Source organism: Brevundimonas sp. GW822-FHT03E11 (genome assembly GCF_058801445.1).
The window spans coordinates 55,032-110,139 of record NZ_JBXANG010000010.1 but is presented as its reverse complement, the minus strand read 5'-3'; the positions used below and the strand labels follow the sequence as shown (position 1 = coordinate 110,139).

Here is a 55,108-nt window from a genome sequence, read left to right as displayed (position 1 = left end):
AGCTCAGTTCGTTGAAACGCATTTCGATTGGCTGACTAAATTCGAACGCGTTTCCGAGCTGCTCCATGGCGGTGGCCTCGAGGCGCTCGACCAGTTCCTCCTTGTGTAGACCGGGCTCGGGCCAGTCGTTTCGATCCTTCAAGATGATGACCGCATCGGAGATATTCGGCCCCATTGGGTCGATCGCGACCTCGGCGGTGCCCGTCTTGGAGAAAACCGATTGAACCTCGGGCGTCGCCAGAAGAGCGCGTTCGAGATTCTGCTGCATTCGAAGCGACTGTTCGAGTGACGTCGCCGGAGGTTTGGCCACGAACATCGACACGTCGCCCTCGTCGAGCGTGGGGATGAACTCCCTGCCCAAGGCCATGAAGGACGCCGCGCCGACCGCTACGGCCGCCACCGCCGAGATCAGAACGACCTGGGGCCGGGCCACCGCCTGCCGGATGGCCGGCTCGATCCACCGGCGGGCGAAGCGGAGGATCCGCGTTTCATGTTCGACGACCTCCCCGTCGGGTCCGACGTGCGAGGATTTGGGATCTCGCACGAGCAGCGCGGTCATCGCGGGCACGAAGGTGAAGGAGAAGATGAAAGCCCCTACGAGCGCCAGCATCACGGTGGCGCCCATCGGCTGGAAGGTCTTGCCTTCCACGCCTTCCAGCAGCAGCAACGGTGCGAAGACGAGGAGGATGATCAACTGGCCGAAAGCGGCTGGCTTAACCATCTGGCGCGCGGATTGGATCGCCACCCCTAACCGCTCGTGGCGGGTAAGCACCCGACCGAGTTGGGCGCGCCGTTGAGCCAGCAGCAGAAGGGTGTTCTCGATCACCACCACTCCGCCGTCAACCATCAGCCCGAAGTCCAGGGCGCCCAGGCTCATCAGGTTGCCGCTGATCCCGAAGTGGTTCATGCCGATGACGGCGAACAGAAAGCTGAGCGGGATCATCAGCGCGGTGATGCTCGCCGCGCTGATGTTGCCCAGCAGCAGGAACAGGATCACCACCACGAGCAGGGCGCCCTCGGTCAGATTGCGCGCCACTGTGGCGATGGTGGAATTGACCAGCTCGCTCCGGTTCAACACCGGCGTTGCGACGATCCCCGGCGGCAGGCTGTCGCCGACCTCGGTTAGACGTTCCGCCGCGGCTTGAGCCACCGTGCGGCTATTGCCGCCGGCGATCATCAGAGCCGTTCCCATGACCACCTCGTGGCCATCCCGGCTGGCGGCTCCGAGCCGAAGCCCCTGCCCGACCTCGACCGTGGCGACGTCAGCGACGCGGATGACGAGACCGCCCCGGTTCACAATCGGCGCCTGCCTCAAATCCTCGACGTTGCCCGCCAAGGCATCCGTGCGAACGACCAGGGCCTCTCCACCCCGTCGAATGAAGCCGGCGCCGGCCTGGGTGTTCGCCCGTTCGAGCGCTTCGGTCAGGTCATTCAGCCCAAGACCATAGCTGGAGAGCCGCGCTACATCCGGTCGAACCGCATACTCCTTGACGTAGCCGCCGATCGTATCGACGCCGGCAAGTCCCTCGGTGCCGCGCATCAGAGGCGCGACGATCCAGTCCTGAACCGTGCGGAGATAGGTGGCGCGCTGCTCTGGCGTCGCGAGCCGTTCGCCTTCGGGAGTCAGATAATCGCCCCCCGCTTGCCAACCCGGCTGGCCGGGTCGGGACAGGTTCTGGCTGTTGAACGGCACATAATCGACCGTCCACATCAGCACTTCGCCCAAGCCGGTGGTGATGGGAGAAAGCGCGGGCTCGACACCCTCGGGCAGACCCTCACGAGCGGCCGCCAGCCGTTCCGCGACCTGCTGGCGCGCGAAATAGATGTCTGTCTCATCGGTGAAGATGGCGGTGATCTGGCTGAACCCGTTGCGCGATAGCGATCGGGTGCTCGTCAGGCCAGGAACGCCCGACAGCGCGGTTTCAAGCGGATAGGTCACCTGGCGCTCGATCTGTTCCGGCGCGAGGGCGGGAGCGACCGTGGTGATTTGCACTTGGCGGTTGGTGATGTCCGGGACCGCGTCGATCGGAAGCTTGGTCAGTTCAAACAGACCCAGTCCGGCGACGAGGGCGACGGCGATGACGACGAACCAGCGGAACCGGACCGACGCCGAAATGACGGCATTGAACATGGATCGATCCCTAGTCTTCGTCTTCGGCCTCGCCCTTGGCGAGTTCCGCTTTCAGGAGGAAGGCGTTGGCCCCCGCGATACGTTCGGAGCCGTCCAATCCGCGCAGGATTTCGGTTCGGTCTCCGGCTTGCCGGCCGATCAGCACCGGAACGGCCCGGAAGCCGTCCGCCGTTTGCACGAAGACCACAGCCGAGCCGTTCACGGTCTGGACGGACTCGGACGGCACGGTGAGACCATCCGACAAGGCGCCGGTCACGACCGTACCGCTGACGGCCGAGCCGGCGGGAGGCAAGCCTGCGTCGACGGGCCGGGCGCGGATGATCGTCGCGCCGCTTTGTTCGCTTGCATCGACGGCGACCCCGGTGACGACCGCAGCGAACTCGCCGTTCGCCCCTTGCACATTCATCCGGACGCCGGGGCTGACTTGAGCGGCCAAGGCGGGAGGCGCATTGAAAACGATCTCGACACGGGCGGGATTGGTGACCTCCGCGATCACGCTCCCTTGGGCCGCGAAGCCACCAGGTCCGACCTGAACGCTGGTCACAACGCCGTTGATCGGGCTGGCGACGCTTACGCGACCCGATGCGCTTGGCGATCCGGCTGCAGCCGTGCGGGCGCGCGCTGCCCGCGCCGCCGCCTCCGCGCTCAGCGCCTGCGCCCGCGACGCTTCGACGTCCTGTCGGGCGACGACGCCCGCCTGCTCCAGATTTTGATCCCGCTCGTAAGCGCGACGCGCGGCCTCCGCTGAAGCGTTGGCGGCTTCCGCGTCCGCGCGGTAGGTGGCGGCGTCGCCACTCACCAGAATGGCCAAGGGCTGTCCGGTTCGCACCGGTTGTCCGGGCGCCACCAGAACCCGCTCGACCCGCCCGCCAATCACCGCCGCGACAGAGGCTCGCGCATCGACCATCGGTTCGACCCGACCGCTCAACCGGGTCTCGCCGCCTCCGCCACCAGCGACCGTCACCATGGCGATACCGGCCGCCTGGATCTGGGCCGGAGTGAGGACCACGACGCCCTCGGCGGCGCCGCTTTCCGCCTCATGGCCTTCCTCCCCACTTTCTTCGGCGGCAGGCGCGGGCTCCGGGCCGAAGACCGAATAAAGCCCGACGCCGCCAAGCAGGATCACGGCGGCGGCTCCACCCAGGAGCCAGGGTTTGCGAAGCGAGGTGTGATTCATTGCGACGTTCCAAAAGGGGCGCGGCCTTGCAGGCGCGCGAGGTCGATTTCGGCGCGGACCCGCGCGAGGCGAGCGTCAACGGCGGCGTTGCGGGCGGAGATCAAGGCAGCGCGGGATGAGCGCAGCTCGAGTTGTGAGATACGGCCGGCTTCGAATCCGATCCTCGATAGCCGGTAGGCCTCCTCGGCCGCGGCGACGCCGGCGTCGGCCGCGGCGACCCGGCTAGCCGAAGCGCTGAGACGCGCCATCGCGGCGTCACGATCCGCCTGCGCCTCTTGACGGGCGCCCAGCAGCCGGGCGTCGGCGGCCCGAAACTCGGCCTGCGCCGCTTCGATGTTGCCTCGGTTGCGATCGAACAAGGGCAGCGGCAAGCTCACGCCCAGCGTGACGGCGGTGGCGTCTTCGGCTTCATAACGGCGAACGCCGACGGACGCGGTCACGTCGGGTCGGGACCTCAAGCGCTCCACGTCGATCCGGCGCTCCGCCGCCTCACGATCCGCTTCCGCCACCCGTACTGTAAGCGTTCCGGCTGCGCCGTCGTCGCTCGCCGCCAGGGGCGCGCGGTCGAGCAGGCCGCTGTCGATGGAGGTCACCGGAGCGGTCAGCATGGCGACCGCCCTCAGCCGGGCGAAAGCCGCATCGCGTTCTGCTTGGGCTTCATCCAGCGCGGCGCGGGCGGCGGCCGCTTCGCTCTCTCCCTGGATACCGCGCAGCAAGGGCTCACGTCCCTCCTCGACCAGAGTCAGGGCCGCCCGCGTATCGGCTACGGTGAGCGATAACGCCTCCTGAGCGAGGTCCGCGCGCCTTTCCGCAGCCTCAGCCTCGGCATAGACCAGCGCGAGACGTCCCGCGGCCTCGATGCCCGCCATGTCACGCCGCAAGGAGGCGGTTCCGGCGTCGGCGCGCGCCGCTTCGACGCGGGCGCCCCGGCGACCCCACAATTCCAGGTCCTGGCTGAGCGAGAGCGTGGTTTCGGCGTTGTTGTAGCCCTCGAATGGGCCGCTTCCGAAGGCGTTTTCAACCTCGAGCGCAGCGGTCGGATTCGGCCTGACCCTCGCCTGACGCACGCGCGCCTCGGCGGCGTCAAGCAAGGCGTCGGCCTCAAGCGTCGCCGGTGATTGGCCGAGACGCTGCAGAAGCGTTTCGTAGCTCGGCGCGGGATCGGCCCAGGCGGGACCGGTCAGACTGGTCGCCAGGGCGACCAGCGCGCAGCCCGCCGCGAGATGCGGCCGACGGCGAATGGGAGAAGGCATGATCTCATGTCCCGAAAGGTTGACGTGAAAGGCGCCGCTCAGGGCGCAGTCCCGTCAGCCTTGGGGCGGTCGATCCGGTCCGGACGGCGTGCGCGAGACGAAGGCGTCGGCCGGGGCGACCCGGCTGGAGACGCTGCGAACCGGCATCAGGGCCGGAGGCGAAGGCGCGTCCGCGGCGGTCATGGCGATGTGGTGACACTGGCAGTAGCTGCAGAACGGCCCGCACTGGCGGGGCTCGTCCGGCCGGGAGTCCGCCGGTTCCGAAACGACCACCGTCGCGGCCGTTGTGGATCCCGCCGGCCATTCACAGGCCATCGCATCGACGGACGTCATGCCGAAAACGGCGATGAACGCCGCCAGAAGCGTCGCCAGTAGACCACGATGGAATCGGGAACGTCCCATAAGCCCCCTTACCATGATTGTCCGACAGATCAATCAGAACGGCATGGCTCGCTGTCGACCGTCCGCTTCGCGCATTTTCCGCTTGATCCTCTAGTTGCTAGAGGATGCAGAAGGGGGGTGTTCTCACCGGAGTCTCCCCATGTCGACGCCTCTGACACCCGACGCAACCCCCGCTGCAGGATGCGGTTGCAGCACGCCGAAGTTCGATGGCGCCACCCCGGCGTACCGCCGGATCCTGGTGACCGTGATCGCCATCAACGCCCTCGCGTTCGTGGCGATCATCGGGGGTGCGATCGCACAAGGGTCCGCCTCGCTCGGCGCCAACGCCCTCGACTTCCTGGCCGACAGCGCCACCTACGCGATCAGCCTTTGGGCCATCGGCCGGAGCGTTCGCGTCCGCGCGGGCGCCGCGCTTCTAAAGGGGGCCAGCCTCGGCTTGCTGGCGCTCTCGATCCTTGGCTTCGCCATCTGGCGTGCGGTCACGGGGGCTCCGCCGGAGGGCTCGGTGATCACCGGCCTCGGATTGTTCGGGTTTGCCGCCAACGTCATCGCCGCCCTCCTTCTGGTGCGCCACCGAGACGGCGACGCCAACGTCCGCTCGGTCTGGCTGTGCACCCGCAACGACCTGATCCAGAGCCTCGTGGTCGCCGGGGCGGGCGCCCTCGTCTGGTTGACCGCGTCGCGGTGGCCGGACCTGATCGCCGGAATTCTGCTGGCCGGGGTGTTTCTGCAGTCCTCCTGGGCGGTCGTGCGTCAGTCGCGCGACGAACTGCGCGAGGCCGCATGACGACGATCGACTACACGCCCGCCCTCGGTCACTCAGGCCTGAGCGGCCTCTACGACCTGGCTATTGCGCTCTGGACGCGCGAGCGCCGCTGGCGATCGGCCTTCCTCGACCAGATCGCCCCCGGGGCTTCTGAAACACTCGTCGATGTCGGTTGCGGCACAGGCGCGCTCACCGCCTTGATCGCGGCAGAGGCGCCGACGGCGAAGGTGATCGGGATCGATCCCGATCCGGATATTCTCGCCCGCGCCCGAAACCGGGCGACGAAGCGCGGCCTGGCCGTCGTCTTTGCCCGCGGATACGCCGACGACGCGGCGACGCTGGTCGGACCCGGCCGGGCGGACAAGGCCGTCTCCAGCCTGGTCTTCCATCAGGTTCCGCTCGCCGGCAAACGGAGCGGCCTCGCCGCGATGTTCGACGCCCTCCGGCCCGGCGGCGAGCTGCATATCGCCGACTACGGTCTGCAACGCACTCCGCTGATGCGATTTCTCTTCCGCCAGGTCCAGGCGCTCGACGGTCGGGAAAATACCCAGCCGAGCGCTGAAGGCGTTCTCCAGGGCCTCATGGCCGAGGTCGGCTTCGAGGGCGTGGAGGAATGCAAGGTCATTCCCACGCCGAGCGGCTCGATCTCCCTCTACAGGGCGCGCAAGCCGCTAGCTCGCCCTATCGCTGCTCGACCCTGACTCATCCCCTCACCAAAGGAGCCTTCAATGCGCACGGTTCTCTCCATGCTCACCCTCTTAGCCGCCTTCGCCGCTGCCCCCGTCGTCGCCCAGTCAACCGCGCCGACACGCGCGGTCCTGGCGGACGCGTCGCGCGTCCCCGCCCGCGCCACCATCATCGATGGTGCGAACTGGCGCTGCGAAGGCCAGACCTGCACCGCCTCAGGCGGTGTTGATCAGCCGGCGCCGCGCGCCTGCCGCCGCGTCGTGGCCCGTTTCGGCGCCGTGACAGAGTTCTCGTGGAAGGGCACGGTCCTCTCGGGCGAGCAACTGGCCGTATGCAACCGGTGACGGCGGTAACGTCAATGTCGATGTCATGCCCGACCCGTCAGGGTTTAGAGACAATGGTCTTCTCGCCAAGCCTGGTGGCCGACACCGCCTCCGACGCCGAACGGCTGGATTTCCTTTTACAGAGCGCGCAAGTCCGTGGGCGGCGCCGATGACTAAAACGCCCTTGCCTTCCAGCCTCGCACGAACGCTCGGCTTTGCTCTGGCGGGGTTCGTCGTGGTCGTGGACCAATCGACCAAGGCCTGGGCTCGCGCTCAACTCGACGAGCCGGTGGACCTCGGTCCTTTCCTGAACCTGATCCTCGGCTTCAACCGGGGCGTCAGCTTCGGCTTGCTGTCGGCCGATGGGGATGCGGGGCGCTGGCTCCTCGTAACGGTCACCGGTTTGATCGCGGCGGCGATGCTGGTCGCGATCGGCCGTTCACGACGTCAAAGCATGATCTTCGCACTGGCGCTGGTGGCCGGCGGGGCGCTGGGCAACATCGTCGACCGCGTCCGATCGGGCGCGGTGACGGACTTCATCGACGTTCATATCGGCAAGGCGCATTGGCCGACGTTCAACCTCGCCGACGCCGCCATTGTTCTCGGCGTGGCGGCCCTGATCTTCTTGTCGGCGCGGAACGCCAGGGACGACGGCGCCGTGGAGATTCGGCGGTGAGCTTGCGGTCGGAAGGTCAGTTGCGCCCGGAGGCCCGCTCGCCCGCCGGGATGAGGGACACGACATGATGAGGCTCGACAAGGAGCAGACGCTCATCCTCATCTGGTCGATGGCCGCCATCGCAATGACCGTCGCCGTGCTGGTCGGGGCCTGGATGGGGCTGCCGCCGCAGTGGGCGGGGATCGACGGAGCGCCGCCGCTCGCCGAGCGGCTGGCGTATGCTTTGCGGGTCGATCTGCCAATCTTCCTCTGGCTGGCTGGCTGCGTCCGCGTAGTGGCCAGCGTGCGTTTTCGCTCCGACGCGGACCGCCCGGGGTCGGCCTACGCGCCGCCGAGCGCCCGGCTGGCGGCGCCCGCGGCCGTCCTGCAGAACTCCCTGGAGCAGACGGTTTTGGCCTTCGGCGGCCATTTGATCCTGGCTACCACCTTGAGGGGGCCCGAGCTCGTCCTCCTGCCCGCTCTCGTCGCGCTCTACCTTTTCGGTCGTGTGACCTTCGCGTTCGCCTACCCCAAAGGCGCGGCGGCCCGGGCCTTCGGCATGGCGCTCACCGGCGCCTCGACCTTGGCCGCTTACGCCATCGCCATCTTCCAGATTTTCTTGGGTCGTTGAGTTCGCCCTCCGCCTCTAGTCGCGGACCATCCCGCCCCCTAGGTTCCCGCCATGCCCGATGCTCCCGCCTTCGCCCTGCAAACCATCGGCAAGCTGGCGGCCGCCACCGGGGTGAAGGTCCCTACCATCCGCTTCTATGAGCAGATCGGTCTGCTCCCCGTCCCACCGCGCACGGCTAGCGATCGGCGACTTTACGACGGGGACGCGTTGCGCCGACTGTCCTTCATCCGTCACGCGCGTCAGCTGGGTTTCGACCTCGACGCCATTCGATCGCTGCTGGATCTGGCCGACCATCCTGAAAGGCCCTGTAGCGAAGCCAACGCTATCGCCCAGCGCCACCTCGCCGATGTCACGATCAAAATCTCTCAGCTGAAGGCGCTCCAGGGAGAGCTATCCCGCATGACCGCCGAATGCGCAGGCGGCCGCGTCTCGGCCTGCAAGGTCATCGAGGTCTTGCATGATCCGGCGCCTGCAGCCGTCCCGACGGCCTAAGCGCGACATTGGCCGCGACACCTCGTCGCACGAATGCTAATGCGACCCGTTCACAGCTAGGCTCGTCATGCGTCATCTGCTCCGATCGCTTCTCTTGGCTCTTGCCTTGGGCTTCTCCATTCCCGCCCACGCCCAAGCCCCCGCCGCCTCCGAGGCCCAGGTCGCCTGGCGCTTGCTGGATTATGTCGCGGTCGACTATGCCGGCGCCGTCGCGAACGGACAGGTCATCAGCGCTGCCGAATACGGAGAAATGATCGAGTTCGCCGGTCAGATCCGCACCCGGATCGCCGCCCTCCCCGCCCATGAGGCGAAAGCGGACCTCTCGCGGAACGCCGCAGCGCTCGAGAGCAGCATCCGCGCCAAAGCCTCGCCGGAAGACGTCGGCGCCCGGGCCAAGTCCCTCGCCGCGGCGCTGCTCGCGGCCTATCCGAGCCCGCTGGCGCCGGCCTTCCCACCCGATCTCGCCCGGGGGCAGGCCCTCTATCAGGAGCAGTGCGCCGTCTGCCACGGCGTCACCGGACGAGCCGACGGCGAGGGCGCCCAGGGGCTGGATCCCGCGCCCATCGCCTTCGCTGACGTCGAGCGCGCCCGCCAGCGCAGCGTGTTCGGCCTCTATCAGGTGATCGACCAGGGCCTGGACGGCACCGCCATGGCCAGTTTCGCGCATCTCCCGGCGGAGGATCGCTGGGCCCTGGCCTTCTACGTCGGGCGGTTCGCCTTCACCGACGCCGAGGCCGCCGAAGGCCAACGTCTGTGGGAGAGCGATCCGGCGATCCGCACCGCCTTCCCCACCTTGGCCTCCGTCACCCAGACCACGCCCGCCGACCTGGCGTCGCGCATCGGCGAGACCAAGGCCCGCGCCGTCACCGCCTACATCCGCCGGCATCCGGACGCCGCCTCTCCGGCCTCGGGCGGCGCGCTCACGCTCGCCCGCACACGCCTGGCGGAAAGCCTGGCGGCCTACCGCGCGGGCGACCGCAAACAGGCCGCCGATCTGGCGCTCTCGGCCTATCTCGACGGCTTCGAGCCGGTGGAGCCGGCGCTCGGCGCCCGCGACGGCGCCCTGCTGCGTCGTGTCGAAACCGCCATGACCGGCCTGCGGGCCGCCATCGGGCGCGGCGCGCCCGCCGAAGAGGTCCAGGCCCAGGTCGCGCGGCTCAACGCCCTGCTCGACACCGCCGAACGGGCCCTGGCCCCGCAGGAGGCGGACAACGTCGCCAGTTTCGCGGGCGCCTTCACCATCCTGCTTCGCGAAGGCCTGGAGGCTCTGCTGATCGTGGTCGCCATGATCGCCTTCCTGCGCAAGGCGGAACGCCCCGAGGCGCTGCGCTATGTACACGGCGGCTGGGTCGCGGCCCTGCTCGCCGGCGGGGCCACCTGGGCGGCGGCGACCTTCCTGATCTCGATCAGCGGGGCGAGCCGGGAGCTGACGGAGGGCTTCGGTTCTCTGCTGGCGGGCGCGGTCCTGGTCTCGGTCGGCATCTGGATGCATGGCAAGTCCCACGCGGACGCCTGGCAGATCTACATCCGCGAGAAACTGTCCAAGGCCCTGTCGGGGCGGTCGGCCTGGCTGCTGTTCCTGCTCGCCTTCGTGGTGGTCTACCGCGAGGTGTTTGAGACCATCCTGTTCTACGCCGCCATCTGGAGCCAAGGCGGCCATGTCGGCATGCTGGCCGGCGCCTTGACCGCCGTGGCCATTCTGGCGGTCATCGCCTGGGCCCTGCTGACCTACAGCAAGCGCCTGCCGATCGGTCAGTTCTTCTCCCTCAGCTCGATCCTGATGGCCGTGCTTTCGGTCGTGCTGGTCGGCAAGGGGGTCGCGGCCCTGCAGGAGGCGGGCTGGATCGATGTCCATCCGATCGCCTGGCTTCCCCGAATCGAGATCCTTGGCCTCTACCCGACGCTCGAGGGCGTCGGGGTCCAGATCCTGACCGTGGCCATTCTTGCGATCGGCTTCGTCCGATCGTCCCGGCCGTCGGGCACAAAGGCCCCGACTGCCGCCTGATCTCTAATGAGCGCGCGTCTAACGCCGTCAGGTCGGCGTGGAAGGACTTTGCGGGACCTGCGGCTTGAAGGCGATGGCCGACAGATCCGTCGCGGCGTCGATCGCAAGCCCGGAGGCTCTACGCTCGGAGTAGCGGTCGACCAGCTGGACAGCGTGGGGCCGGGTCAGGATGGTGAAGCGCACCAGCTCCTCCATTACGTCGACGATCCGCTCGTAGTAGGCGGAGGGCTTCGTCCGCCCGGCGTCGTCGAACTCCTGAAAGGCCTTGGCAACGCTCGACTGGTTGGGGATAGTGATCATCCGCATCCAGCGGCCGAGCAGGCGCAGGGTGTTGACGGCGTTGAAACTCTGGGACCCGCCGGAAACCTGCATGACGGCCAAGGTCCGCCCCTGAGTCGGGCGGACGCCGCCCATGCTGAGGGGCAGATGGTCGATCTGCAGCTTCATCAGGCCCGAGACCTGGCCATGCCGTTCGGGGCTGCACCAGACCATGCCTTCGGACCAGAGGGCATGCTCGCGCAGTTCGCGCACGGCCGGGTGGTCGTCGTCGCCCGGCGCCCCCGGAAGGGGCAGGTCCGACGGATCGAAGATGCGGGTTTCGCATCCCATCCACTGCAGCAGGCGGGCCGCCTCCTCGACGCAGAAGCGCGAGTAGGACCGTTCGCGCAGCGATCCGTACAGAAGCAGGATCCGGAGCGGAGGGTCGTGCGGCCCCAGACCGCGAGCAGGATCGACCGACAAATAGGCCTTGTCCAGGGCCGGCAGATGATCCGGATCAGGCAGCGCCCGCAGGCGGTCGAACGTCATCACAGGTCCTTGGTCAGATAGGCCGCCGATGCCGGGCACAGCCCCGCGAACTCGCGGGTCCGCCGGATCGCCTCCGGCGCCGTCTGGCGGTCCGCCGCCCGGTAGCCGTGCCGAGTGAAGAAGGGCTCGGCCGTGGTGGTGAGCAGATGAAGGCGTGCGCCGCCCAAGTCACCGGCGACGGTTTCGACGGCGGCCAGCATCCGGCTTCCGAGGCCACGCGCCTTCCGGTCGGCGAGCACCACCAGGGAGCGGAGCAGCAGGTCGCGCCCCTCCCCTTCAAGCCCGACGTAGCCGACGACGGCGCCGTCGTGATCGGCGCTGAAGTAGCGGCCGGCCTCAGGCGCGGGCAGGCCTTCGGCCCGCAGCGCGGCGATCAGGCCGACGTCGTGCGCCTCGATCAGATGCAGGACCACCATCACCCGGCGTCCGCCGGCGGAACGGTGTCGGGGAACCAGCGCCGGCCCATCCAGAGGGCGACCGACACCAGCAGGATCAGCACCGGCACCTCGACCAGCGGGCCGATGACGGCGGCGAAGGCGACCGGCGAGGCCAGGCCGAAGGCCGCGATGGCGACCGCGATGGCCAGCTCGAAATTGTTGGAGGCCGCGGTGAAGGCCAGGGCCGTGGTGCGCGGGTAGTCGGCCTCGCTCAGCTTGCCCATCAGGAAGCTGACGACGAACATGACGAGGAAGTAGATCGTCAGCGGAATGGCGATGCGCAGGGCGTCCAGCGGCAGGGCGACGACCTCTCCGCCCTTGAGGCTGAACATGGCCACGATGGTGAACAGCAGCGCGATCAGGGTGATCGGCCCGATGCGCGGAAGAAAGCGGCGCTCGTACCATTCGGCGCCCTTACGGGCGATCAGGCTGCGGCGGGTCAGGAAACCCGCCAGGAACGGCATGCCGAGATAGACCAGCACGGCTCCGGCGATGGTCCAGACGCGGACGTCCACCACGCTGCCCTGCAGGCCGAACAGCGGCGGCAGGACGGTGAGGAAGAGCCAGGCGTAGAGGCTGAAAAACAGGATCTGGAAGACCGAGTTGAAGGCCACGAGGCCGGCCACATACTGGTTGTCGCCGCGCGCCAGCTGGTTCCATACCAGCACCATGGCGATGCAGCGCGCCAGGCCGATCAGGATCACGCCGGTCATGTACTCCGGCTGATCGCGCAGGAAGATCACCGCCAGGACGAACATCAGCACCGGCCCGAGAACCCAGTTCTGGATCAGGGACAGGGCCAGGACCCGCTTGTCGGCGAACACGCGCGGCAAGGCCTCATAGCGGACCTTTGCCAGCGGCGGGTACATCATCAGGATCAGGCCGATGGCGATCGGGATGTTGGTGGTCCCGACCGAGAGGCTGTCGACCCAGGCGGGCAAGCCCGGCACGACGGTTCCGAGCAGGACGCCCAGCGCCATGGCGGCGAAGATCCATAGCGTCAGCCAGCGGTCGAGGAACGACAGGCGGCGCGGCGAAGCGGCGGGTGCGTCGGTCATCGCGTCACCCGCCGGCCGTCGGCGTCGATGACGACCTCCCCGTCTTCCTTGGTGAAGGGCTTCAGGTTCTCGGCCGGCAGCAGGTCCAGCACGGCCTCCGATGGGCGGCAGAGGCCCACGCCCAGGGGACTTACGACGATCGGACGGTTGAGCAGGATCGGATGGGCCTCGATCGCATCGAGCAGTTGCTCGTCCGTCAGGCCGGGGGCGTCGAGACCCAGCTCGGAGAAGGGCGTGCCCTTCTCGCGCAGCAGGTCGCGCAGCGGCTTGCCTGCCCGTTTAGCCAGCCAGGCGACCATAGTCCGCGACGGCGGCGTCTTCAGATACTCGACAATATGCGGCTCGATGCCGACGTGGCGGATGAGTTCGAGCGCATTGCGCGACGTCCCGCAGGCGGGGTTGTGATAGATGACGATGTCCACGGGATCCTCAGGGGCAGCAGGGTGCAAGTTCGGCCAGCAGGGGCTCGCAGAGGTCCGCCCTGCCCCCGCAGCAGTCCTTGAGCAGGAAGAGGACGAGATCGCGAAGCCGGTCCAGGTCAGCCCGGTAGATGATCGACCGGCTGCGGCGCTCCGACTTGATCAGTCCCGCCCGGGTCAGGACGCCGAGATGGGACGACAGCGTGTTCGCCGGAATGGCCAAATGGTTAGAGATGTCACCAGCCGGCAGACCGTCGGGCTCGTGGCGGACCAATAGGCGAAACGCCTCCAGCCGCGTTGACTGCGCCAAGGCGGCCAGGGCGAGAATCGAAGCTTCGGTTTCCATTATTCCATATTAGTCGAATTATGGAAATATTCAAGTCGCGTGTCCCGGGAGTTGCGCAAGCCTACGGTGGAGAGGGTACGGCTAGGCCCGTCGGACTCTTTCGAGTTCGATTCTTCGCAGCAAAGCGGAGATTACGATGGCCCAGACCACCCCGCCCCTGCGGCGCACGATCAAGAAGCCCGAACTGCACCAGATGGTGCCGCTCGCCGACAGCACCATCTGGGAGATGGAGCGCCGCGGCGAATTCCCGAAGCGGTTCCTCCTGACGCCCCGCTGCGTGGTCTGGGACCTGGCCGAGGTCGAGGCCTGGCTGGAGCGGCGCCGTAACCAGCCGATCCGGCGCGCGCCCCCGCCCGACGTCCGCCGGCGCGTCAGCCGACCGGTCAGAACTTCGGATCGAAGCGAGGCCCCTCTCCCTCCGGCACACTGAGCACCGGCGTGAACGTCCGCCCGGCCTCCCACGCCTCGACCGCGTCCGACCACTGCTGCGCCATGTGCCGCCGCTGCATTTCGAACTCCGCCTTGTTGTACACGCCCCGGGACGACCGTTCCTCGTGGGCCAGGCCTTTCTCGATCCAGTCGGAGTTGAAGCCCATTTCGTGCAGCAGTGTCGAGGCCGTCCGCCGCAGGTCGTGCACTGTGAACGGCTCCAGAGGCAGTCCTCGCTTCTTCGCCAACTCGGCGATGGCGGAGGTCACGCGATTGAAGGTCGCCCGCGACATCGGCGCGTCCGCGTCGTAGCGCGACGGCAGGATGTATCTGGAGTTCCCCGCGCAGGTCTTCAGGGCGATCAGGATGTCGAGCATCTGGGTCGACAGATAGACGTTGTGGGGCCGGGAGCGTTTCATCCGCGCCGCGGGGATCGACCAGACGGCGTTCTCGAAATCCACCTCCGGCCAGACGCCGTCCTGCAGCTCGCTCTTTCGCACCATGCTGAGCAGGATAAACTTCAGCCCGAGGCGGATCGTCGGCAGGGTCGCCACCTCACCGAGGAGGCCGAGCATGATGCGGATCTCGCTGGGCGACAGACTGCGGTCGCGCGGCCGGAAGGTCGCGATCGATGCAGGCCCGACGCCGTCCGCCGGATTGTCGATCTTCTCGCCGTGCAGGATGGCCCAGGCGTAGATCTGTTTGACGATATCGCGGACGTGGATCGCCGTCGCCGGCGCGCCGCGATCGACGATGGTCTTGCAGTGGGCCCGGATGTCGTCCGGGGTGATCTCGCTGAGCAGGCGGTTTCGCCACTGCGGCAGCACCTCGCGATTGAAGATCGACCGGCGCATGTTCCGCGTGCTGTCCGCCATCGGGGCGGTGTCCATCCAGCGCTGGGCGACATGCTCGAAGCTGCGCGCCTCTTTCAGACGACGCTTGGCGCGCTGCTTCTCCAGAGCGGGCGAGACGCCCTCCGCGATGGTCCGCTTGACCTCGAACAGGCGCTCCCGAGCCTGCGACAAGCTCAGACCACCCCGACCGTATCGGCCAAGCGTCAGCGTCTCCCGCCGGCCGTTGAAGCGATAGTCGTAGCGGAACGAGATCGCGCCGCCCGGCGAGATGTAGGCGTACAAGCCGTCCCTGTCGGTACTCTTGTAAGGCTTTGATTTTGGTTTCAAATTCTTCAGGGCGGCGTCGGTAAGCACGGTAAAATCTCCTCGCACCGGACAGGGTCGGAATTCGGGGGTTCGAGGTCGATATTTCTCAATCTTTCCAGCACCCTGTGCGAAAAGAATACCGTCATCGGCTCGCCGTGGTCCTGACGGTATGAGCCGGTTTCCATGGGAGCAACGGGACGCGATACCGTCAGACAGGTCGGCATCACGAAAAAAAGACCCTCCGAAAGGCTTCGAAGGGTCTCGACAGAATTCACTTTTACGTCAGTGCCTTACGGATCAAATCGGAAGCGTTCTCGAAAGCTCCCGAAGGGCCCGAATTATTCCCACTCGATCGTCCCCGGGGGCTTGGACGTCACGTCATAGACGACACGGTTCACGCCGCGGACCTCGTTGATGATCCGCGTCGCGGTCTTGGCCAGGACGTCCCAGGGGAATTGGTAGAAGTCGGCGGTCATGCCGTCGGTGGAGGAGACGGCGCGCAGGGCCAGGACCTTTTCATAGGTGCGGGCGTCGCCCATGACGCCGACGGTCTTGACCGGCAGCAGGACGGCGAAGGCCTGCCAGATGTCGTCGTAGAGGCCGGCCTTGCGGATCTCCTCCAGATAGATGGCGTCGGCCTGTTGCAGGGTCTCGACCGCCTCGGGCGTGATCTCGCCGGGGATGCGGATGGCCAGGCCCGGTCCCGGGAAGGGGTGGCGGCCGACGAAGGCGTCGCTCAGGCCCAGTTCGCGGCCGAGCGCCCGGACCTCGTCCTTGAACAGTTCGCGCAAGGGCTCCACGAGCTTGAGCTTCATATAGTCGGGCAGGCCGCCGACATTGTGGTGGCTCTTGATGACGTGGGCCTTGCCGCTGGACGAGGAGACGCTCTCGATCACGTCGGGATAGAGGGTGCCCTGGGCCAGGAATTCGGCGCCCTCGATCTTGGCGGACTCGCGGTCGAACACTTCGATGAACAGGCGGCCGATGGTCTTGCGCTTGGTTTCCGGGTCGGAAATCCCGGCCAGCTCGCCCAGGAATTCTTTCGACGCGTCAACGTGGATCAGCGGGATGTTGTAGTGTTCGCGGAACAGGGTGGTGACCTGTTTCGCCTCGTCCTTGCGCAGCAGGCCGGTGTCGACGAAGACGCAGGTCAGCTGGTCGCCGATGGCCTCGTGGATCAGCACGGCGGCGACGGAACTGTCGACGCCGCCGGACAGGCCGCAGATCACCTTGGCGTCGCCGACCTGTTCGCGGATCTGGGCGATCTTCTCGTCGCGATAGGCGGCCATGGTCCAGTCGCCCTTCAGCCCGGCGATGCCGTGGGTGAAGTTCTTCAGCATCTGATGGCCGCGCGGGGTGTGCATCACCTCCGGGTGGAACTGGACGCCGTAGAAGCGCCGCGTCTCATCGGCGATCACCGCATAGGGCGAGCCCTCGGACGAGGCCACCACGTCGAAGCCCTCGGGGATGGCGACGATCTTGTCGCCGTGGCTCATCCAGACTTCCTCATCCTCGCCCACCGGAGCCAGGCCGGCCAGCAGGGGAGAATCCTTCTGAACTGTGATGGCGGCGCGACCGAACTCGCGCGTATGGCCGCCCTCGACCTTGCCGCCCAGCTGTTCGCACAGGGTCATTTCGCCGTAGCAGATGCCCAGGACCGGCACCCCGGCCTCGAACACGGCCTGGGGCGCGCGGGGGCTGCCCTCTTCGTGGACGCTCTCGGGTCCGCCCGAAAGGATGACGGCGGCAGGCTTCATCGCCGCCAAGGCCTGTTCCGCCTTCTGGAACGGGTGAATCTCGCAATAGACGCTGGCCTCGCGCAGGCGGCGGGCGATCAACTGGGTCACCTGGCTGCCGAAATCGACGATGAGGACTGATCGGTGGTCGTGCGGCGTGGTCATGGCGTGATCGAATCCGGGGCGGGAGGTTGCGCGGGGTCTTGGCCGTGTAAGGCCGGAATTTCAAGCGCGGCGAGGCCGTCGGCCTCCAGGACGGCGATCAGACGGTCCAGGGCGGCGGCCAGGTTCTCGTCCACATGGCAAAGGGTGGAGGTCCAGTCCTCCAACGCCTTCAGCTCGCTCCGACCGTCCGACACGCCGCGCAGGGCGATCAGGGGCAGGCCGAAGGTCTGGGCCGCCCGGACCAGGGCCCAGGTCTCCATATCCACCATCTCGGCGTCGATGGCGTCATAGGCGACGCCGGAGACGACATTGGCGCCGGTCGAAAGCCTGGCGGTCGGCAGGCCCGGGACGGGGCACGGCAGGGGCAGGACCGCAGGCTGGTTCAGCAGCGGGGTCACCCCCTTGGGAAAGCCTAGAGGGCTGGCGTCCATGTCGCGATAGGCGACCGAAGAAGCCTGATAGACGCAGGCGTGCTCCAGCACCCGCGAGCCGCACGACCCCAGCGACACGATCAGGTCGGGCGGATTGCCCGCCGTCTCCAGCCGGGCCAAGGCGGCGGTCAGGGTCACGGCAGCCTCCACCGGGCCGACGCCGGTCATCAGGGGCTGGATGCGGGCGCGCAGACAGTCGCCGTATTCGGCGGGCGCGGCCATGACGTAGAGGACCGAAATCTCGCCGTGCCGAACCGGCGCCGCCCCCATCAAACGGCCCGCTGATAGACGGCGGCGAAGAAGCCGTCGGTGTCGGCCGAGGCCGGCGACAGCCGCAGCCGCGCGCCGGACGCCAGTTCAGCGAACCTGGTCCGGGCGGCGTCGGTCAGTTGCGGCGCGCCCAGCAGGTCGGCGACCGGGACCGGTTTGAACTCGGGATGGGCGGCCTCGAAGGCGTCGGCGCTGGCCTCGTTCTCGCGCGCCAGCATGGAACAGGTCACATAGACCAGACGGCCGCCCGGCTTCACCAACCTGGTCGCCTGGCTCAGGATACGCACCTGAACGGCGTGCAGTTTCTCGACCTCGTCCGCCGTCAGACGCCAGGCGTCCTCGGGCCGACGCCGCCAGGTGCCCGAGCCCGAACAGGGGGCGTCGACGAAGACCAGATCGGCCTGGCCGTTCAACGCCTCCAGCCCCCCGCCGTTCTGGCCGATCAGGACCAGGTCCGCCTCGACGCCCGCGCGTTGCAGGCGAGGGCGGATATTCTCCAGCCGCTTGTTGACCACGTCGGAGGCCGTCAATCTCCCCTGCCCCTTCATGGCCTGGGCCAGACCCAGGGTCTTGCCGCCGCCGCCTGCGCAATAGTCCACAACCGTCGCGCCGGGTTGCGCCCCGGCCAGCCAGCAGACGACCTGACTGCCCTCGTCCTGGATCTCGAACTTGCCGGACTTGAACCCCTCCAGCGCCTGGATGTTGGGCGGCGGTTCCGACGGCACGCGCAGGCCGACGGCCGACCAGGGCGTGCGCGAAACGTCCAGCCCGGCGGCCTTCAGTTCGGCCTCGACCTCCTCGACCGTGGCGGCCGAGTCATTGATCCGCAGGTCGATCGGGGCGCGCGGCGCCATCAGGGCGCGTGCCTCTTCGGCCCAACGCTCGCCGAAGGTCGCCTTGAAATCCTCGACCACGAACTCGGGCAGGCCGGCGGCGACCCAGCCGGGAAGCTCCCCCTCCCCCGCCGTGATCCGGCCGCGTTCCTGTTTCGACAGGGGCCGCGGCCCGTAGCCGTCGCCCGCATGCAGGGCCTCGATCTCTTCCAGCGACAGGCCGTCGATGGCGTGCAGGGACCCGATCACCAGGGCCCGGCCGTCCTCGCGCCCGCCCATGATCCAGGACAGGCGGCCGCGCGCCCGCAGCACCTTGTAGACGCGGTCGGCGATGGCGCGCCGGTCCTTGGACCCGGCGTAGCGGTTGGCGGCCCCCCAGGCTTTCAGGACGGTTTCCGCCGGCTGGCGGCCCTGGGCGATGGCGTCCAGAACGGAGGCGGCGGCGGCGAGACGGGCGGCTGGGGTCAATCTAGGCTTTCAGAAGAAACAGGGACGCCAGCACCATGACCAGTCCCACGATCGAGACCAGCCAGACCAGCGACCGGATATAGGGAACGCCAAGGGCGTAGAGCGGCAAATAGACGACGCGACCCCAGAAATAGAGGGTCGTCCCCCACAGGGTCAGGGGTCCGGAGGCCTCGACCACATGGGCGATCAGCACCGCGCCGATGAACAGGGGCAGGGTCGAACAGGTTCGACTGCGCCCGCTCCAGGCGCCCCACCACCGGACGGGACGGCCCGGCCGGCGTATCGCGTGCGCCGGCGTTCCAGGCCAGACCGAACTGCGCCGTCCGCCCCAGGGCCGGCGCCAGAATGTGGACCAGGGCCAGGATGAGCGTCAGGGCCAGATAGGTCAGTTCGGTCGTCATGGCCTTATCCCTGTCTGTAGTTCGGCGCCTCGCGCGTGATCATCACGTCGTGGACGTGGCTTTCCCGCAGGCCGGCGCCGGTGATGCGCACGAAGCGGGCGCGGTCCTGGAAGTCCGGGATCGTGCCGGCGCCGACATAGCCCATCGAGGCGCGAAGCCCGCCGACGAGCTGGTGCAAAACCGGACCAATAGGCCCCTTGTAAGGCGTCTGGCCCTCGATGCCCTCGGGCACCAGCTTCTCGGACGAGACTTCCTTCTGGAAATAGCGGTCGGCCGAGCCGCGCGCCATGGCGCCGACCGAACCCATGCCGCGGTACGACTTGTAGGACCGGCCCTGGTACAGGAAGACCTCGCCGGGGCTCTCGTCAGTGCCGGCGAACATCGAGCCCATCATGGCCACGTTCGCGCCGGCTGCGATGGCCTTGGCCAGGTCGCCCGAGTACTTGATGCCGCCGTCGGCGATCACCGAGGCGCCCGATCCCTTGGCCGCCCGCGCGGCGTCCATCACGGCCGTCAGCTGGGGCACGCCCACGCCCGCGACGATGCGGGTGGTGCAGATGGAGCCGGGACCGATCCCGACCTTCACCGCATCGGCGCCCGCGTCGATCAGGGCCCGCGTCGCATCATAGGTGGCGACGTTTCCGGCGATGATCTGGATACGGTTGTTCTCGCGCTTGATCCGCTCGACCACCTGGCCGACCGAGGCGGAGTGTCCGTGGGCGGTGTCGATCACCACCACGTCGGCGCCCGCCTCCGCCAGGGCCATGGCTCGTTCGAAGCCGGCGTCGCCGACCGTCGAGGCGGCGCCGACCAGAAGCCGGCCCTGCTCGTCCTTGGCGGCGTTCGGAAAGGCCTGGGCCTTCTCGATGTCCTTCATCGTGATCAGACCGACGGCCCGATAATCCTCGTCCACCACGATGACCCGCTCGATCTTGCGGGTGCGCAGCAGTTCGCGCGCCTCCTCGCGGCTGGCGCCCTCGCGCACCGTGATCAGGTCGCCGGTGGTCATCAGAGAGGCGGCCGTGACGTTCGGATCGCTTTCGAAGCGCATGTCCCGGTGAGTCAGCATGCCGACCAGCTTGCCCGACTTGGGATCGACCACCGGGAAGCCGGTGATCTTCTTGCGTTCGACGATCTCGCGCACCTCGCCGAGCGTCGTCGCGGGGCTCACCGTCACCGGATTGACCACCATGCCGCTCTCATAGCGTTTCACGGCGCGGACCTGATCGGCCTGCTCCTCGATGGTCATGTTGCGGTGAAGCACGCCCAGGCCGCCGGACTGGGCCATGGCGATCGCCAGGCGGCTTTCCGTCACCGTATCCATGGCGGACGACAGCAGCGGGATGTTCAGTTTGATGTCGCGCGTCAGCTGGGTCGAGACGTCGACCATCGCCGGCATGAACTCGGACGGACCGGGTTCCAGCAAAACATCGTCGAAGGTCAGTCCTTCGCGTATCTCCATAGGGGAGTCTCCGTTTTGCGGGCCGCGTATAACGGGATGCGGGGGGCTACGGCAAGGGTCTTGCGGCTTATGGACGTGATAGATTTTATTGGTTTGCAACCCAGCGCCCCAATGACCATTCTCGCATCATGGTCGGCGTCATCCTCAGCACAGCGCGCAAACTGGCTCTGAAGATCGCCAGCTACGGGGTCATGCACCTCGTGGTGGCCATTCTCGTGGCCTTCGCCATCACCCGCGACTGGCGTATCGCCCTGGCCGTCGGCATGGTCGAGCCCTTCTTTCAGACCATCGCCTATTCGATCCACGACCGCGTCTGGCACCGGATCGAACGCCGCCGCATGGCGTCGAACATCGAAGAAGCGGCCGAGGCCTTCACCGCCCGCCTCGACATCATGTCGCCCGAGGAACAGGCCCGCGTCCACGACAACCACGGCCATGGCCACAGCCACGCCCTGCCCCGGTCGCTGAAACAGGTGGCGGTCAAGACCGTGACCTATGGCGTCATGCACTTCACCGTCGCCGTCCTGGTGGCCTTCGCCCTGACCCAGGACATCCGCGCCGCCCTGGCCATCGGCGTCATCGAGCCCCTGGTTCAGACGGTCTTCTTCACCCTGCACGACCGGGTCTGGTCGCGGATGGAAGAACGCCGCGCGGCCCGTAGACCCGCGACGGCCTGAAGGCCGCCTAGCGCTTATTCAACGCCACCAGAAACACCTCGGCGCTGTCCTTCCGACTGGACTCCGGCTTGACGTACTTCACCGTCTCGAACTCCTCGCGCAGTCGCGCCAGAACGCCCCCGGCGTCGCCGCCCTGGAAGTTCTTGGAGACGAAGGCGCCGCCGGGCCGAAGGGTGCGGATGGCGAAGTCGGCGGCGATTTCGATCAGGGCGATGATCTTCAGGTGGTCGGTCTGGCGGTGGCCGACCGTGTTGTGCGCCATATCCGACAGAACCAGGTCCGGCTGTCCGCCGATGGCTTCGATCAGCTGCTGATCCACGCCGGGCTGGGTGAAGTCCGCCTGCAGCAGGGTGGCGCCCGGGATCGGTTCGATCATCAACAGGTCCACCCCGGCCACGGCGCCCGCGCCCCGGTTCAGCGCCACCTGGACCCAGCCGCCCGGCGCCGCGCCCAGGTCGATGACCTTGGACCCCCGTTTGATCAGCCGGAACTTGTCGTCGATCTCGATCAGTTTGAAGGCGGCGCGCGAACGCCAGCCTTCCGCCCGCGCCCGTTCCGACCATTTGTCCGACAGCTGGCGCTTGATCCACTGCTGGCTCGACATGGACTTGGTGTCGGCCGTCTTCATCTTCGTGCCCATGCCGCGTCCGGCCGCGGTTCCGCCGCTGGGCGGCCGCACCATACGACGACGTTCTTGAGGCTTTTCGTCTTCACTCATCGTTCCCACATAGCCCCGACCGGCGTTGCGGGCTATGTCCCGCCGCAAATCAACCCCGAGAGGACGACCGAAATGGCCGACACCCTGACCTTCACCCTGGACACCGGAGACGGCGAAGCCCGCGACGTGGTCATCAAGCTGCGCCCCGACCTGGCCCCGAACCACGTCGCCCGGATCACCGAACTGGCCCAGGAAGGCTTCTACGACGGCGTCGTCTTCCACCGCGTCATCCCCGGCTTCATGGCCCAGGGCGGCGATCCGACCGGCACCGGCACCTCGGGCTCCAACAAGCCGAACCTGAAGCAGGAATTCTCGGCCGAGCCGCACGTGCGCGGCGTCTGTTCCATGGCCCGCACCGCCGATCCGAACAGCGCGAACTCGCAGTTCTTCATCTGCTTCGACGACGCCACCTTCCTGGACCGTCAGTACACCGTCTGGGGCGTGGTCGAGTCCGGCATGGAACACGTCGACGCCCTGCCGAAGGGCGAGCCGCCGCGCAGCCCCGGCAAGATCGTCAAGGCGACCGTCAACTAAGCCGGCTCCACACCGAAAGATCGCGCCGGCCTTGGCCGTCGGCGCGATCTCAGGCGTCCGGCGCCGCCTTGTCCCGGCCGCCGTCGAACCGCAGCGTCTGCGCCTCGCGCCACAGCTGCCGCAGCCCCTCGACCGGCTGGTCCGCCCCCAGCAGAGCCAGTTGTTCGACCCAGACCGTCGCGAGTCGATCAATCGTTGACTGAGTCCAGCCCGGCGGCTGCTGGCGCGCCCAGTTCTGCACCGATCCCGCGTTGAAGATCATCAGGAAGACGCAGGCGACCAGCACGGTCTGGCTGGTCCACCGCCGCGCGCGCGCCGCCTCCCCTTCCTCGTCCAACGGCGGGGCGGGGGGAAAGGCGAAACGACCGAGGGCGACCAGGGCGTTCTCCCGCGTCGGCAAGTCATGGGCGTCGGCGGCGTCGATCCAGTCGCTGGGCGGATCGGCGGCCGTCGGCTCCTCCAGCGGCGGAAACGGCGACACCGGCGGCTGGGCGCGGGTGGGAAAGGGGTCGATCGGGTCCGTCGGCTCGCTCATCGTCGGATCAAGGCCTCAGAACTGGAAATAGATGAAGGGCGCCACGCCCTCGGGCCGCATCGCCTCGACCAGAAGGATCGCCAGTCCGATGAGGATGCCCAGGGTCGGCGACGGCGCCGTCTTCAGCCGTTCGGCCAGCCCCTCCACCGCGCGCGGCGGCAGTCCGTGCATCGCCAGTCCGCCGACGATCAACGCCAGCACAAAGGGCGTCAACAGGCTGAAGCCCTCGAACCGACCCAGGCCGACCAACATCTGCATCGCCAGATCGAAGGTTTCGGCGCGGAACAGAATCCAGCCCAGACAGACGACATGGAAGGTGATCAGAACCCCCAGCCAGGTCGGGACGACCTTGCGGTCCTTGACCAACGCGCGCCCTAAACGCTCCACCACCTGCGCCCCGCCGTGCAGGGCGCCCCAGGCCACGAAGGTCCAGGCCGCCCCGTGCCACAGCCCGCCCAGCAGCATGGTGATCATCACATTCATGCACGACGACCACAGTCCTTTGCGCCCGCCCCCCAGCGGCACATACAGATAGTCGCGCAGCCAGCTGGACAGGCTGATGTGCCAGCGCCGCCAGAAGGCCTGCATCGAGGCCGCCCGATACGGCTGGTCGAAATTGCGCGGGAAGGAATAACCCAGGAGGGCCGCGATCCCGATGGCCATGTCCGAATAGGCCGAGAAGTCGCAGTAGATCTGAACCGCATAGGCATAGACCGCCGCCGCTATGTCGATCGCCCCATAGGCCGAAGGATCGAAGAAGACCGGGTCCACCAGCCGCGTCGCCAGCTCGGACGCGATCACGGTCTTCTTGAACAGGCCCCAGACGATCAGCAGCAGCCCATGGGTCGCCATCTCGCGCGTCAGCCGCGGCACCCGCGCGAACTGGGGCAACAGGTCCGACGCCCGCACGATGGGCCCCGCCACCAGGTGCGGGAAAAAGCTCATCAGCAGCATGACGTCCAGCAGGCTCTCGGCCGGCGCCGTCTTGCCGCGATAGACGTCGACCACATAGCTGATGCCTTGGAAGGTGAAGAAGCTGATCCCCACCGGCAGCACCACCTGCAACAGGGGAAGGTCTCTCTCCCAGCCAAATTGCGCCAGCAGATCAACGGCCTGTTCGACAAAGAAGCCGTAATACTTGAAGAAGCCCAGGATGAGCAGATTGGCCGCCACGCCCAGGCCGACCCACAACCTTCGCTGCCCCGCCCGGTCGCTGCGCACGATCAGGGCCGCCACGCCCCAGTTCAGCACGGCCGAGACGATCAGCAGCCCCACGAACCGCCAGTCCCATTGGGCGTAGAAGAACCAGCTGGCCAGCAGCAGGAACAGTTTGCGCCGCCCGTTCTCCCGATCCAGGCTCCAGCTGACCAGATAGACGAACAGGAAGAAGACCGCGAAGGCCAGGGTCGGAAACAGCATCAGTCCGCCTCCCCCTTTGCCGCCTTCCAGCGGTCATAGGCGGCCAGCAGATCGTCGCTCAGAATCCCGCCGATCCACTCCGCCCCCTGGGAAGTGAAATGCACCCGGTCGGGCCGCATATAGGGCTCAGGCGCAGTCGCCAGACGTTCCGCCGAACAGTCGCCTCCCATCCGTCCGTACCAGTCCCAGAATGCGACGCCCGTCTCGCCCGCGACGCGACGCTGCACGTCTCGGACCATGGTCAGGGCTGGGGGCGCGGCCCGTCCGCCGCACGGCCCGCCGATTCCGGCCTTCAAGCCTTCCGGCGCGCCGAGGAGCAGGATCGCGGCGTCCGGGGCGCTCACCCTCAGCTGCGTCAGGGCGCCGTTCAGCCAGGACTCGTAGTCTTCGACGTTGAAGTTCGGCGCGAATCCATCATTGACGCCGAAGGCGATGATGACCAGGTCCGGCCGCCAGGCGTCCAGCTCCAATCGCGTCCAGTCGCCGTTCCTCAGCACCAGATCCTGAACGGTCCCTCCGACGACGCCGAGATTGGACAGCTCCACGCCCGGCCCCTGTCGCGTCAGCCGCACGTCATGGATTTTCACCCTGCCCGTCGGGCGAATCTCGAGCCGCGTCTGGAGCGCGTCGAACATCGCGGTCTGACACACGGGTTGCCAGATTTCGTCGCGGGGACCGGGAAACACCATCGTCCGCAAGCCCGCGCTGCCCGTCAAAGCCAGTTCGGCGTCCTTCGGCCAACCCTCTCCGCAGATTTGGACCTTGTCGAAGGCCGCGCTGTTTTCGGCCGCGATGGTCATCACCGCGCCGTCCGCGACGTCCGCCTCGCTGCCTGTGAATCCGACGCCGACCGGCAGACGCCCGCCAGACAACACATCCGTACGCAGCGGCCAATCGGTCGTCGTCACCTCAACCTGCATCGGGGCATAGCCGGCGTAGGGGACGCCCGGCGGCAGAACGCCTCGTCCTCCAACGCCGAACCGGGCCTGCCAGCGCGCGCGCACGGCGCCGGTGATCCGGTCGCCGGCCGTATGGCTGTCGCCGATCTGCAGGATATGGACGGGGCGGTCGCGCGCGCCGGCCTCCGTCGCCTCCAGAGCTTGGAACAGCCCCTCCAGGGCCGCCTCGCCGCACAGGCCGTCCGGACAGATCGAAGACACGCCCGGCGTCGGCGCTGCGACCGGCCTATAGGCGACCGCGCCCGTTCCGGCCTGCACGTCCGCCTGCCCCGCCAGGATCAGTATCGCCGCCCCCACGGCCCCCAGGCTCATGATCAGCCGGTCGGCGGGGTGTCGAGCCGGGGATCGGCCGTCTTCGCCTCGATCAGGCCGGCGTCGCGCTTCAACCGCTCGGCCACCGGGGCGGCGATCCGAAGATAGCCGGCCATGCTCATGTGGATGCCGTCATTGGCGCGCATCAGCTGGGGCCGCCCGCTGGGGCCGGGCAGATAGGCGGCGTAGTCGCCCGCCGCATCCGCCGTCAGGGCGGACGTCTCGATCAGGGGCACGTTCAGGGCCGTCATCCGCTCGCGCACCACCGCATTGATCACGGCCATCTTGGCGTCGAACCCGGTGCGCTTCATCTTGGGCAGGCCGACCCAATAGACGGCGACGTCATTGGCGCGCAGCAGGCCGACCAGGTCGTCGATCCGCTTGGCGTAGGCGGCCTTCCAGCCCGGCGTGCCGAAGTCGTGGATCACCCCGTCCAGGCTGATGCCCTGGGCGTCGTTCGTGCCGAACAGCACCACCGCCGCATCGACCGGGGTCTCGCGCAGCTGGCGCTCGGTCTTGGCCTGAATGTCCACATAGTCGTAGCGCGACAGACCGGTGGAGACCTCGCTGAACTTGGTCACCGTCACGCCGGGTTGGTGGTTGAGATCGCGATAGAGGGCGGCCCACAAGCCGTCGGCCATGGAGTCGCCGAACACCCCCACGCTCAGACGCCCCTCAGCGAGTCGCGCCTTCAAGGGCGTGACCAGGGGCTGAACGGCCGGCGTCGGCGCGACGGGCGGTGCGGCGGTTTCGGGCGAAGGCGCGCGGTTCTCAGGCGGACTGGCCGAGGCGACGGCCGATCCGCCCAGCATCAGGGTGGGATGACGCAGCCAGCCGCGCCCGTCCGGCGTCAGGGCCAGGCCGATCACCACCCCGACGACCAGCGCCCAGGTCAGTCCGTTTATGCCGACACGCAAAGCGGGGCGCCCCTCCGACGTAAAGCGGTTACCTATAGCTTAACATGCGCCGGGCGCCATGGCTGACTCTTGTCAGGCGAACGGAAGTTTCAGCCGAACCGCCCCTCGGCCCAGCGCGCGGCGAAATAGCCCCCCGTCGCCGAGATCGTCGTCAGGACCGTGCCCCACATCAGATCGACGACGGTCAGCTTGGTCTGCCACGCGGCCAGGGTGGCCTGGTTGGTCAGGTCATAGGTGGCGTAGGCGACGAAGCCCAGGACCGCCCCGTGGATCGCCGCCTTGGTCCAGCTTCCCTCTTTCAAGGCGGGGGCGATGGCGAGGAAGACCGTCCCGGCGATCGAGATCAGATAGAAGAGCACGGCCGCCTTCATGTCCGGCTTCTCGGCCAGGATCGGGCCCAACACCGGCTTGTAGAAGCGGTTGGTCATGGTGGTCAGCCAGACAGCGTCGATCACCGCGAAGGTGATCCCGGCGCCCAGATAGGCGAAGACATATTTGATCACGACAAACTCCTCAGACGGGTTTTCAGGCCGGTTTCAGGCGATAGTGGCTGACCGCCCAGGTGCGGCCGCCGTCGTTGCCGAACAGACCGGCGGTCGCCAGGTAGAAGCGCCGCCACCGCCGGGTCCAAAGCTTGGCGTCCGCCCCATAGGTCTCGCGCATCAGCACGGCGACCCGCCCGGCGTTGCGGTCCATATTGGCCAGCCAGTGATTGGCGGTGCGGGCGTAATGGCCGCCGTTCCAGGTCCACTCCTGCTCGACCGCGAACAGGTCGGGAAACTGCCGGATCAGTCCGCGGCTGGGCATGATCCCCCCGGTGAAGAAATGCTGGGCGATGAAGTCGCCGCTGTCGGTGTGATCGAACCGATAAGGGGCGTCGCGGTGGGTGAAGACGTGGATGAACATCCGCCCATCCGGTTTCAGCCAGGACTTGGCCTTGGTCAGCAGGGCGCGCCAGTTGGCCATATGCTCGAACATCTCGACCGAGACGATCCGGTCGAACCGCTGGTCGGTGTCGAACCGGTTCATGTCCTGGGTCACGACCGTCAGATTGGTCAGCCCCCGCGCCCTCGCCTCGCCTTCGATATGTTTGCGCTGGCCGTGGCTGTTCGACACCGCCGTGATCCGCGCCCGAGGATAGGTCTCGGCCATCCACAGCGACAGCGAACCCCAGCCGCAGCCCATCTCAAGGATGGTCTGCCCGTCCGACAGATCGGCGTGAGCGCAGGTCTCCAGCAGGGCCGCGACCTCGGCCTGGTCCAGCGTCTCCGCTCCCGTCGGATACAGGCAGCACGAATATTTCAGCCGTTCGCCCAGGCACAGGCGGAAGAACTCTGGCGGCAGTTCGTAGTGCTGGGCGTTGGCGGCGTCGGCGTGTTCGGCGATGGCGCGCCGGGCCATTTCCGCGGCGAAGGCGGCTTCGTCGTGCGGGCCGTCCTTGTCCAGCCGCCTGCGCGCCTCCGTCACCAGGCTGTCGATGGCCGGGCGGGTGATGACGTCCGGGAACGGCGCGTCCTGAAACTGACGGATCGCGACATTGGTCAGGTTCATCGGAGGCTCTGATCGGCGGTTGCGGCGGTTTCGAAAATCATACGCCCGGTGGCCTCTTGCGGATGCTGCGCCTCCCTTGCCGCCTGGATTGCCCTTCCCCACCTCTCCGAAGGTCGCGCGTCTCGAGGGCAAATCGGACAGTCCGGACACTTCGGACACTGTTTTTTGCGGGCCGCCGCGCGGCCGCGACATCCCCGGCTTGCCCTGTCGTCCGCGCCGGGTTAGGCGTGGCCCAACACGCCGATATTCATCAGGCGATGAAAAGAGGGAGAGCGATGGGTAAGATCTACGCTGACGTCACATCCGCGCTGGAGGGTCTGACCTTCGACGGCATGACGGTCATGTCCGGCGGCTTCGGCCTGTGCGGCATCCCCGAGAACCTGATCGCCGCCCTGCGCGACAGCGGCGTCAAGGGCCTGACGGTCATCTCCAACAACGCCGGGGTCGACGGCTTCGGCCTGGGCCAGCTGCTGGGCACCCGCCAGATCGCCAAGATGATCTCGTCCTACGTCGGCGAGAACAAGGAGTTCGAGCGCCAGTATCTGGCCGGCGAGCTGGAGCTGGAGTTCAACCCCCAGGGCACCCTGGCCGAACGCATCCGCGCCGGCGGCGCCGGCATCCCCGCCTTCTTCACCGCCACCGGCGTGGGCACCCTGGTCGCCGAGGGCAAGGAAGTCCGCAACTTCAACGGCCGCGACTATGTCATGGAGACCGGCCTGATCGCCGACCTGTCCATCGTCAAGGCCTGGAAGGCCGACGAGCGCGGCAACCTCGTCTTCCGCAAGACCGCCCGCAACTTCAACCCGATGATGGCCACCGCCGGCAAGGTCACGGTCGTCGAGGTCGAGGAGATCGTCCCCGTCGGTTCTCTGGACCCCGACCACATCCACACCCCGGGCGTCTACGTCGACCGCCTGGTCCAGACCGTGTCCGAGAAGCGCATCGAACAGCGCACCGTCCGGCAGAGGGAGGCCGTCTGATGCCCCGCACCCGCGAACAACTGGCCGAGCGCGCCGCCCAGGAGCTTCAGGACGGCTTCTACGTGAACCTGGGCATCGGCATCCCCACCCTGGTCGCCAACTACATCCCCGCTGGCATGACCGTGACCCTCCAGTCCGAGAACGGCATGCTGGGCATGGGCCCCTTCCCCTATGAGGGCGACGAGGACCCCGATCTGATCAACGCCGGGAAACAGACGATCACCGAGATCCCCGAGTCGTCCTACTTCAGCAGCGCCGACAGCTTCGCCATGATCCGCGGCGGCCATATCAACCTGTCCATTCTGGGCGCCATGGAGGTGGCTCAGAACGGCGACATCGCCAACTGGATGATCCCCGGCAAGCTGGTGAAGGGCATGGGCGGCGCCATGGACCTGGTCGCGGGGGTCAAGCGCGTGGTCGTGGTCATGGAGCACGCCAACAAGCACGGTCAGTCCAAGGTGTTGAAATCCTGCACCCTTCCCCTGACGGGAACGGGCGTGGTCAGCCGCATCATCACCGACCTGGCGACCTTCGACGTCAAGCCGGACGGCTCGGGGCTGGAGTTGATCGAGCTGGCCGACGGCGTCACCCTGGACGAGGTCGCCGCCAAGACCGAGGCGGCCTATACTGTCTCCGAGGCGCTGAAGGCGGGCTGACCCGGCCCCCGCGACTGCCCGGAGGCCAGCGCCGTGGATGAACTGGAACCCCAGGTCCCCCGCCTGTCCCTGGCGGCCCTCTTCCTGAAGTTCCTCGGCTTCGGCCTCCTGGCCTTCGGCGGGCCCGTGGCCCAGATCGCCATGATCCGTCGCGACCTGGTCGAGCGCGAGCGCTGGATGTCCAGCGCCCGTTTCAACCGTTTGCTGGCCGTCATGCAGGCCCTGCCGGGGCCGGAGGCGCACGAACTGTGCGTCCACATGGGGATGACGGCGCGGGGCCGTCTCGGGGGCCTGCTGGCTGGCCTAGGATTCATGGCGCCCGGCTTCCTCCTGATGCTGGCGGCGGCCTGGGCCTATCAGCGGCTGGTCGCCGACAGCGCCGCCTGGGCCGGCCCGCTCCTGGGCATGCAGATCGTGGTCCTGGCCCTGATCGTCTGGGCCGTGCGGCGGATCGGGCGTCATGTGCTGGAGGATCGGCAGCTGTGGCTGGTCGCGGCCTTCGCCTGCGCCGCCAGCCTGATCGGCGCCCCCTTCTGGGTCCCCCTGATCGCCGGGGGGCTGATCTACGCCTTCGGCGGCAGGCCCTGGGTCGCCGCAGGCCTGGTCGTCGCCGCCGTCGTTCTGGCCGTTGTCCTGCGCGGCGACGGGGCCTTCTCTACACCCCTGATCCAGCCGACCGGCGCGCCGGCGGAAAGCCTGGACCTCTTCCTGGCGGGGCTGAAGGGCGGCCTGCTGACCTTCGGCGGCGCCTATACCGCCATTCCCTATCTGCGCGCCGACACCGTGGGGCGGGGCTGGGTCTCGGACGGCGCTTTCCTGGACGGGGTCGCCATCGCCGGCGTCCTGCCCGCTCCCCTGGTGATCTTCGGAACCTTCGTCGGCTATCTCGCGGGCGGCTGGGCCGGCGCCCTGGCGGTGACGGCGGGAATATTCCTGCCCGCCTTCGCCTTTTCGATGATCCTGTTCGAACGGCTGGAGGCGGTCGTCGACCACCCGCCTCTGCACCGCGCCCTCGCCGGGGTGGCGGCGGCGGTGACGGGCGTCATCGCCGCCACGGCCGTCCAGCTGATGTGGTCCACCGCCCAGCGCGCCCCGTCCCTGTGGGGCGCGGGCCTGCTGTTCCTGGTCGCCCTGATCGCGGCGCTCTTCGCCAAGGGGCGCTGGGCGGCGCCGGTCCTCGTCGTCTCGGGCGCTCTGGGCGGCCGGCTGCTCTTCGGCTGACGCCCCGGTCTCAGCGCGCCGAGCGGATGGTCCAGTCGGCGATCTGGGTGTTGATGTCGCGCGTCGCCGTATCGAAGGCCGTAACGATGGCCGAGACCCGGTTCTCGCTTGCCGGCTGGGTCACGGTGAAGACCCGCTCGACCGAGCGCCCCTCTTCCGGCCGAATGGCGCCGTCGCCCCGGCGCTCGGGCGTCGAGCGCAGTTGGGCCCGGGCGGTGATCACCACGTCCGGCGTCGCGCCCGTCGCGGCGTAACGGGCCTCGAAGGTGGTGACCGTCACCTGCAGGACCAACGGCGGCGTGCCCGGCTCGCGTCGGCCCAGCACCCGGATCTGATCCGCCCGATTGGCGAAGGCGGCCTTCAGACTGTCATCGAACAGGGTCGCAGCCGGCGACACCCAGCGCGCCCCGCCGATATAGGCTGTCTCGGTGCCCGTCACGCCCAGGATCCGGTCGTCGCTGCTGGCCTCCGGGAACTCGATGCGCCGGATCGACACCGACAGGGGGGCCGGCGTGTCGCCCTCGGCGGACGGCGCATCCATGGGCAGACCGAACCGATACAGTTGCACCGGGTCCGGCGTGGACAGCAGCGAACAGCCGCTCAGCGAGACCACGACGCCGGCGACGGCGCCCAGTTGAACCAGGGAACGGATCACGGCTGCACCTCCAGCTCTTTCGATTGCGGTTTCCCGATGAAGTCTCGCGGGCTGGCGCGGACGTCGTCGATCAGGGCCTGAAGCGACCGGGTCGCCTCCTGCAGTTCCTCGATGGTTCCGCTCAGCTGCGGCAGGCTGGAGGTGGCGAAGTCGCCCAGAGGCCGCTCCAGTCCGGTTATCGAGCGATTGGCAGAGGCGATGGCGACCCGCGCCTCCGCCGTGGCCTGGTTGATGTTGGCGATGGCCTCGCGGCCGTCGGTGTTGACCACGGCCCGCATGTCGGCGGCCAGCCCCTGGTATTCCAGTATGGTGGCGTTGGCGTTCTTTATCGCCTCCTCCAGCTCGGCGAAGATGGCCTTGCGCGCCTCCAGCTCGGTCGTCAGGGCCTCCACGTTCTTCACGCTGGTCGAGAAGCTGCGGATATTGTCGTCGGACATGACCCGGTTGATCCGGTTCAGCGCGTCCACCGTCTGGGCCAGGACCGTGCCGGACCCGCTCAGCAGCTCGGCGATCGGCGACGGCTGGCTTTGCAGCACCGGCACCACATTGTCCGGATACTGGTCCTTCAGCAGGGCGCTGTTGGGCGAGCCGGCGGTGATCTGGATATAGTTCAGGCCGGTGATCCCCTGCGGCTCAAGCTGGGCGCGCGAGGTCACGCGCACCGGGGTGGAGGCGTCAACCCGCACCCGCGCGATCACCTGGTCGCCGCGCTTGGTGTCGATGTTCAGGTCGGTCACCTCGCCCACGCGGATCCCGTTGAAATGCACCTCGCCCCCTTCCGACAGGCCGTTGACCGGCCCGTAGAAGACGATGTCGTACAGGTCATAGTCGCTGTTGAACTGCAGCCGGGCCAGCCAGATGGTGAACACCGCCAGGGCCGCCAGCAGGGCGACGGTGGCGATGCCGACGGCGGCGTAGTGTGCGTCTCTTTCCATACCTGGCTCTCCTCAAGCCGCCTTGACGGCCGCGCGACCGCGCGGCCCCAGGAAGTATTCCTTGATCCACGGATGATCCGAGCCTTCCAGCTCTTTCACCGTGGCCTTTTCGACGACCCGCTTGTCGGCCAGCACCGCCACCTTGTCGCAGATGGCGTACAGGCTATCGAGGTCGTGCGTGATCATGAAGACGGACAGGCCCAGGTCGTCGGACAGCTGACGGATCAGCTCGTCGAAGGCCGCCGCTCCGATCGGGTCCAGCCCGGCCGTGGGCTCGTCCAGAAACACCAGTTCGGGGTCCAGGGCCAGGGCTCGCGCCAGACCGGCCCGCTTCTTCATCCCGCCCGACAGTTCGGCGGGCTTCAGGTGATGGTGTTCGGGCTTCAGCCCCACCATGGCGATCTTCAGCTCGGCCAGCTCATAGATGACGGCCTTGGGCAGTTTGGTGTGTTCGACCAGGGGGGAGGCGACGTTCTCCAGCACGCTCAGCGACGAAAACAGCGCCCCCTGCTGGAACAGGATGCCGGTCCTGCGCTCGATGTCGGCCGCCTCATCGCTGGTCAGGGTGGCGCGGTCGTAACCCAGCACCTTGACCGACCCGCCCTCGGGCTCCTTCAGGCCGATGATGGTGTTCAGCAGCACCGTCTTGCCCGCCCCGGACCCGCCGACCACGCCCAGCACCTCGCCGCGTTCCAGATCGAGGTCCAGATTCTCATGAATGGTCCGCTCGCCGAACTGGCTCAGCAGCCCGCGCACCTCGATCAGGGTCTCGGTCTTGGCTTGGGGAGCGTCGGTCATATGTCCAGCTCCAGGAAGATCAGGGCGAAGACCGCGTCCAGCAGGATGATGGCGAAAATCGCCTGCACCACAGCCGCCGTCACCCGCCGCCCCAGGCTTTCGACGTCCCCCGCCACCGACATGCCCTGGCGGCAGCCGATGGCCGCGATCACCAGGGCGAAGACCGGCGCCTTCACCAGACCGACCATCATGTGCTGGGCCATGCTGCCGTCCTCGACCAGACGCTGGAAGAAGAAGGCCGGCCCAAGGTTCAGCGAACTCCAGCAGACGATCAGCCCGCCGATCAGGCCGCCGATCATGCCCGTGAAGGTCAGCAGCGGCAGCATCAGCACCAGGGCCGCCAAGCGCGGCACCACCAGGGCCTGAAACGGATTGACGCCCATCACCTGCATGGCGTCGACCTCCTGGTTCATACGCATCGAGCCGATCTCGGCCGCAAAGGCGGAGGCCGACCGCCCGGCCAGCAGGACCGAGGCGATCACCACGGCGAACTCGCGGAACATGGCCACGCCGATCAGCTGCACCGCGAACACCTGCGCCCCGAAGTCGGTCAGCAGGTCCACGCCGATGAAGGCCACCACCGCGCCGATGAAGAAGTTCGTCACCATGACGATCGGAATGGCGTCCAGCCCGGCCCGCTCGCCCTGGCTGACCCAGGCGGGCCAGCGGATGCCGCCCGGATGTTTGGCGGCCTCGACCACCGCCGCCATCAACCGACCCAGGAAGGCCAGGGACAGCATGGCCTCCTGACCGAAGTCGTCAACGCCCCGCCCGATCTTGGCGAAGCTGCGGGTGAAGGCGTTGGGTCTCTGAGGCGGCGGCTGACTCTTGCGCTCCAGCGCCTCGATCATCGTGTAGATGCGCCCGGCCTCGGGTCGGTCCGCCCAGGCCGATTTCGGCACGCCGTGCTGCGAAGCCTTCACCAGGGCCAAGGCGCCGGCCGTATCGAACCGACCCAGGTCGCGGGTGTCCAGGCTCTCGATCTTCCGCCCGTTCAGATCCTTGTCCAGTCGCTGCGGCAGCCGCCCCAGGGCCGTCGTCGTCCAGTCGCCGACGAGACGAAGCTTCGCCGCGCCGCCGCCCGCATCCGTGATTTCGTAATCGGTCTGGCTCATCGCGCCCCGGCAGTCAGAAAGGCCTTCGAACGCTCCCAAGCCGCGCAAGGAACAGCCGAAATACCGCCTCGGCTAATGGTGAAGCCTTGGATCTTAGTCAACGTGCGATGACATTGGCGCCGTGCTTTCCCCGTGCACTGTGTCGAACCTGCGCGCCTCATCACCCCTCCGGCCGCCACGCTGGCGGCGTGTTAAAACGCCGCCGACCCGGTTTGGTTCTAGGACCGGCTTATAAGCCCACTTGCGGCGATCAGATCATCGACAAATCCGCGACGCGCCTCCGCCCGCGAATCCGCATTCGGCAGGCGAAGCAGATAAGAGGGGTGAACGGTGACCATCCCGACCGAGCCGTCGTCCAGAGGCAGGGCCCGCCCCCGCTCCTTCGTCACGGCCGGCTTGCGACCCAGAACCGCCAGTCCCGCCGTCGCCCCCAAGGCCAGGACCAGCCTGGGGCGGATCAGGCGACGCTCGGCGTCCAGCCACCAGCGGCAGGCCTGGACCTCGCCCGCGTTCGGGGTCTTGTGCAGCCTTCGCTTCCCGCGCGGCTCATGCTTGAAGTGTTTGACCGCATTGGTGACATAGACATCGGCGCGTTCGATCCCCGCCTCTTCCAGGGCGGCGTCCAGCACCCCGCCGGCGGGGCCGACGAAGGGCTGGCCGGCCAGATCCTCCTGATCCCCCGGCTGTTCGCCCACGATCATCAGCCGCGCGCCCCTGGGGCCCTCGCCGCAGACCCCCTGGGTGGCGTCGCGATACAGGGGACAGCGGCGACAGGCCTGCACCCCGCGCTCGACCTCGCTCAGATCATCGGGAACCGCATCCGCTGTGGGCCGCCCGGCGTGCAGATCCGGCGCGATGGCCCGGGAGAAACGGGCGTTGGGTTCGGGAGCGGGCTTGGCGACCATGACATCGGTGCGAACCGACGACGCCGCCACCAGTTCCGGGATCAGCGCCGCCTCGGGCAGGTTCTTCCAGTATCCCTTGGCCATTTCTCCCTTCATCGCCTTCACCTTCAGCCGGGCGGGATTGAAGGTCGAGGCGTAGTAGGTCTTCCAGAATTCCTCGATCTCGTCCTCGGCCGGGGCCATGTCGCGGGTGGCCGGCGGGCCGAAGGCCAGTTGCTCCCCGTCCCAAAACGCCGAGCCGTCGGGCGTCAGGATCGACCAGCGCATGGTCGGGAACCGGCGCTGGAAGAAGGGGGCGGTCTTCTCCAGCACCCGATGCGGCGGCTCGAACCAGGCGACCCAGGCTTCGCCCCGCGCATCCTCGACCTGCCGGAACCGGACGAAGGCCTTCATCTTGTGCGAGGCCCGGCTGACGGTCTTGGCCCGCTCCATCGCCTCGGCCACGTCCCGGTCGGAGATCATCTTCATCAGATCGGGCTCGTCCCGCAGCCGCCACAGCAGACGGTACAAGAGATCGAACCGGTCGGCGGACCGATGCAGGATGACGTCGCGCGCCAGGTCGACGAAGGCGGCGGGAACCGAGAACTCAGATTCCGCCCGTTCGCGATTCCCCAAATCCGTCATCCTCGGGCTTGTCCCGAGGATCCATACTCCCGGTGTCGCCAGCGTGCCCCCCCTCTTCGTCACGGCGTACGGATTCTCGCCACAAGGGCGAGGATGACGAAGTGTGGGGGGCGAGTGAGAAAAACGAGCTGGCTCGTCGAACAAGCCGCCCTGCCCCGACGCCGCCGCCCCCTCGACCACGAACCGCGCCGCCGCCGGCTCCACTCCCGCCAGCCGCATTTCGCGCGCCGCCGTCCGCCACCCGTCGAAGTCCGTTTCGGACGCCAAGACCGCAGTCCGCATCAGAACAGGCTCAACTGTTGCGGCGCCCGCGTCGATACGCGCGCCTTCAGATCCGCCGCATCGGTCAGCCTGCCCGGAGTCCAGTCCAGCGCGGTGATCCAGGGCCGGACCTTGCCCACCGATCGGGTCAGTCGCCCGACGTCCTCCAGCCTCAGCGTCCGATACCGCCGCACCGACACGATCCGGTCCACCGCCTTCACCCCCAGGCCCGGCACCCGCAGCAGCATCTCGCGCGGCGCCCGGTTCACATCGACGGGAAACTGCTCACGCCGGTTCAACGCCCAGGCCAGTTTCGGATCGACCGCCAGATCCAGCATTCCGCCCGCCGTCCCCTCCCCGATCTCGGGGGCGGAAAAGCCATAGAAGCGCATCAGCCAGTCCGCCTGATACAGCCGGTGCTCGCGCATCAGCGGCGGCTTCGACAGCGGCAGGACCGAGCTGGCGTCGGGGATCGGACTGAAGGCCGAATAATAGACCCGCCTCAAACCATAGCCGCCGTAGAGCGAGGCGCTCCGGTCCAGGATCTCGGTGTCCGGCGCCCCGTCCGCGCCGACGATCAGCTGAGTGCTCTGACCGCCGGGTGCGAACTTCGGCGGCTTGATCTTGTCGCGCTTGCCCGGCTTGGCCGCCTGGACGCCCAGCCGCACCTGCCCCATCGCCTTCTTGATGACCGCGACGTCCTTCTGGGGCGCCAGCCGCGCCAGGGCCTCGTCGCGCGGCAGTTCGATATTGGCCGACAGTCGGTCGGCGTAAAGCCCCGCCATCTCCACCAGTTTCGGGTCGGCCTCAGGGATCAGCTTCAGGTGGATATAGCCGCGGAAGTCGTGGACCTCTCTCAAGGTCTTAGCCGCCAGGACCAGCTGTTCCATCGTATAGTCGCTGTTGCGAATGACCCCCGACGACAGGAACAGCCCTTCGATATAGTTCCGGCGATAGAAGTTCAGCGTCAGGTCCACCACCTCGTCCACGCTAAACCGCGCCCGCTCCACATTCGACGAGGCCCGGTTGATGCAATAGGCGCAGTCGTAGATGCAGAAATTGGTCAGCAGTATCTTCAGCAGGCTGACGCAGCGCCCGTCCGGCGTATAGGCGTGGCAGATTCCCATGCCCTCGGTTGACCCTATCCCCCTGCCGCCGACCGAATCCCGCTTCGACGTCCCCGACGACGAGCAGGAGGCGTCGTACTTGGCCGCATCTGCAAGGATCGACAGCTTCTTTCGGAGATCGAGACGCGCCATATGTTCATGATACGTTCCAATCGGCAGCGCCGTCCAGCGTGGCTTTAAATCTATTTTGGGGAAGGCTTAACGGAGCAGGTCAAGCAGGGAGGTGCTGCGCAGCGTGTTGATCACCTGGGCCGACGCCTGTATCGCGACCTGCGCCATCTGCAGATCAGTGACCGCCTGGGCCGGATCATAGCCCGTCTTGTCGTTCATCAGCTTTTCCAAAGCGATCTTCTGCGACTCATGGGCGTCCAGCGCGGACTTGACCTGGTTCTGAACCAGTCCGTTCTTCGCGGTCTGGTTGGTGACTTCCGTATTGGCGGCGTCCAGAGCCTTCAGCGTCGCCTTCAAAAAGGCCTCTACCTCAGCGGTCGGCTTGCCGGTGATCGAACCCGGCGCGGCGGGGGTGTAGGTCACGCCGTCTATGACGACAGCATTGCCGTTCTGGTAGGATTGGATGGTGCGAAACACGTCCGTCAGACCGCCGCCCAGCTCGCTGGCCACAAAGCCCGTCTCGACCAAGGTGTTCTCGTCGATGCGCGACTTCTGTTTCAGGGTGTCATTGGCGAAGGTCGAGGCCGTGGAGGGAGCGGCGGCCAGATCAGCCATGGTGGAGGCGGTCGCTGGAGCGTCGTCGCTGTTGCCGCCGCCGAACAGATAGCTGCCCTGATGCTGAGCGTTCAGCCCGCCTTGGATGGTCTGATAGTGCAGTTGCAGCTCAGTCATCAGATTGGTGACGCCGCCGGCCGCCAGGGAGTTGGCGATGGCTTCGCGCGCGCCGGCGCCGCCTTCGTAGATCCGCCCCATGGCCAGGTCCTGCGCGTCCAACCGCGCCGCCGCGCTCTGGCCTGCGCCGATGAAGCCCTCCAGCCGTTCCTGGGTCGCGGTCAGGGTCGTCAACTGCTCGGCGCTGCGGCCGTAGCCCGCCATGTCGGTGGCGATCTTTTCGCTGGCGATCCGCTCCTGGGCCTGCTGGGCCCGGCTCTGGGCGCTCATCAGGTTCAACAGGGCCGACTGATAGCCCGCATGAGTGGCGACACGTGTCATCTCAGGATCCCGATCAAGGTGTCGTACATGTCCTTGCTCGCCTGGATCAGGCGGGCGGAGGCGTTATAGGCCTGCTGGAAGGTGGTCATATTGACCAGTTCCTCGTCCATGTTCACGGCCTCGGCGGAGGATCTGCGGCTTTCGGCCTCCTTCGCCAGGGCCTCGGCCGTCTCGCTGCGGGTCTTGGCCGCAGACGCCTTGGCGCCGATGTCGCCGGCGAAATCGGCGGCATAGGCCGAAACCGTCTTGGTCGCGGCGCCCATACCGCCGGCGGCGGCGAAGTTGACGTTCTTCTTGCCGGCGTCGGCCAGCGCCAGGCCGCCGCGCCCGTCGTTCTTGCTCAGCGCAGCCGTGCCCGCCGCCGCTGACAGATTGAACTGGGACAGGGCCAGTTTGCCCGGATCCTGCTGAATGTCGCTGCGCACTGAATATGCGCCGGCGCGGGTCGCCCCGGTCCCGCCCAGGCCGAACAGCTGCGACATCGACAGGCCCGACGGCGCCTGGGTGGTGGCGTCCTTGACGATGCTCATCGTCGTGCCGCCGTCATAGGCCCTGAAGCTGAGCGCGCCGGCGGCGTCCAGGCTGAAGGCGCCGTAGCGTCCCATGCCGGTGACCGGATCGTTCAGGGCGGTCAGCAGCTCACCCATCGTGCCCGTCCCGGCGGGCACAGCCACGGTGACGTCGCGCAGACGCGATCCCGTCTCGCTGCCGATGCGGAAGGTCAGGCTCTCGCCGGGGTCGAAGCCGTGTTGCGAGGCCAGGGTCAGACCCGTCTCATAGAAGGTGGGCGTGGTCGTGCTGACCAGATCGTTCAGTCCGAACCAGTGGGAGAAGCCCCGCCCGCCCTTTGCGCTCGGCGTCGCGGCGTCGTCGGTGACGGCCACTCCGTTCCCGCCCTGCCCTTCCAGCCTCAGACGGCCGTCCGAGAAGGTGGCGGTGGCCGTTCCGCCCAGCTGAGCGTTCAAGGTCGCCAGGAAGGTGGTCGGATCAGCCGCGACGCCGTTGATGGTCATGGTGGCGCCGGAGAAGACGATCGTCGCCGACCCCTGCACCACCCCGGCGCTGTTCACGGCGGAGATGGTGGTGCTGCCGGTGAAGCCCGTCAGCGCGTTTTCGAGCGACTGGCCGGTGTTGCGCCCGTTCAAACTGGCCGGCGCCGGCACGCTGCTGTGGGCGTTGTGCGCGCGGTTCATCTCATCGGCCAGCTTCGCCGTCAGCTCGCCCAGCCGCGCCGCGGCCTTGGGCGCATCGGTGTCGCGCAGATCGATCAGTCCGCGAATCTCACCCGACGACACCCCGTCCAGCAGCGGCCAGCGCGTGCCGTTGGGCTCGGTGATCATGATGTCGGCGAAGGCGGTCGTGGCGTCGACCGTGCCGGCCGCCTGATAGGACAGGGTGGCGTGACCATCGCCGACCAGGGTCATGCCGGTGCCCGTCCGCACCGTGACGCCGCCGTTCGGCCGCTGCTCGATCTTGACGTCCATATATTTGGACAGCTCGTTAATCAGCGTCTGTTGCGCGTTCTGAGCGCCGGTGACGTCCTGATTGATGATCGACCCGGCCGAGATCGTCTTGTTCAGCGTATCGATCTGTTCCAGTAGCGGATTCACCGTCTCGATCGCGCTTTGCAGCCGCCCGTCCGCCTCCTGCCGCGCCGACTGGATCTGGGCGGCGATGCCGGCGGCCTCATTGAACAGAGCTTGGGTCTTATAGACGGTGTCCTGACGCGCCGCCGACGACGTCGGACTTTCCGCCAGGGTGGCGTAGCTGGCGAACAGCTTGTCGATGTCGGCGAAGAAGCCGCCGTTGCCGCTGGGGTCGCCGAACTGGGTCTGGATCTGATCGTAAAGCTCGTAGCGAACGGTCTCGCGCGCCGCATCCGACTTGGCGGCCATGCCTGCGGCCTGAAGGAAGCGATCCGTCGCCAGCCGAACGCGCGCGGCGTCGACGCCAGCGCCGCGCCCCTGGGTTACGGCCGAAGTCTGATCGACGACTTTCCGCACATAGCCGGCGGTGTTGACGTTGGCGATATTGTCCGACGTGACCCGCAGCTGGGCCTGGGCCGTCTGCAGGCCCGACGTCGCAATATTCATGATGGACGTCAGCGACATGGACGCATCCTCTTCGCCTTGGGCGACCCGGCGCCCGGCAGCCCCTGCCCCGTCGCGCGCAAATCTTGCCTGGCGACGCATTGTCGACGCCCAGGGAGAGCGTTGTTTTTAAACGACATAGCTGACAACACAGGCTTCATGGTGAAGATGCGGCGCAAGGGTCAGGCCAGACTGCGGCTGTGTCGGCGGCGTCGGCTGGCGCGCCGTAAGCTTGCAGCGCCCTTCCGGCGATCGGCGCCGGGCAAAAAGGGGCGAAAGCACGGCAAGAAAGGCCCAGGCGGATGAGCGACACGAGGAGGGCGAGCGAGATTTTCCCTTACAAAACAATGAATGAGGAACTGGCCTGAGGCTTGCGACGGGCTAACGGAATCACCAGGCGCAGCAGGCGCCGCCCCATCTGAAAGCCGCCTGCGCCCTCATGCCGTCTGCATCCGCCCTGTTCGCCGCCCCGCTTCCGGTTTCGACCGGAGCGCCAGAGGCTGCGTCCGGCGCTGTGACCGAAGAAAGCGCTGGGCTGTTCTCTTCGAAATTGGGGGACGTGCTTCAGGCCGTGGGCAAGACCGAGGCGACGCCCGTCGAACCGGCTCACCGTGCGGCGACGCTTCTGTCCTTGGTGGTCGTCATGGCGGAAGAACAGGACGCGGCGCAGACCGCTGACCCTGTCGTCGAGGCGGCGACCGCTCAGCCCGGCCCCGTGGTCGCCGAGGCATCAGGCGATACGCCCGCGCCCGTCTTGCCTGAAGCCTCCGTCGAGCCCGCGTCCGACATGGAAGCGGCGCTCGCCGCTCCGCCGATTGCGCCCGTGGCGCCTGCGCCGATAGCCCCGCCGCCTGTGGTCCTTCAGCCCGGCGACACGGCCGAGATCAGCGTCGATCAAGCGACCGTCTCAGCCGAACCGGCGGCGTCCTTGGTCTCTTTCCCGTCGATCTCAAACAAAGAAGAGGCGGCTGCAACTGGCGACGTAAGCGGCGAGACCGCCGGCACGGCAGCCGGGCCAGAGGACGCGTCCACGCCAATGACGACCGCCCCGCAGTCGGCGACCCAGGCCGCGCCCGCTGCGCCGGTCCAATCGACGATCGCTCACGTCGCATTGAAGGCCGAGCCTGAAACAGCGCCGACTGCCGCGATGGAAACCGTCTCCGTCACGAAGACGCCTTCGTCCGATAAGCCCGAGACGTCGTCAGACGTCGCCGCGGCCCTGAAGGCGGCCGCCTCTATCGAACATGGCGCGACGATGAAGCCGACGCCGGACCTCGCCTCCAGCTCTTCCTCGCCCCCGCCCCTCGACGCCAAGGTCGCAGAACAGCCTGCGGTTACGGAGACGAAGGTCGCTCAAGAGGCCAAGCCTCAATCGCCCGCGACGCCCCCCGTCCAGAGCCTCGCTCCAGACCTTGGGGCGAAACCCGACATCGACCCGACCCGACTGGACGTCAAGGTCACGGTTCGCCCGGCGATCACGCCTGCGCCTGCAGTAGCGCCGGCGTCGCCCGCGGCTCCGATCGTCGCGTCCGTCCTGACGGCGGCCGATGCCCTGGAGGCGATCGCAGCGATCGAAACGGCGGCCGTCCCCGCCGAAGAGCAGACGGCGCAGACGTCCGTGAACGCCGCGACGCCTGCGACCGCCGAGGCGGCGTCCCGAGACAGCCTCGCCAAGGCCGGCTCCACGTCACCGCAGCCGACGCCGCAACCGGCGCCTCAGCGTCGTCCGGCGGCAGAGTCGTCTCCCACGCCGGCCTCGGCCGAGGCGCTCCCGGCCGGCTCGTTGTCTAACGCCGACACGGCTGCGGCCTCAGCCCTGGCCGCGCCGGCGGCGCCATCCTCGCCTTCGTCCTCGGCTCAGACCGCGGCTCCCGCCGCTGCGGCGTCGGCCGAGGCCGCCGTTCCGTCGGCTCCTCCCGCCCCCTCCGATGCGGCGACGCCGATCGAAGGACACAAGACGGCCCACGCTGCGGAGACCCTCGCAGGATCGGGTCCGGCGCCGTCCGCCTCCGCCCTCTCGCACGCCACCATCGAAACCACGGCCCATCTGGCCGCCCAGATGGCGCGCAAGCTGGAAGGCCGCTCGACGCGGTTCGACATGGTTCTGACGCCCGAGGATCTGGGGCGGGTCGACGTCAGCCTCGAGATCGGCTCCGACGGCCAACTTGCGGCTCGACTGGCGTTCGACAATCCCGCCGCCGCCGCCGAACTGCGCGGCCGGGCCGATGAACTGCGTCGCCAGCTTCAGGACGCCGGTTTCCAACTGTCGAACGACTCCCTCGACTTTACTCAGCGCGATTCCTCGTCCGGCGGCGGCTTTGAGCGTCAGCACCAGCAACGCCAGGCCCTATTCACCGGCGCCGCCCGGCTGACCGCCGAGACCGATCTCCCCGTCTCGCCGCCTCCGGGCGCCTGGACCAACCATTCCCAGACGCGCGACCGCGTCGATGTGAGGGTCTGACACATGGCCACCGCGATTTCTTCCGTCGACGCCCAAGGCCGCCTGAACAGCGGCAAGGCGATGATGGCCTCGAACTTCGAGACCTTTCTGACCCTGCTGACCACCCAGATGAAGAACCAGGACCCGCTGTCGCCGCTGGATTCCAATGAGTTCACGGCCCAGCTGACCCAGATGGCGGGCGTCGAGCAGCAACTGCTGACCAACGACCTGCTGAAAAGCCTGGTCGCCGCCCAGACGGGGGGCGGCCTGGACAACGCCGCCAACTATATTGGCAAACAGGTGACCGCCGCCTGGACCGCCACCACCCTGGACGAAGGCAAGGCGACTTGGAGCTACGAACTGGCCTCCAACGCCGAGAGCGCGAAGCTGCAGGTCGTCGACAGCGCCGGCAAGGTCGTCTGGGAAGGCGACGCCCCGAACAAGACGACGGGCCTGCACGACTTCGTCTGGGACGGCAAGACGACCCAGGGCGATCAGCTGGACGACGGCGGCGTCTACACCCTGAAGGTCAGCGCCACCAACGAGGCGGGCGCCGCCGTCGAAAGCCAGGCCCTGATCCGCGGTCGCGTCACCGGCGTCGAGATGTACGACGGCGCCCCCTATCTGGTGATCGGCGATTCCATCCTTCCGCTTTCGACCGTGATTTCGCTGAACGAGATCACGGATCGCGCAGACAATGACGATACGGAGAAGCCGGACGTCCCGACCGAGGAGGCGGCCGCATGATGCGCTCCGCCGCCTTCCCGATGACTTCCATTCAAGGAGCGTATTCATGAGCTTGAACAGCGCAATGCTGGCCGGCGTGTCCGGCCTGGCCGCCAACTCCGCCGCCCTGGCGGCGATTTCCCAGAACATCGCCAACGTCAACACCGTCGGCTACAAGCGATCGCAGGGCGAGTTCCAGACCCTGGTCAACAGCCAGACCCGGACCGGCGGCTCCTATTCCGCCGGCGGCGTGATGTCGGCGACCCGCTCCTTCGTGAGCCAGGAAGGCCAGCTTCAGCGCACGACCGAGAACACCGACCTGGCCGTCAGCGGTCAGGGCTTCTTCGTCACCACCACCCAGGCCGAGAACGTCGGCGCCACCGACACCCGCCTGTTCACCCGCGCCGGCGCCTTCCGGGTCGACAATCTGGGCTATCTGAAGAACAGCGCCGGCCTCTATCTTCAGGGTTGGCCGGTGGATTCGAACGGCGACATCTCGACCGATCCGTCCGACCTGTCGCGCCTGCGCTCGATCAACATCGGCCAGGTCGGCGGCACCGCCGAACCGACGACCCGGGTTCAGATCAACGCCAATCTGCGTTCGACCCAGACGGTTTCCACCGCCGCCGCCGCCAATCGCTATAACGGCGTCGACGACGCGGCCACCCCGCCGGTCGAGCACGATGTGGACGTCTCCTATGTCCGCACCGGCGCCAACACCTATCAGGTGACGATCAAGACGGGCATCACCAAGATCACCGGCACCGCGACCTACGCCGCCGGCGCCCTGACGGGCTTCACCCCCACTGCGGGAAGCAACGGTTCAGCCACCGCAACCGCGACGGCCCTCACCATCACCCCGACCAGCGGCACGCCGCCTGTCGCGGGCACGCCCTTCGCGATCAACTTCGCCGATATCGGCATGTCGACGGACGGCGTGGCCAAGACCAAGTACGACCCCTCGGCCAACTCCATGGCCATGTACAACGCCGAGGACGACAATCCGGTGGGCGTCAAGCCGGACTTCAAGATGAACATCCCGGTGTCGGACTCGAAAGGCGGCCAGCGCAACCTGGAAATCCGCTTCCTGAAGAGCGCCGAACCGAACCAATGGTATGCGGAAGTGGTGGCCGTGCCGGCCAGCGACGTCGTCACCGGCGCGCCCTACTCCCACGGTCAGATCAAGACCGGCCTTATCGCCTTCACCCCCTCAGGCCGCCTGGATATCGAGACCATGCAGGCTTGGCCCGCAGGCAAGGGGCTGTTCGACGATCCGGAACAGGCGAGCCTGAACTTCCTGGAATCCGATCCGAACAATACGATCGACCCCGCCGATCCGTCCGACAATGGCAAGGTCAAATGGGCCGACGGCCTGGGCATCGCGGCCCAGACCGTGACCCTGGACCTGAACACCTCCGCGGGCGGCCTAAGCCAGCTGAACACCGCCTCGGTGGTCCAATCGACGGTCACCAACGGCACGGCCTTCGGCAATCTGAGCGAGATCACCATCGACGAGGGCGGCTTCGTCACCGCCATCTTCGACAACGGCGTGATGCGTCGGATCGCCCAGGTCGCCATCGCCACCTTCCCCAGCCCCGACAGCCTGAAGGAGGTGTCCGGCAACGCCTATGCGGTCAGCCTTGAGAGCGGCACCTACAATCTGAAGGCCGCAGGCACCGGCGGCGCGGGCAAGGTCGCCGCCCAGCAGCTGGAGTCTTCCACGGTCGATCTGTCGGCGGAATTCACCGGCCTGATCACGACCCAGCGCGCCTATTCCGCCTCGTCCAAGATCATCACCACGGCGGACGAAATGCTCGCTGAACTGATCAACATCAAACGCTGATCGGCCAGTAAGTAACCGTTAGTTCTAATGAATCGTCGCTCAAGCAAGGTTTACAGAGTCCCTCTGGCGAGGTCGGATTTTATCCGTTCCTTCACCACGACGCTTAAACCGACCTTAGAGGGGCAGGCCTACAGTCATCTCACTACGGTGATGGTGAAAGAGGCATAAGCCCATGTTGCAAGAGCGACGCCTGAATAGCAAAGGCGAACAATACGTGGTCGGACCGACTGGCACGCCCCTGACCCTGAACGATCTGCCCCCGGCCAACACGGACCGGTGGGTGATCCGCCGCAAGGCCGAGGTCGTCGCCGCCGTTCGCGGCGGCCTGCTCAGCCTGGACGACGCCCTGGCGAAGTACCGCCTGACGGCGGAAGAATTCCTCGCCTGGCAGAAGGCCATCGACAAATGGGGCATGCAGGGCCTGCGCACGACGCGGATCCAGAGCTACCGCTCCTAAGGCTTCTCCCCGAAGACGAAGAGGGCCGTGTCCGGCGACGGATGCGGCCCTTTTCGTTTCCCAGCCTCGAAATCGCGCCGGTTCCGCACTAAATGGCGGCCATGACCCTGGTCGAAGATCTCTGCCCCGTTCCCGACATCCGCCGCACTGACATGGATGCGGCGGTCGAGAGCGCTCGGGCGGCGGTCGGCCTGCCGGTCGGGGCGCGCGTCGTCGCCGCCATGTCCGGCGGGGTCGATTCCACCGTCGTCGCCGCCCTGCTGCACAAGGCGGGCTATGACGTCGTCGGCGTGACCCTTCAACTCTACGACCACGGCGCGGCCCTGAAGAAGAAGGGCGCCTGCTGCGCGGGTCAGGACATCCACGACGCCCGTTTAGCCGCCGAGACCATAGGCATCCCCCACTATGTCCTGGACTATGAGAGCCGGTTCAAGGACGCGGTGATCGACCAATTCGCCGACTCCTATCTGAAGGGCCAGACCCCGGTTCCCTGCATCCGCTGCAATCAGACGGTCAAGTTCCGCGACCTGCTGGACGTCGCCCGCGACCTGGGCGCCGAGGCCATGGCCACGGGCCACTACGTCCGCCGCGCCGCCGTCGGCAATCGCTCGCAGATGAGGAAGGCGGTCGACCATTCGCGCGACCAGTCCTACTTTCTGTTCGCCACCACCCAGGACCAGCTCGACTATCTGCGCTTTCCGCTGGCCGATCTGGAAAAGCCCCAGGTGCGCGGCGTCGCCGCCGAACTGGGGCTGAAGATCGCCGCCAAGCCGGACAGCCAGGACATCTGTTTCGTGCCCTCCGGCGACTACCGCACCCTGATCGACCGCCTGCGCCCGCAAGGGCGCGAGGCCGGCGAGATCGTGCACATGGACGGTCGGGTGCTGGGACGCCATGCCGGCATCACCGACTACACCATCGGCCAGCGCCGGGGCCTGAACGTCGCGGTGGGCGAGCCCCTGTTCGTCGTCAGGCTGGAGCCCGAAACCCGCCGCGTCGTCGTCGGCCCGCGCGAAGCCCTGCTGACCGCGTCTCTGACGCTGGAAGAGACCAACTGGCTGGGCGACGAGGCCACGATCCAGGAGGCCGCTGCGTCCGGCCTCCCCGTCCTCGCCCGTGTCCGCTCGACCCGCCAGTCCTCCCCCGCCCGTCTGGCCCTGATCGACGGCGACGTCTGCGTGGTCTTCGACGAAGGCGAGGAAGGCGTCGCCCCCGGCCAGGCCTGCGCCCTGTACGATTCGACCGACCCCGACCGCGTCCTGGGCGGCGGCTTCATCCGCGACACGACCGCCGTAGCGACAGCCTAGACAATTGTGGAGATCGGGTGGATTTTGAGTTGATTTTCGTCGAATACTGATTGAGACCCTATTCAACAATAATGCACGAGTGCGTTATATTTCTTTAAACTGATCATTGCAGTAATGCCCTAATCCCCGGCCTGACCAAGCAGGGGAAATAAATGCAACGTCAAAACAAACTCCGCCTCCAGCTTTTGCTGGGGACCGCGCTTCTCGCCGCGCCCGTTTCCGCCTTCGCCGGCAGCGATCCCGTCGCCGTCGATCCGACGCCGACCGGCCTGGCCGACATCGTCGTCACCGCCACCAAGCGTGAAACCAATCTGCAAGACACGCCGATCTCCATCTCGGTCATGGGTTCGGAATCGCTGGAAAACCGCCACGTTCAGAGCCTGATGGATCTGGCCGACGGCGCTGTGCCCAGCCTTCGCGTCGCCACCTTTGAAGCGCGCCAATCGGCCCTAACCATCGGCATTCGCGGCATTGTGCCGAACGACGCCAACCAACCCGCCCGCGAACAGGGCGTCGGCGTCTATGTCGACGGCGTCTATCTGGCGCGTCAGCACGGCCTCGCTTCCGCCCTGCTCGACATCGAACGGGTGGAAGTCCTGAAGGGGCCGCAAGGCACCCTGTTCGGCCGCAACACCGAAGGCGGCGCCCTGTCGCTGGTGACCAAGAAGCCCACGGGCGAGTTCGGCATGCGCGCCGTCGCCGGCGTCGGCAACCTGGACTCCTACAACTCCGAACTGCACGTCGATTTTCCGGCCCTGGGCGACTTCGCCTTCAAGGTGGACGGCGTGATCGCGGTGCAGGGGCCCGTCACCAAGAACATCCTGCCGGGCGAGACGGGCTTTGGCCAGTACGACCGCCGCGGTCTGCGCTTCCAGACCCGCTGGACCCCGGCCGAAAACTTCACCGCCGATCTGGCGGCCGACATCGGCAAGGACAAGAACACCCCGTTCTACAGCCAGCTGCTGAACTTCAACCCGAACGGCCTGACGGTCGTGCCGTGGACCTCGGCCACCGTGCCGAGCGGCTCGATCCGCGCCCTGTCGCCCCTGGTGCAGGTCGAAGGTTCGGAGCGCATGACGCAGGCCGACATCGGCGTGCCTCAGCAGTGGAGCGTCGATGACACGCGCGGGACGGATCTGCATCTGTCCTATCGCCCCAGCGACGCGCTGGAACTGCGTTCGATCACCGCCTATCGCGACCTGGACGTCGAGCAGTACGACAATATCGCCGGCGCCCACCGTCCGCCGGTGACCGGCCCGAATGGCAAGTTCTCGCGCTACTCCCTGGCCGGCTTCTGGCAGCACCAGTTCAGCCAGGAAGTCCAGGCGGTCGGTTCGCTGGGCGACAGCATCGACTATGTCGGCGGCGTCTTCTACTTCAAGGAAACCGTGTCGGACGATGCGGCCACGCCTTCGACGAACCAATGGAACGCCGACGGCACGGGCTACACCATCCTGGACCCCACCCCGACCATCCGCGGCTCCCGCTCGCTGGACCGCAAGTCGACGGCTCACGCCGAATCCAAGGCGGTCTATGGTCAGGCGACCTGGACCCCGGCCCAGCTGGACGCCCTGCACCTGACGGTCGGCGGCCGCTACACCTGGGATGACAAGGACGGCAAGCTGGAGATGGTGAACAACGCCCCGACCAATCTCAGCTTCAACACCTCGGTCGATCGGTTCGATCCGCTGGTCACCCTGGCCTATGACCTGACCGACAGCGTCAACGTCTACGGCAAATATTCGACCGGCTATCGGGCCGGCGGCGCCTCGTCGCGCTCGCTGACCTATCGCTCCTTCGACCCGGAAGAGGTGAAGGCCTATGAGCTGGGCCTGAAGAGCGACCTGTTCGACCGTCGGATGCGGCTGAACGCGGCCGTCTATGCGATGGACCGCACCGACAGCCAGATCGACTTCAGCCTTGTCACCGTGATCGGCGCCTCCACCCGCAACACGCTGGAAACGATCAACGCCCCCGGCACCACCAAGATCCGGGGCCTGGAGTTGGAAGGCCAGTTCCGCGCCAACGACTATCTGACGCTGTCGGCCTCCTACGCCTATACGGACGCCAAGATCCCGGACACGGTGAACCCGTTCAACAATCAGGTGCAAAAGGTGTTCATCGCCTATACGCCTGAGAACGCCGCCAGCGTGGCCGCGGACTGGAACTCGCCCTTCATGGGCGCGACGCTGAAGGCTCACATCGACGCCAACTACGCCGACGCCAGCCACAGCTTCGACCAGTTCGAAATCAAGAACGACTCCTCGTTCCTGGTGAACGCCCGTATCGCGGTGGCCGACATCGCCACCCGTGAAGGCGGCCCCGATCTGGAAGTGGCCCTGTGGTCGCGCAACCTGCTGGACGAGACCTATGTCTACCGCCGCGACCCCTCGAACCGGGGCACGCTGGGCGACTACGGCAACTTCAACAACCCGCGCACCTTCGGCATCGAGCTGCGCGCCTCCTACTGACCGTCCTCCTCCCGGTCAGATCGCCCCCTCCCGCTCAGCGCGGGAGGGGGTTTTCTTTGTCGGATTATCCAGATTTTGTGGAGAGCGGATGAAGTTTGTCCGAAGCCGCATGGTTCTGCTGGACGGGCCGGGCGCGCGGCGCGATGGCGGGGGACGGAGGTTTCATGAGCAGTCTTGTCTTGATCGCCGATGACGAAGGCGAAATCGTCGAAATTCTGGACGCCTATATGCGTCGCGAGGGCTTTCGAACCGCGACCGCCTCGGACGGGCAGCAGGCGCTTGATCTCCATGCCTCTCTGAAGCCCGACATGGTGCTGCTGGACGTGCGCATGCCCAATCGCGACGGCTGGGACGTCCTGGGCGAACTGCGCCGGCGCGGAGAAACGCCGGTCATCATGGTCACGGCGCTGGACCAGGATCTGGACAAGCTTCAGGCGCTTCGGATCGGCGCTGACGACTATATCGTCAAGCCTTTCAAACCCGTCGAAGTCGTCGCGCGCGTCCACGCCATCCTCCGGCGCACCGTGGGCGCGCCCGACGCCAAGGTGCTGAGGGTCGGGCCGGTCGAAATCCAGCTTGAGAACTACCTCGCCGCCGTCATCACGCCCGACGGACGTCGCCGACTGGACCTTACCCTGACCGAGTTCAAAATGCTGGCCCATATGGCGCGGATTCCGCTGCGGGTCTTCACCCGCGCCGAAATCCTGGACGCCTGCTTCCCGAACCAGGACGTTCAGGAACGCACGATCGACAGCCATTTCAGCCATCTTCGACGCAAGCTGGAGGCCGCCGGCGCCGTCGGTCTGGTCGCCAATGTCCGGGGCGTCGGCTACCGGCTGGAGCCTGACGCTTGCCCCTGACCGACGGCATAGGGCGCAATGTGGCGGCGCGGATCGGCCTGGTCACCCTGACCGGCTTCATCCTCAGCGCGTTCTGCGCCTTCTTCGTCTATGCTTGGGTGTTTGAAAACCATCCCGGCGTGGTCGCCGCGCCGCATCACTGGAAGCCCCAGGCCGTCGACTATGCGGTCATCGTTGCAGCGGTCCTGACGGCGATCGGCCTGGCCGTCATGGCCGGCGCCCTGCTGGCTCGGCAGATCGTCCTTCCACTCGCGTCCCTGGCTATTACGGCCCAACGGATTTCAGAGGGCGACCTGACCGCTCGCGCCACCGTCGGCAAACGCGCCCTTCGCGAAACCGCCCAACTGGTCGAAGACTTCAACCGAATGGCGCAACGGCTTCAGGCGCACGCCGAGGAACGCATCGCCTGGAACGCCAAGATCGCCCACGAATTGCGCACCCCGGTCACCATTCTGAAGGGACGTCTGGAGGGCGTCGCCGACGGGGTGTTCCAGATCGACGATCACACCCTGACCAGTTTGAGGCGTCAGATCGAGGGCCTGGCGCGCATCGTCGAGGATCTGCGGGTGGTCAGCCTGGCCGAAAGCAACCACCTGGATCTCCAGCTTGAGGCGGTCGATCTGTCCCAAGAGATCGGCGCCCTGCGCGAAATCGTACAGCCCAGCCTGAGCGCCGCCGGTTTCGAAGCCCAGTGGCGCCTGGAGCCCGCCCTGGCCGTCTGCGATCCGACACGCCTCAGACAGGCCGCCCTGGCCCTGCTCGAAAACGCGCGGCGACACGCCGTTCCGGGTCCGCTGGTGATCCGCACGGCCACCTTCGGCGCCTTCGCCCGGATTTCGATCGAGGACAGCGGCCCCGGCATAGACGCCGATCGCGCCGCCCACATCTTTCACCCCTTCAAGCGCGACCCATCGGCCACGGGCTCGGGCCTGGGATTGGCGGTCGTCCGGGCGATCGCGGAGGCTCACGGCGGGCTCGCCCTTCACCGTAACACCGTCGCAGGCGGCTCCCTCTTCACCCTGGAGATTCCACGTCAGCCCGCGCGCCGACCCGCGGTCTAGCCGGCGGCGAAGACCCGGATGCGGTTGCCGTCGGGATCGCTCGCGACGAAGGCCCGCCCCTGACGGGTGTCCATCGGCGGCAAGACGATCCGCGCGCCGCGATCCCACCAGTCCATATGCAGTTCATCCACCACGGACGGCGCCTTCATGCGCAGTTCCAGGGCGTCTCCCGGTCGAGACGCCGGCTGTGCCGAACGCCACAGGCTCAGCGTCCGCCGGGTCGACAGAATGAAGACGGCGCGATCCGGTCCCGCTTCCAGCGGCGTTCGCCGCAGCAGCCGGGCGTAGAAGCGCGCCGCGGCCTCCGGGTCGGCGACGCTCAGTGGAATGTCTTCGATCTCGGTCATGCGCCCTCCGGTTTTTGCGAGAACAAACCTAGACCGCCCTGCTGCCAGTTCCTGTCAGCATGATCCTGCTTCCGCCCGTTTTTCCTGCGCCTCATGCCAGGTCTTCAGCAGGGCCTGACGCCGGGCGGGATAGCGGGCCTCCGTCACCTCCGCCTCGACGATCCGGTCGGTGCGGAAACTGCGGAAATCCTGTCGCAACTCGCACCAGGCCAGCAGCAGCCGCACCCGGTCGAAGAAGACCAGGGCGAAGGGCCAGACCACCCGTTCTGACGCCTTGCCCGCCTCGTCGCGGTAACACAGCCTCAGCCGCCGCTCGGTGCGGATCGCCTTTCTCAACAGGGCGGGATCGACCAGATCGGTCGGAAACGGCGCCCCCGGCACGACCAGCAGGGCCGAGGTCTCCATCTCGTCGCGCAGATCCGGAGGCAGGACCGCCGCGATCCGCGCCAGCGCCCCCAGGGCGGCGTCCCGCATCCGCGCATCGGCCCGGTCCGCCACCCAGCGCGAACCCAGCACCAGGGCCTCCACCTCCTCCGGCGTGAACATCAGCGGCGGCAGCAGATAGCCCGGCTTCAGCACATAGCCGACCCCCGGCTCCCCCTCGATCGTCGCCCCCTGCGCCTGTAGGCTGGCGATGTCGCGATACAGGGTGCGCAGACTGACACCCATCTCCTCGGCCAGCGCGCGACCGCTGACCGGCCGGCGCCGTCGCCGCAGGGCGTTCAGAAGATCAAGCAGGCGTTCGGACCGGGACACGACGCGAGCCTAGCAGAGATGCTGACAGAAAGCGGCAGCATCAGGTTTTTTGGGATCAGGGGTTGCCGCGCACCGCCTTGGCCGTGTATCCGGCCGCCTCCGAAGAAGAGACACCCATGTTCGCCCAATACGTCGCCATGAACGCGCCCAAGAGCTTGGACCGCCTGTCGGTCCAAGGCGAGGGCGCGTGCGTGAGGGGCGCATAGGGAGCAGCGGGTCTATCGACTTCGGCTTTCCAGAAACCCCTCCCGCTTCCGGCCGGAGGGGTTTCTTGCGTCTGCGGGGCTCCTTTTCTCGCCGGTCCGGGAGGATCACAGACAGAGAAGGAGACGTCGGCCATGCGTGGTTATGACGTAATCGAAACCCCGGACCATGTGCCGATCAAGGCCTGGACCCGAGGGGTGCCCATCGAGGATGCGGCGCTGAAACAGCTGAAGAACGTGGCCTCGCTGCCGTTCATCCACAAGCACGTCGCGGTCATGCCGGACGTGCACTGGGGCATGGGCGCGACGGTGGGGTCGGTGATCCCGACCGTGGGAGCCATCATCCCGGCCGCCGTGGGCGTGGACATCGGCTGCGGCATGATGGCGGTGCGGACCTCGATCCGCGCCGAACACCTGCCCGACGACCTGTCGGCCATCCGCTCCGCCATCGAGGCCGCCGTTCCGCACGGCCGCACCGACAACGGCGGGCGCAACGACAAGGGCGCCTGGGCGGCCGAACCGCCGGCCTCGGCGGTCACCCGTTGGGCCGATCTGAAGGCGGGCTATGACGCCGTGGTGGAAAAACACCCCAAGGCGGCGCACCCGCGCGGCTTCGGCCACCTGGGCACCCTGGGCACGGGCAACCACTTCATCGAGCTGTGCCTCGACGAGGCGGGCGACGTGTGGGTGATGCTTCACTCCGGCTCGCGCGGGGTGGGCAACCGGTTCGGGACCTATTTCATCGAACGGGCCAAGCACGAGATGCGCCGCTGGCACATCAACCTGCCCGACCAGGACCTGGCCTATTTCCCGGAAGGGACGGACGGCTTCGTCGACTATGTGCGGGCGGTGTCGTGGGCGCAGAAATACGCGCGCGCCAACCGCGAGGTGATGATGGACAGCGTGCTCGGGGTGCTGAAGGCCTTCTGGCCGGATCTGGAGACGACGCAGGAGGCGGTGAACTGCCACCACAACTACGTCTCCAAGGAGAAGCATTTCGGCAAGGACGTCTTCCTGACCCGCAAGGGGGCCGTGTCGGCCAAGGACGGCGAACTGGGCATCATCCCCGGCTCGATGGGGGCGAAGTCCTTCATCGTCCGCGGCAAGGGCAATGCGGATTCGTTCTGCACCTGCTCGCACGGCGCCGGTCGGGCCATGAGCCGGACCGAAGCCAAGCGCCGCTTCACGATCGAGGACCACGTCCGCGCCACCGAGGGCGTGGAATGCCGCAAGGACGCCGAGGTGATCGACGAAACCCCGATGGCCTATAAGGACATCGACGCGGTCATCGCGGCCCAGACCGACCTGATCGAGGTCGTGCACACCGTGCGTCAGGTGGTGTGCGTCAAGGGATGACGGGAGCCGGTTTCACCGCAGGGTGGGGCCGGCTTTCGTCGTCAGGGCTCCGGGCGCCAGGTTACCCAGCGAGGCTCGCTAATGATGGGGGCGAAGGTGGGAGCCGGCGGATGCGGCAGACCATCATCCGCCCCTCGGAAAGTCACTGTCATCCAGTCCAACTGGGCCGTGTTTGTGTCTCCCG

The 55,108-nt window shown here is 67.3% G+C and carries 55 protein-coding genes (2 of these 55 only partly in view); 22 read left to right on the top strand and 33 right to left on the bottom strand.

Going from position 1 to position 55,108, the window contains the following annotated elements:
- The 4 genes in view from AC1RKE_RS14415 to AC1RKE_RS14400 are tightly spaced (at most 54 nt apart) and all read right to left on the bottom strand, a layout consistent with a single transcriptional unit that may run on beyond the window.
- A protein-coding gene (locus tag AC1RKE_RS14415; protein ID WP_492897323.1) for an efflux RND transporter permease subunit crosses the window boundary here: on the bottom strand, window positions 1-2,131 show its 5' portion. Its footprint begins 1,091 nt before the window's first position; only the first 2,131 of its 3,222 coding nucleotides appear in the window; its start codon is at window positions 2,129-2,131; its stop codon lies beyond the left edge, outside the window.
- Window positions 2,132-2,141: 10 nt separating this feature from the next.
- A complete protein-coding gene (locus AC1RKE_RS14410; protein ID WP_348684056.1) occupies window positions 2,142-3,308 on the bottom strand; it encodes an efflux RND transporter periplasmic adaptor subunit in 1,167 nt (388 codons plus the stop codon).
- Window positions 3,305-4,561: a TolC family protein gene (locus AC1RKE_RS14405; protein ID WP_292020431.1), complete on the bottom strand. Its 1,257-nt coding sequence runs from the start codon at window positions 4,559-4,561 to the stop codon at window positions 3,305-3,307. The genes AC1RKE_RS14410 and AC1RKE_RS14405 overlap by 4 nt, the downstream gene beginning before the upstream one ends.
- 54 nt (window positions 4,562-4,615) lie before the next feature.
- Window positions 4,616-4,963, bottom strand: a complete 348-nt coding sequence (locus AC1RKE_RS14400) for a hypothetical protein (RefSeq protein WP_292020428.1) — start codon at window positions 4,961-4,963, stop codon at window positions 4,616-4,618.
- A gap of 139 nt (window positions 4,964-5,102) precedes the next feature.
- Between AC1RKE_RS14400 and AC1RKE_RS14395 the strand changes: the two genes are divergently transcribed.
- The 7 genes from AC1RKE_RS14395 to AC1RKE_RS14365 all read left to right on the top strand — a co-directional run bounded on the left by AC1RKE_RS14395 (window position 5,103) and on the right by AC1RKE_RS14365 (window position 10,522).
- Window positions 5,103-5,750: a cation efflux transmembrane domain-containing protein gene (locus AC1RKE_RS14395; RefSeq protein WP_292020427.1), complete on the top strand. Its 648-nt coding sequence runs from the start codon at window positions 5,103-5,105 to the stop codon at window positions 5,748-5,750.
- The gene (locus tag AC1RKE_RS14390) at window positions 5,747-6,430 is read left to right on the top strand and encodes a class I SAM-dependent methyltransferase (RefSeq protein ID WP_292020425.1); all 684 of its coding nucleotides are present in this window, start codon (window positions 5,747-5,749) and stop codon (window positions 6,428-6,430) included. Before AC1RKE_RS14395 ends, AC1RKE_RS14390 begins: the two co-directional genes overlap by 4 nt.
- 27 nt (window positions 6,431-6,457) lie before the next feature.
- A complete protein-coding gene (locus tag AC1RKE_RS14385; RefSeq protein WP_292020423.1) occupies window positions 6,458-6,760 on the top strand; it encodes a DUF8200 family protein in 303 nt (100 codons plus the stop codon).
- A 148-nt stretch (window positions 6,761-6,908) separates the two neighbouring features.
- A complete protein-coding gene (gene lspA, locus AC1RKE_RS14380; protein ID WP_348684054.1) occupies window positions 6,909-7,415 on the top strand; it encodes a signal peptidase II in 507 nt (168 codons plus the stop codon).
- A gap of 64 nt (window positions 7,416-7,479) precedes the next feature.
- Window positions 7,480-8,025, top strand: coding sequence for an MAPEG family protein (locus AC1RKE_RS14375; protein WP_292020417.1), 546 nt, complete (start codon window positions 7,480-7,482; stop codon window positions 8,023-8,025).
- Window positions 8,026-8,076: 51 nt separating this feature from the next.
- Window positions 8,077-8,517, top strand: a complete 441-nt coding sequence (locus AC1RKE_RS14370) for a MerR family transcriptional regulator (protein WP_292020415.1) — start codon at window positions 8,077-8,079, stop codon at window positions 8,515-8,517.
- Window positions 8,518-8,584: 67 nt separating this feature from the next.
- Complete coding sequence (locus AC1RKE_RS14365) at window positions 8,585-10,522, top strand: FTR1 family protein (protein WP_492897318.1); 1,938 nt, start codon at window positions 8,585-8,587, stop codon at window positions 10,520-10,522.
- 27 nt (window positions 10,523-10,549) lie between these two features.
- Here the strand turns inward: AC1RKE_RS14365 and arsH are convergent, their stop codons facing one another.
- From arsH to AC1RKE_RS14340, 5 genes are read right to left on the bottom strand one after another with little or no spacing between them, the layout of a single operon-like run.
- Window positions 10,550-11,329 carry an arsenical resistance protein ArsH gene (gene arsH, locus AC1RKE_RS14360; RefSeq protein WP_348683990.1) on the bottom strand — a complete coding sequence of 260 codons (780 nt, stop codon included), beginning with the start codon at window positions 11,327-11,329 and terminating at the stop codon, window positions 10,550-10,552.
- The gene (gene arsN2 / locus AC1RKE_RS14355; protein WP_292020410.1) at window positions 11,329-11,745 is read right to left on the bottom strand and encodes an arsenic resistance N-acetyltransferase ArsN2; all 417 of its coding nucleotides are present in this window, start codon (window positions 11,743-11,745) and stop codon (window positions 11,329-11,331) included. The genes arsH and arsN2 overlap by 1 nt, the downstream gene beginning before the upstream one ends.
- The gene (gene arsB, locus AC1RKE_RS14350; protein ID WP_348683989.1) at window positions 11,745-12,824 is read right to left on the bottom strand and encodes an ACR3 family arsenite efflux transporter; all 1,080 of its coding nucleotides are present in this window, start codon (window positions 12,822-12,824) and stop codon (window positions 11,745-11,747) included. Before arsB ends, arsN2 begins: the two co-directional genes overlap by 1 nt.
- On the bottom strand, window positions 12,821-13,246 hold the full coding sequence (arsC, locus tag AC1RKE_RS14345; RefSeq protein WP_348683988.1) for an arsenate reductase (glutaredoxin): 426 nt from the start codon (window positions 13,244-13,246) through the stop codon (window positions 12,821-12,823). Before arsC ends, arsB begins: the two co-directional genes overlap by 4 nt.
- Before the next feature lie 7 nt (window positions 13,247-13,253).
- Window positions 13,254-13,589 carry an ArsR/SmtB family transcription factor gene (locus AC1RKE_RS14340; protein WP_183204371.1) on the bottom strand — a complete coding sequence of 112 codons (336 nt, stop codon included), beginning with the start codon at window positions 13,587-13,589 and terminating at the stop codon, window positions 13,254-13,256.
- Window positions 13,590-13,725: 136 nt separating this feature from the next.
- Here AC1RKE_RS14340 and AC1RKE_RS14335 point away from each other — a divergent pair, with 136 nt between their 5' ends.
- The gene (locus tag AC1RKE_RS14335; RefSeq protein ID WP_174086284.1) at window positions 13,726-14,019 is read left to right on the top strand and encodes a helix-turn-helix transcriptional regulator; all 294 of its coding nucleotides are present in this window, start codon (window positions 13,726-13,728) and stop codon (window positions 14,017-14,019) included.
- On the opposite strand, the gene AC1RKE_RS14330 is transcribed toward AC1RKE_RS14335, so the two are convergent.
- The 6 genes from AC1RKE_RS14330 to guaB all read right to left on the bottom strand — a co-directional run bounded on the left by AC1RKE_RS14330 (window position 13,973) and on the right by guaB (window position 20,944).
- Window positions 13,973-15,226, bottom strand: a complete 1,254-nt coding sequence (locus AC1RKE_RS14330) for a tyrosine-type recombinase/integrase (protein WP_292020435.1) — start codon at window positions 15,224-15,226, stop codon at window positions 13,973-13,975. The two genes, AC1RKE_RS14335 and AC1RKE_RS14330, sit on opposite strands and share 47 nt — an antisense overlap.
- A gap of 290 nt (window positions 15,227-15,516) precedes the next feature.
- Window positions 15,517-17,079 (bottom strand): glutamine-hydrolyzing GMP synthase, encoded by a 1,563-nt coding sequence (guaA, locus tag AC1RKE_RS14325; RefSeq protein ID WP_336966548.1) that lies wholly within the window; start codon window positions 17,077-17,079, stop codon window positions 15,517-15,519.
- Window positions 17,076-17,780, bottom strand: coding sequence for a 5'-methylthioadenosine/S-adenosylhomocysteine nucleosidase (locus AC1RKE_RS14320; protein WP_348683984.1), 705 nt, complete (start codon window positions 17,778-17,780; stop codon window positions 17,076-17,078). Before AC1RKE_RS14320 ends, guaA begins: the two co-directional genes overlap by 4 nt.
- On the bottom strand, window positions 17,780-19,081 hold the full coding sequence (locus AC1RKE_RS14315) for an RsmB/NOP family class I SAM-dependent RNA methyltransferase (RefSeq protein ID WP_348683982.1): 1,302 nt from the start codon (window positions 19,079-19,081) through the stop codon (window positions 17,780-17,782). Before AC1RKE_RS14315 ends, AC1RKE_RS14320 begins: the two co-directional genes overlap by 1 nt.
- A 1-nt stretch (window position 19,082) precedes the next feature.
- Window positions 19,083-19,274 carry an MAPEG family protein gene (locus AC1RKE_RS14310; protein WP_348683980.1) on the bottom strand — a complete coding sequence of 64 codons (192 nt, stop codon included), beginning with the start codon at window positions 19,272-19,274 and terminating at the stop codon, window positions 19,083-19,085.
- Between the two features lie 212 nt (window positions 19,275-19,486).
- Complete coding sequence (gene guaB / locus AC1RKE_RS14305) at window positions 19,487-20,944, bottom strand: IMP dehydrogenase (protein ID WP_395942257.1); 1,458 nt, start codon at window positions 20,942-20,944, stop codon at window positions 19,487-19,489.
- 128 nt (window positions 20,945-21,072) lie between these two features.
- Between guaB and AC1RKE_RS14300 the strand changes: the two genes are divergently transcribed.
- Window positions 21,073-21,621 carry a DUF2061 domain-containing protein gene (locus tag AC1RKE_RS14300; protein ID WP_054765241.1) on the top strand — a complete coding sequence of 183 codons (549 nt, stop codon included), beginning with the start codon at window positions 21,073-21,075 and terminating at the stop codon, window positions 21,619-21,621.
- Between the two features lie 7 nt (window positions 21,622-21,628).
- Here AC1RKE_RS14300 and AC1RKE_RS14295 read toward each other — a convergent pair whose 3' ends face one another.
- Window positions 21,629-22,339 carry an RlmE family RNA methyltransferase gene (locus AC1RKE_RS14295; RefSeq protein WP_333896818.1) on the bottom strand — a complete coding sequence of 237 codons (711 nt, stop codon included), beginning with the start codon at window positions 22,337-22,339 and terminating at the stop codon, window positions 21,629-21,631.
- Between the two features lie 72 nt (window positions 22,340-22,411).
- On the opposite strand from AC1RKE_RS14295, the gene AC1RKE_RS14290 reads away from it, so the two are divergent.
- Window positions 22,412-22,873: a peptidylprolyl isomerase gene (locus tag AC1RKE_RS14290; protein ID WP_152949842.1), complete on the top strand. Its 462-nt coding sequence runs from the start codon at window positions 22,412-22,414 to the stop codon at window positions 22,871-22,873.
- 49 nt (window positions 22,874-22,922) lie between these two features.
- Here AC1RKE_RS14290 and AC1RKE_RS14285 read toward each other — a convergent pair whose 3' ends face one another.
- From AC1RKE_RS14285 to AC1RKE_RS14260, 6 genes are all read right to left on the bottom strand, one after another.
- Window positions 22,923-23,408 (bottom strand): hypothetical protein, encoded by a 486-nt coding sequence (locus AC1RKE_RS14285; RefSeq protein WP_054765238.1) that lies wholly within the window; start codon window positions 23,406-23,408, stop codon window positions 22,923-22,925.
- A 15-nt stretch (window positions 23,409-23,423) separates the two neighbouring features.
- The gene (locus AC1RKE_RS14280) at window positions 23,424-24,827 is read right to left on the bottom strand and encodes an MBOAT family O-acyltransferase (protein ID WP_395942256.1); all 1,404 of its coding nucleotides are present in this window, start codon (window positions 24,825-24,827) and stop codon (window positions 23,424-23,426) included.
- Window positions 24,827-26,098: a GDSL-type esterase/lipase family protein gene (locus AC1RKE_RS14275; protein WP_348685140.1), complete on the bottom strand. Its 1,272-nt coding sequence runs from the start codon at window positions 26,096-26,098 to the stop codon at window positions 24,827-24,829. Before AC1RKE_RS14275 ends, AC1RKE_RS14280 begins: the two co-directional genes overlap by 1 nt.
- A gap of 2 nt (window positions 26,099-26,100) precedes the next feature.
- Entirely contained in the window at window positions 26,101-27,015 is a 915-nt protein-coding gene (locus AC1RKE_RS14270) for an SGNH/GDSL hydrolase family protein (protein WP_333896814.1), read from the bottom strand.
- An 89-nt stretch (window positions 27,016-27,104) separates the two neighbouring features.
- Window positions 27,105-27,518 (bottom strand): DUF2177 family protein, encoded by a 414-nt coding sequence (locus AC1RKE_RS14265; RefSeq protein ID WP_054765234.1) that lies wholly within the window; start codon window positions 27,516-27,518, stop codon window positions 27,105-27,107.
- Between the two features lie 22 nt (window positions 27,519-27,540).
- Window positions 27,541-28,566: an SAM-dependent methyltransferase gene (locus AC1RKE_RS14260; RefSeq protein WP_191558072.1), complete on the bottom strand. Its 1,026-nt coding sequence runs from the start codon at window positions 28,564-28,566 to the stop codon at window positions 27,541-27,543.
- A 275-nt stretch (window positions 28,567-28,841) separates the two neighbouring features.
- Here AC1RKE_RS14260 and AC1RKE_RS14255 point away from each other — a divergent pair, with 275 nt between their 5' ends.
- Genes AC1RKE_RS14255 through chrA form a run of 3 tightly spaced genes read left to right on the top strand, consistent with a single transcriptional unit; the run spans window position 28,842 to window position 31,423 of the window.
- Window positions 28,842-29,546, top strand: coding sequence for a CoA transferase subunit A (locus AC1RKE_RS14255; protein ID WP_191558071.1), 705 nt, complete (start codon window positions 28,842-28,844; stop codon window positions 29,544-29,546).
- On the top strand, window positions 29,546-30,202 hold the full coding sequence (locus AC1RKE_RS14250) for a 3-oxoacid CoA-transferase subunit B (protein WP_191555410.1): 657 nt from the start codon (window positions 29,546-29,548) through the stop codon (window positions 30,200-30,202). The genes AC1RKE_RS14255 and AC1RKE_RS14250 overlap by 1 nt, the downstream gene beginning before the upstream one ends.
- 33 nt (window positions 30,203-30,235) lie before the next feature.
- Window positions 30,236-31,423 carry a chromate efflux transporter gene (gene chrA, locus AC1RKE_RS14245; protein ID WP_348683457.1) on the top strand — a complete coding sequence of 396 codons (1,188 nt, stop codon included), beginning with the start codon at window positions 30,236-30,238 and terminating at the stop codon, window positions 31,421-31,423.
- Window positions 31,424-31,433: 10 nt separating this feature from the next.
- Here chrA and AC1RKE_RS14240 read toward each other — a convergent pair whose 3' ends face one another.
- The 8 genes from AC1RKE_RS14240 to flgK form a co-directional block, all read right to left on the bottom strand.
- Window positions 31,434-32,078: an ABC-type transport auxiliary lipoprotein family protein gene (locus tag AC1RKE_RS14240; protein WP_348683459.1), complete on the bottom strand. Its 645-nt coding sequence runs from the start codon at window positions 32,076-32,078 to the stop codon at window positions 31,434-31,436.
- Window positions 32,075-33,013 carry an MlaD family protein gene (locus AC1RKE_RS14235; protein WP_336966519.1) on the bottom strand — a complete coding sequence of 313 codons (939 nt, stop codon included), beginning with the start codon at window positions 33,011-33,013 and terminating at the stop codon, window positions 32,075-32,077. The genes AC1RKE_RS14240 and AC1RKE_RS14235 overlap by 4 nt, the downstream gene beginning before the upstream one ends.
- Window positions 33,014-33,025: 12 nt before the next feature.
- Entirely contained in the window at window positions 33,026-33,811 is a 786-nt protein-coding gene (locus tag AC1RKE_RS14230) for an ABC transporter ATP-binding protein (RefSeq protein WP_054765228.1), read from the bottom strand.
- Window positions 33,808-34,926: an MlaE family ABC transporter permease gene (locus tag AC1RKE_RS14225; protein ID WP_152949835.1), complete on the bottom strand. Its 1,119-nt coding sequence runs from the start codon at window positions 34,924-34,926 to the stop codon at window positions 33,808-33,810. The genes AC1RKE_RS14230 and AC1RKE_RS14225 overlap by 4 nt, the downstream gene beginning before the upstream one ends.
- Window positions 34,927-35,144: 218 nt before the next feature.
- On the bottom strand, window positions 35,145-36,455 hold the full coding sequence (locus tag AC1RKE_RS14220; RefSeq protein WP_348683461.1) for a UdgX family uracil-DNA binding protein: 1,311 nt from the start codon (window positions 36,453-36,455) through the stop codon (window positions 35,145-35,147).
- A 281-nt stretch (window positions 36,456-36,736) separates the two neighbouring features.
- Complete coding sequence (locus AC1RKE_RS14215) at window positions 36,737-37,975, bottom strand: putative DNA modification/repair radical SAM protein (protein WP_287396395.1); 1,239 nt, start codon at window positions 37,973-37,975, stop codon at window positions 36,737-36,739.
- A 66-nt stretch (window positions 37,976-38,041) separates the two neighbouring features.
- Window positions 38,042-39,007 carry a flagellin gene (locus tag AC1RKE_RS14210; RefSeq protein ID WP_152949832.1) on the bottom strand — a complete coding sequence of 322 codons (966 nt, stop codon included), beginning with the start codon at window positions 39,005-39,007 and terminating at the stop codon, window positions 38,042-38,044.
- Window positions 39,004-41,118 carry a flagellar hook-associated protein FlgK gene (gene flgK / locus AC1RKE_RS14205; RefSeq protein WP_348683462.1) on the bottom strand — a complete coding sequence of 705 codons (2,115 nt, stop codon included), beginning with the start codon at window positions 41,116-41,118 and terminating at the stop codon, window positions 39,004-39,006. Before flgK ends, AC1RKE_RS14210 begins: the two co-directional genes overlap by 4 nt.
- A 418-nt stretch (window positions 41,119-41,536) precedes the next feature.
- Here flgK and AC1RKE_RS14200 point away from each other — a divergent pair, with 418 nt between their 5' ends.
- From AC1RKE_RS14200 to AC1RKE_RS14165, 8 genes are all read left to right on the top strand, one after another.
- Window positions 41,537-43,558, top strand: coding sequence for a flagellar hook-length control protein FliK (locus AC1RKE_RS14200; RefSeq protein ID WP_348683463.1), 2,022 nt, complete (start codon window positions 41,537-41,539; stop codon window positions 43,556-43,558).
- Between the two features lie 3 nt (window positions 43,559-43,561).
- On the top strand, window positions 43,562-44,284 hold the full coding sequence (locus AC1RKE_RS14195) for a flagellar hook assembly protein FlgD (RefSeq protein ID WP_054765222.1): 723 nt from the start codon (window positions 43,562-43,564) through the stop codon (window positions 44,282-44,284).
- Window positions 44,285-44,330: 46 nt separating this feature from the next.
- A complete protein-coding gene (flgE, locus tag AC1RKE_RS14190; protein WP_194167016.1) occupies window positions 44,331-46,106 on the top strand; it encodes a flagellar hook protein FlgE in 1,776 nt (591 codons plus the stop codon).
- Window positions 46,107-46,278: 172 nt separating this feature from the next.
- Entirely contained in the window at window positions 46,279-46,563 is a 285-nt protein-coding gene (sciP, locus tag AC1RKE_RS14185; RefSeq protein ID WP_054765220.1) for a CtrA inhibitor SciP, read from the top strand.
- A 92-nt stretch (window positions 46,564-46,655) separates the two neighbouring features.
- Complete coding sequence (mnmA, locus tag AC1RKE_RS14180; RefSeq protein WP_348684608.1) at window positions 46,656-47,870, top strand: tRNA 2-thiouridine(34) synthase MnmA; 1,215 nt, start codon at window positions 46,656-46,658, stop codon at window positions 47,868-47,870.
- Window positions 47,871-48,022: 152 nt separating this feature from the next.
- Window positions 48,023-50,341, top strand: coding sequence for a TonB-dependent receptor (locus tag AC1RKE_RS14175; protein ID WP_348684607.1), 2,319 nt, complete (start codon window positions 48,023-48,025; stop codon window positions 50,339-50,341).
- 164 nt (window positions 50,342-50,505) lie between these two features.
- Window positions 50,506-51,201: a response regulator gene (locus AC1RKE_RS14170; protein ID WP_054765216.1), complete on the top strand. Its 696-nt coding sequence runs from the start codon at window positions 50,506-50,508 to the stop codon at window positions 51,199-51,201.
- Window positions 51,192-52,262 (top strand): ATP-binding protein, encoded by a 1,071-nt coding sequence (locus AC1RKE_RS14165; RefSeq protein WP_054765215.1) that lies wholly within the window; start codon window positions 51,192-51,194, stop codon window positions 52,260-52,262. Before AC1RKE_RS14170 ends, AC1RKE_RS14165 begins: the two co-directional genes overlap by 10 nt.
- Here AC1RKE_RS14165 and AC1RKE_RS14160 read toward each other — a convergent pair.
- Together AC1RKE_RS14160 and AC1RKE_RS14155 are read right to left on the bottom strand one after the other, a co-directional pair.
- Entirely contained in the window at window positions 52,259-52,609 is a 351-nt protein-coding gene (locus AC1RKE_RS14160) for a VOC family protein (protein ID WP_054765214.1), read from the bottom strand. The two genes, AC1RKE_RS14165 and AC1RKE_RS14160, sit on opposite strands and share 4 nt — an antisense overlap.
- A 54-nt stretch (window positions 52,610-52,663) precedes the next feature.
- Window positions 52,664-53,365, bottom strand: coding sequence for a helix-turn-helix transcriptional regulator (locus AC1RKE_RS14155; protein WP_054765213.1), 702 nt, complete (start codon window positions 53,363-53,365; stop codon window positions 52,664-52,666).
- A 338-nt stretch (window positions 53,366-53,703) separates the two neighbouring features.
- Between AC1RKE_RS14155 and AC1RKE_RS14150 the strand changes: the two genes are divergently transcribed.
- The gene (locus tag AC1RKE_RS14150; RefSeq protein WP_054765212.1) at window positions 53,704-54,924 is read left to right on the top strand and encodes an RtcB family protein; all 1,221 of its coding nucleotides are present in this window, start codon (window positions 53,704-53,706) and stop codon (window positions 54,922-54,924) included.
- 41 nt (window positions 54,925-54,965) lie between these two features.
- On the opposite strand, the gene AC1RKE_RS14145 is transcribed toward AC1RKE_RS14150, so the two are convergent.
- Window positions 54,966-55,108: the end of a hypothetical protein gene (locus AC1RKE_RS14145; RefSeq protein ID WP_336966492.1), read on the bottom strand. It continues 478 nt past the right edge of the window; the window shows 143 of its 621 coding nt (coding positions 479-621); its start codon lies off the right edge, out of view; its stop codon occupies window positions 54,966-54,968.

Excerpts from the sequence above, each read along its gene's own strand:
- AC1RKE_RS14385 (WP_292020423.1), top strand. The coding sequence starts at position 6,458 with ATGCGCACGGTTCTCTCCATGCTCACCCTCTTAGCCGCCTTCGCCGCT.
- AC1RKE_RS14335 (WP_174086284.1), top strand. The coding sequence starts at position 13,726 with ATGGCCCAGACCACCCCGCCCCTGCGGCGCACGATCAAGAAGCCCGAA.
- AC1RKE_RS14260 (WP_191558072.1), bottom strand. The coding sequence starts at position 28,566 with ATGAACCTGACCAATGTCGCGATCCGTCAGTTTCAGGACGCGCCGTTC.
- AC1RKE_RS14390 (WP_292020425.1), top strand. The coding sequence starts at position 5,747 with ATGACGACGATCGACTACACGCCCGCCCTCGGTCACTCAGGCCTGAGC.
- AC1RKE_RS14280 (WP_395942256.1), bottom strand. The coding sequence starts at position 24,827 with ATGCTGTTTCCGACCCTGGCCTTCGCGGTCTTCTTCCTGTTCGTCTAT.
- arsN2 (WP_292020410.1), bottom strand. The coding sequence starts at position 11,745 with ATGGTGGTCCTGCATCTGATCGAGGCGCACGACGTCGGCCTGATCGCC.
- AC1RKE_RS14235 (WP_336966519.1), bottom strand. The coding sequence starts at position 33,013 with ATGGAAAGAGACGCACACTACGCCGCCGTCGGCATCGCCACCGTCGCC.
- AC1RKE_RS14175 (WP_348684607.1), top strand. The coding sequence starts at position 48,023 with ATGCAACGTCAAAACAAACTCCGCCTCCAGCTTTTGCTGGGGACCGCG.
- AC1RKE_RS14285 (WP_054765238.1), bottom strand. The coding sequence starts at position 23,408 with ATGAGCGAGCCGACGGACCCGATCGACCCCTTTCCCACCCGCGCCCAG.
- flgE (WP_194167016.1), top strand. The coding sequence starts at position 44,331 with ATGAGCTTGAACAGCGCAATGCTGGCCGGCGTGTCCGGCCTGGCCGCC.
- AC1RKE_RS14375 (WP_292020417.1), top strand. The coding sequence starts at position 7,480 with ATGATGAGGCTCGACAAGGAGCAGACGCTCATCCTCATCTGGTCGATG.
- AC1RKE_RS14295 (WP_333896818.1), bottom strand. The coding sequence starts at position 22,339 with ATGAGTGAAGACGAAAAGCCTCAAGAACGTCGTCGTATGGTGCGGCCG.
- arsB (WP_348683989.1), bottom strand. The coding sequence starts at position 12,824 with ATGACCGACGCACCCGCCGCTTCGCCGCGCCGCCTGTCGTTCCTCGAC.
- AC1RKE_RS14150 (WP_054765212.1), top strand. The coding sequence starts at position 53,704 with ATGCGTGGTTATGACGTAATCGAAACCCCGGACCATGTGCCGATCAAG.
- AC1RKE_RS14210 (WP_152949832.1), bottom strand. The coding sequence starts at position 39,007 with ATGACACGTGTCGCCACTCATGCGGGCTATCAGTCGGCCCTGTTGAAC.
- arsH (WP_348683990.1), bottom strand. The coding sequence starts at position 11,329 with ATGACGTTCGACCGCCTGCGGGCGCTGCCTGATCCGGATCATCTGCCG.
- AC1RKE_RS14255 (WP_191558071.1), top strand. The coding sequence starts at position 28,842 with ATGGGTAAGATCTACGCTGACGTCACATCCGCGCTGGAGGGTCTGACC.
- mnmA (WP_348684608.1), top strand. The coding sequence starts at position 46,656 with ATGGCGGCCATGACCCTGGTCGAAGATCTCTGCCCCGTTCCCGACATC.
- AC1RKE_RS14275 (WP_348685140.1), bottom strand. The coding sequence starts at position 26,098 with ATGAGCCTGGGGGCCGTGGGGGCGGCGATACTGATCCTGGCGGGGCAG.
- guaA (WP_336966548.1), bottom strand. The coding sequence starts at position 17,079 with ATGACCACGCCGCACGACCACCGATCAGTCCTCATCGTCGATTTCGGC.
- AC1RKE_RS14225 (WP_152949835.1), bottom strand. The coding sequence starts at position 34,926 with ATGAGCCAGACCGATTACGAAATCACGGATGCGGGCGGCGGCGCGGCG.
- AC1RKE_RS14340 (WP_183204371.1), bottom strand. The coding sequence starts at position 13,589 with ATGGAAACCGAAGCTTCGATTCTCGCCCTGGCCGCCTTGGCGCAGTCA.
- AC1RKE_RS14290 (WP_152949842.1), top strand. The coding sequence starts at position 22,412 with ATGGCCGACACCCTGACCTTCACCCTGGACACCGGAGACGGCGAAGCC.
- AC1RKE_RS14410 (WP_348684056.1), bottom strand. The coding sequence starts at position 3,308 with ATGAATCACACCTCGCTTCGCAAACCCTGGCTCCTGGGTGGAGCCGCC.
- AC1RKE_RS14365 (WP_492897318.1), top strand. The coding sequence starts at position 8,585 with ATGCGTCATCTGCTCCGATCGCTTCTCTTGGCTCTTGCCTTGGGCTTC.
- lspA (WP_348684054.1), top strand. The coding sequence starts at position 6,909 with ATGACTAAAACGCCCTTGCCTTCCAGCCTCGCACGAACGCTCGGCTTT.
- AC1RKE_RS14395 (WP_292020427.1), top strand. The coding sequence starts at position 5,103 with ATGTCGACGCCTCTGACACCCGACGCAACCCCCGCTGCAGGATGCGGT.
- AC1RKE_RS14215 (WP_287396395.1), bottom strand. The coding sequence starts at position 37,975 with ATGGCGCGTCTCGATCTCCGAAAGAAGCTGTCGATCCTTGCAGATGCG.
- AC1RKE_RS14400 (WP_292020428.1), bottom strand. The coding sequence starts at position 4,963 with ATGGGACGTTCCCGATTCCATCGTGGTCTACTGGCGACGCTTCTGGCG.
- AC1RKE_RS14300 (WP_054765241.1), top strand. The coding sequence starts at position 21,073 with ATGGTCGGCGTCATCCTCAGCACAGCGCGCAAACTGGCTCTGAAGATC.
- AC1RKE_RS14250 (WP_191555410.1), top strand. The coding sequence starts at position 29,546 with ATGCCCCGCACCCGCGAACAACTGGCCGAGCGCGCCGCCCAGGAGCTT.
- AC1RKE_RS14320 (WP_348683984.1), bottom strand. The coding sequence starts at position 17,780 with ATGGGGGCGGCGCCGGTTCGGCACGGCGAGATTTCGGTCCTCTACGTC.
- AC1RKE_RS14170 (WP_054765216.1), top strand. The coding sequence starts at position 50,506 with ATGAGCAGTCTTGTCTTGATCGCCGATGACGAAGGCGAAATCGTCGAA.
- AC1RKE_RS14370 (WP_292020415.1), top strand. The coding sequence starts at position 8,077 with ATGCCCGATGCTCCCGCCTTCGCCCTGCAAACCATCGGCAAGCTGGCG.
- flgK (WP_348683462.1), bottom strand. The coding sequence starts at position 41,118 with ATGTCGCTGACGTCCATCATGAATATTGCGACGTCGGGCCTGCAGACG.
- AC1RKE_RS14220 (WP_348683461.1), bottom strand. The coding sequence starts at position 36,455 with ATGACGGATTTGGGGAATCGCGAACGGGCGGAATCTGAGTTCTCGGTT.
- AC1RKE_RS14160 (WP_054765214.1), bottom strand. The coding sequence starts at position 52,609 with ATGACCGAGATCGAAGACATTCCACTGAGCGTCGCCGACCCGGAGGCC.
- AC1RKE_RS14200 (WP_348683463.1), top strand. The coding sequence starts at position 41,537 with ATGCCGTCTGCATCCGCCCTGTTCGCCGCCCCGCTTCCGGTTTCGACC.
- AC1RKE_RS14405 (WP_292020431.1), bottom strand. The coding sequence starts at position 4,561 with ATGCCTTCTCCCATTCGCCGTCGGCCGCATCTCGCGGCGGGCTGCGCG.
- AC1RKE_RS14230 (WP_054765228.1), bottom strand. The coding sequence starts at position 33,811 with ATGACCGACGCTCCCCAAGCCAAGACCGAGACCCTGATCGAGGTGCGC.
- AC1RKE_RS14195 (WP_054765222.1), top strand. The coding sequence starts at position 43,562 with ATGGCCACCGCGATTTCTTCCGTCGACGCCCAAGGCCGCCTGAACAGC.
- guaB (WP_395942257.1), bottom strand. The coding sequence starts at position 20,944 with ATGGAGATACGCGAAGGACTGACCTTCGACGATGTTTTGCTGGAACCC.
- sciP (WP_054765220.1), top strand. The coding sequence starts at position 46,279 with ATGTTGCAAGAGCGACGCCTGAATAGCAAAGGCGAACAATACGTGGTC.